Source organism: Roseivivax halodurans JCM 10272 (assembly GCF_000521785.1).
GTDB classification, from domain to species: Bacteria; Pseudomonadota; Alphaproteobacteria; order Rhodobacterales; family Rhodobacteraceae; genus Roseivivax; species Roseivivax halodurans.
On sequence record NZ_JALZ01000002.1, the window covers coordinates 1 to 55615 of the forward strand.

General features: G+C 67.2%; 55 protein-coding genes and 1 tRNA gene. 32 read left to right on the top strand and 24 right to left on the bottom strand.

The features are described 5' to 3' along the window. The 10 genes from OCH239_RS02340 to OCH239_RS02385 all read right to left on the bottom strand — a co-directional run. On the bottom strand, window positions 1-621 hold a 621-nt coding region (locus tag OCH239_RS02340), incomplete at its 3' end, for a YeeE/YedE thiosulfate transporter family protein (protein ID WP_037258944.1). Window positions 622-624: 3 nt separating this feature from the next. Next, the gene (locus OCH239_RS02345) at window positions 625-1566 is read right to left on the bottom strand and encodes a sulfurtransferase (protein ID WP_157577780.1); all 942 of its coding nucleotides are present in this window, start codon (window positions 1564-1566) and stop codon (window positions 625-627) included. 217 nt (window positions 1567-1783) lie between these two features. Beyond that, window positions 1784-2686, bottom strand: coding sequence for a tRNA pseudouridine(55) synthase TruB (gene truB, locus OCH239_RS02350; RefSeq protein ID WP_037258210.1), 903 nt, complete (start codon window positions 2684-2686; stop codon window positions 1784-1786). A gap of 146 nt (window positions 2687-2832) precedes the next feature. Beyond that, window positions 2833-3018, bottom strand: a complete 186-nt coding sequence (locus OCH239_RS02355; RefSeq protein WP_037258214.1) for a Trm112 family protein — start codon at window positions 3016-3018, stop codon at window positions 2833-2835. Next, on the bottom strand, window positions 3015-3662 hold the full coding sequence (locus OCH239_RS02360; protein ID WP_037258217.1) for an LON peptidase substrate-binding domain-containing protein: 648 nt from the start codon (window positions 3660-3662) through the stop codon (window positions 3015-3017). Before OCH239_RS02360 ends, OCH239_RS02355 begins: the two co-directional genes overlap by 4 nt. Before the next feature lie 28 nt (window positions 3663-3690). Then, window positions 3691-4617, bottom strand: coding sequence for a thioredoxin (gene trxA / locus OCH239_RS02365; RefSeq protein ID WP_037258220.1), 927 nt, complete (start codon window positions 4615-4617; stop codon window positions 3691-3693). Window positions 4618-4873: 256 nt separating this feature from the next. After that, complete coding sequence (locus OCH239_RS02370; protein ID WP_037258222.1) at window positions 4874-5662, bottom strand: exodeoxyribonuclease III; 789 nt, start codon at window positions 5660-5662, stop codon at window positions 4874-4876. 69 nt (window positions 5663-5731) lie between these two features. Continuing rightward, window positions 5732-6772, bottom strand: a complete 1041-nt coding sequence (locus tag OCH239_RS02375) for a succinylglutamate desuccinylase/aspartoacylase family protein (protein WP_037258225.1) — start codon at window positions 6770-6772, stop codon at window positions 5732-5734. A 96-nt stretch (window positions 6773-6868) separates the two neighbouring features. Further along, window positions 6869-7525 carry a peroxiredoxin gene (locus OCH239_RS02380; RefSeq protein WP_037258227.1) on the bottom strand — a complete coding sequence of 219 codons (657 nt, stop codon included), beginning with the start codon at window positions 7523-7525 and terminating at the stop codon, window positions 6869-6871. An 81-nt stretch (window positions 7526-7606) separates the two neighbouring features. After that, window positions 7607-8557, bottom strand: a complete 951-nt coding sequence (locus tag OCH239_RS02385; protein ID WP_037258230.1) for an L-threonylcarbamoyladenylate synthase — start codon at window positions 8555-8557, stop codon at window positions 7607-7609. 69 nt (window positions 8558-8626) lie between these two features. Between OCH239_RS02385 and OCH239_RS02390 the strand changes: the two genes are divergently transcribed. From OCH239_RS02390 to OCH239_RS02410, 5 genes are all read left to right on the top strand, one after another. Then, window positions 8627-9112 carry a GFA family protein gene (locus tag OCH239_RS02390; protein WP_051489188.1) on the top strand — a complete coding sequence of 162 codons (486 nt, stop codon included), beginning with the start codon at window positions 8627-8629 and terminating at the stop codon, window positions 9110-9112. Between the two features lie 118 nt (window positions 9113-9230). Beyond that, a complete protein-coding gene (locus OCH239_RS02395; protein WP_037258234.1) occupies window positions 9231-10946 on the top strand; it encodes an acyl-CoA dehydrogenase in 1716 nt (571 codons plus the stop codon). 139 nt (window positions 10947-11085) lie between these two features. Further along, complete coding sequence (locus OCH239_RS02400; RefSeq protein WP_037258237.1) at window positions 11086-12126, top strand: MBL fold metallo-hydrolase; 1041 nt, start codon at window positions 11086-11088, stop codon at window positions 12124-12126. Window positions 12127-12230: 104 nt separating this feature from the next. Further along, window positions 12231-12365: an aa3-type cytochrome c oxidase subunit IV gene (locus tag OCH239_RS02405; protein WP_037258948.1), complete on the top strand. Its 135-nt coding sequence runs from the start codon at window positions 12231-12233 to the stop codon at window positions 12363-12365. Between the two features lie 11 nt (window positions 12366-12376). Next, complete coding sequence (locus OCH239_RS02410) at window positions 12377-13012, top strand: hypothetical protein (RefSeq protein ID WP_051489190.1); 636 nt, start codon at window positions 12377-12379, stop codon at window positions 13010-13012. A 3-nt stretch (window positions 13013-13015) separates the two neighbouring features. On the opposite strand, the gene OCH239_RS02415 is transcribed toward OCH239_RS02410, so the two are convergent. Further along, window positions 13016-13342 (bottom strand): AzlD domain-containing protein, encoded by a 327-nt coding sequence (locus tag OCH239_RS02415; RefSeq protein ID WP_037258239.1) that lies wholly within the window; start codon window positions 13340-13342, stop codon window positions 13016-13018. After that, entirely contained in the window at window positions 13339-14070 is a 732-nt protein-coding gene (locus tag OCH239_RS02420) for an AzlC family ABC transporter permease (RefSeq protein ID WP_037258242.1), read from the bottom strand. The genes OCH239_RS02415 and OCH239_RS02420 overlap by 4 nt, the downstream gene beginning before the upstream one ends. Window positions 14071-14120: 50 nt before the next feature. On the opposite strand from OCH239_RS02420, the gene fdhD reads away from it, so the two are divergent. Genes fdhD through OCH239_RS02445 form a run of 5 tightly spaced genes read left to right on the top strand, consistent with a single transcriptional unit; the run spans window position 14121 to window position 18636 of the window. Beyond that, window positions 14121-15005 carry a formate dehydrogenase accessory sulfurtransferase FdhD gene (fdhD, locus tag OCH239_RS02425; RefSeq protein ID WP_037258245.1) on the top strand — a complete coding sequence of 295 codons (885 nt, stop codon included), beginning with the start codon at window positions 14121-14123 and terminating at the stop codon, window positions 15003-15005. Continuing rightward, window positions 15002-15418, top strand: a complete 417-nt coding sequence (locus OCH239_RS02430; RefSeq protein WP_157577781.1) for a cytidine/deoxycytidylate deaminase family protein — start codon at window positions 15002-15004, stop codon at window positions 15416-15418. The genes fdhD and OCH239_RS02430 overlap by 4 nt, the downstream gene beginning before the upstream one ends. A 16-nt stretch (window positions 15419-15434) precedes the next feature. Then, window positions 15435-16040: a molybdenum cofactor guanylyltransferase MobA gene (gene mobA / locus OCH239_RS02435; RefSeq protein ID WP_037258250.1), complete on the top strand. Its 606-nt coding sequence runs from the start codon at window positions 15435-15437 to the stop codon at window positions 16038-16040. Then, entirely contained in the window at window positions 16037-16534 is a 498-nt protein-coding gene (mobB, locus tag OCH239_RS02440) for a molybdopterin-guanine dinucleotide biosynthesis protein B (protein WP_037258253.1), read from the top strand. The genes mobA and mobB overlap by 4 nt, the downstream gene beginning before the upstream one ends. Then, the gene (locus OCH239_RS02445; protein WP_037258256.1) at window positions 16531-18636 is read left to right on the top strand and encodes a molybdopterin-binding protein; all 2106 of its coding nucleotides are present in this window, start codon (window positions 16531-16533) and stop codon (window positions 18634-18636) included. The genes mobB and OCH239_RS02445 overlap by 4 nt, the downstream gene beginning before the upstream one ends. A gap of 30 nt (window positions 18637-18666) precedes the next feature. On the opposite strand, the gene OCH239_RS02450 is transcribed toward OCH239_RS02445, so the two are convergent. Then, window positions 18667-19686 carry an NADP-dependent oxidoreductase gene (locus OCH239_RS02450; RefSeq protein ID WP_037258259.1) on the bottom strand — a complete coding sequence of 340 codons (1020 nt, stop codon included), beginning with the start codon at window positions 19684-19686 and terminating at the stop codon, window positions 18667-18669. A 132-nt stretch (window positions 19687-19818) separates the two neighbouring features. Here OCH239_RS02450 and OCH239_RS02455 point away from each other — a divergent pair, with 132 nt between their 5' ends. From OCH239_RS02455 to OCH239_RS02465, 3 genes are all read left to right on the top strand, one after another. Then, entirely contained in the window at window positions 19819-21453 is a 1635-nt protein-coding gene (locus tag OCH239_RS02455; RefSeq protein ID WP_037258262.1) for a long-chain-fatty-acid--CoA ligase, read from the top strand. Window positions 21454-21612: 159 nt separating this feature from the next. Continuing rightward, the gene (locus OCH239_RS02460; protein ID WP_037258266.1) at window positions 21613-22857 is read left to right on the top strand and encodes an acyl-CoA dehydrogenase family protein; all 1245 of its coding nucleotides are present in this window, start codon (window positions 21613-21615) and stop codon (window positions 22855-22857) included. Next, a complete protein-coding gene (locus tag OCH239_RS02465; protein WP_037258269.1) occupies window positions 22850-23869 on the top strand; it encodes a phosphotransferase family protein in 1020 nt (339 codons plus the stop codon). Before OCH239_RS02460 ends, OCH239_RS02465 begins: the two co-directional genes overlap by 8 nt. A gap of 197 nt (window positions 23870-24066) precedes the next feature. On the opposite strand, the gene OCH239_RS02470 is transcribed toward OCH239_RS02465, so the two are convergent. After that, window positions 24067-25206, bottom strand: coding sequence for a S1C family serine protease (locus OCH239_RS02470; protein ID WP_037258272.1), 1140 nt, complete (start codon window positions 25204-25206; stop codon window positions 24067-24069). Window positions 25207-25457: 251 nt separating this feature from the next. On the opposite strand from OCH239_RS02470, the gene OCH239_RS02475 reads away from it, so the two are divergent. Together OCH239_RS02475 and OCH239_RS02480 are read left to right on the top strand one after the other, a co-directional pair. Further along, complete coding sequence (locus OCH239_RS02475; RefSeq protein WP_037258953.1) at window positions 25458-26132, top strand: response regulator; 675 nt, start codon at window positions 25458-25460, stop codon at window positions 26130-26132. Next, a complete protein-coding gene (locus OCH239_RS02480) occupies window positions 26129-27463 on the top strand; it encodes a sensor histidine kinase (protein WP_037258275.1) in 1335 nt (444 codons plus the stop codon). Before OCH239_RS02475 ends, OCH239_RS02480 begins: the two co-directional genes overlap by 4 nt. Here OCH239_RS02480 and OCH239_RS02485 read toward each other — a convergent pair. The 3 genes from OCH239_RS02485 to dacB form a co-directional block, all read right to left on the bottom strand. Continuing rightward, complete coding sequence (locus OCH239_RS02485) at window positions 27460-28011, bottom strand: hemerythrin domain-containing protein (RefSeq protein ID WP_037258955.1); 552 nt, start codon at window positions 28009-28011, stop codon at window positions 27460-27462. The two genes, OCH239_RS02480 and OCH239_RS02485, sit on opposite strands and share 4 nt — an antisense overlap. A gap of 53 nt (window positions 28012-28064) precedes the next feature. Continuing rightward, window positions 28065-28382 carry an antibiotic biosynthesis monooxygenase family protein gene (locus tag OCH239_RS02490; RefSeq protein WP_037258279.1) on the bottom strand — a complete coding sequence of 106 codons (318 nt, stop codon included), beginning with the start codon at window positions 28380-28382 and terminating at the stop codon, window positions 28065-28067. A gap of 244 nt (window positions 28383-28626) precedes the next feature. Further along, window positions 28627-30117 (bottom strand): D-alanyl-D-alanine carboxypeptidase/D-alanyl-D-alanine endopeptidase, encoded by a 1491-nt coding sequence (gene dacB, locus OCH239_RS02495; protein WP_341871938.1) that lies wholly within the window; start codon window positions 30115-30117, stop codon window positions 28627-28629. 81 nt (window positions 30118-30198) lie between these two features. Between dacB and OCH239_RS02500 the strand changes: the two genes are divergently transcribed. After that, window positions 30199-31080: a DMT family transporter gene (locus tag OCH239_RS02500; RefSeq protein WP_341871939.1), complete on the top strand. Its 882-nt coding sequence runs from the start codon at window positions 30199-30201 to the stop codon at window positions 31078-31080. Window positions 31081-31089: 9 nt separating this feature from the next. Here the strand turns inward: OCH239_RS02500 and OCH239_RS02505 are convergent, their stop codons facing one another. Continuing rightward, on the bottom strand, window positions 31090-31707 hold the full coding sequence (locus tag OCH239_RS02505) for a nicotinate-nucleotide adenylyltransferase (RefSeq protein WP_051489192.1): 618 nt from the start codon (window positions 31705-31707) through the stop codon (window positions 31090-31092). A 121-nt stretch (window positions 31708-31828) separates the two neighbouring features. Here OCH239_RS02505 and OCH239_RS02510 point away from each other — a divergent pair, with 121 nt between their 5' ends. Then, entirely contained in the window at window positions 31829-32788 is a 960-nt protein-coding gene (locus tag OCH239_RS02510) for an MBL fold metallo-hydrolase (RefSeq protein WP_037258286.1), read from the top strand. A gap of 64 nt (window positions 32789-32852) precedes the next feature. Here the strand turns inward: OCH239_RS02510 and rlmN are convergent, their stop codons facing one another. Further along, window positions 32853-34031, bottom strand: a complete 1179-nt coding sequence (rlmN, locus tag OCH239_RS02515) for a dual-specificity RNA methyltransferase RlmN (RefSeq protein ID WP_037258289.1) — start codon at window positions 34029-34031, stop codon at window positions 32853-32855. Window positions 34032-34146: 115 nt separating this feature from the next. Further along, the gene (locus OCH239_RS02520) at window positions 34147-34710 is read right to left on the bottom strand and encodes an invasion associated locus B family protein (RefSeq protein WP_037258292.1); all 564 of its coding nucleotides are present in this window, start codon (window positions 34708-34710) and stop codon (window positions 34147-34149) included. Window positions 34711-34878: 168 nt separating this feature from the next. Between OCH239_RS02520 and OCH239_RS02525 the strand changes: the two genes are divergently transcribed. Continuing rightward, entirely contained in the window at window positions 34879-35904 is a 1026-nt protein-coding gene (locus OCH239_RS02525; protein WP_037258295.1) for an asparaginase, read from the top strand. Here OCH239_RS02525 and serB read toward each other — a convergent pair. Further along, on the bottom strand, window positions 35874-36746 hold the full coding sequence (serB, locus tag OCH239_RS02530; protein WP_037258298.1) for a phosphoserine phosphatase SerB: 873 nt from the start codon (window positions 36744-36746) through the stop codon (window positions 35874-35876). The two genes, OCH239_RS02525 and serB, sit on opposite strands and share 31 nt — an antisense overlap. Window positions 36747-36923: 177 nt before the next feature. On the opposite strand from serB, the gene OCH239_RS02535 reads away from it, so the two are divergent. Together OCH239_RS02535 and serA are read left to right on the top strand one after the other, a co-directional pair. Beyond that, on the top strand, window positions 36924-38081 hold the full coding sequence (locus tag OCH239_RS02535; RefSeq protein ID WP_037258301.1) for a phosphoserine transaminase: 1158 nt from the start codon (window positions 36924-36926) through the stop codon (window positions 38079-38081). 90 nt (window positions 38082-38171) lie between these two features. Continuing rightward, entirely contained in the window at window positions 38172-39767 is a 1596-nt protein-coding gene (gene serA, locus OCH239_RS02540) for a phosphoglycerate dehydrogenase (protein ID WP_037258303.1), read from the top strand. On the opposite strand, the gene OCH239_RS21605 is transcribed toward serA, so the two are convergent. After that, on the bottom strand, window positions 39739-40203 hold the full coding sequence (locus OCH239_RS21605; RefSeq protein ID WP_051489194.1) for a response regulator: 465 nt from the start codon (window positions 40201-40203) through the stop codon (window positions 39739-39741). The genes serA and OCH239_RS21605 overlap by 29 nt on opposite strands. Window positions 40204-40502: 299 nt before the next feature. Here OCH239_RS21605 and fdhF point away from each other — a divergent pair, with 299 nt between their 5' ends. From fdhF to OCH239_RS02605, 12 genes are all read left to right on the top strand, one after another. Then, window positions 40503-43289, top strand: coding sequence for a formate dehydrogenase subunit alpha (gene fdhF, locus OCH239_RS02550; protein WP_037258307.1), 2787 nt, complete (start codon window positions 40503-40505; stop codon window positions 43287-43289). Between the two features lie 173 nt (window positions 43290-43462). Further along, on the top strand, window positions 43463-43882 hold the full coding sequence (locus OCH239_RS02555) for a DUF2383 domain-containing protein (protein WP_037258311.1): 420 nt from the start codon (window positions 43463-43465) through the stop codon (window positions 43880-43882). 172 nt (window positions 43883-44054) lie between these two features. Further along, a complete protein-coding gene (locus OCH239_RS02560) occupies window positions 44055-46031 on the top strand; it encodes an AMP-binding protein (RefSeq protein ID WP_037258314.1) in 1977 nt (658 codons plus the stop codon). Window positions 46032-46173: 142 nt separating this feature from the next. Next, window positions 46174-46929, top strand: a complete 756-nt coding sequence (locus OCH239_RS02565; RefSeq protein WP_244430292.1) for an ABC transporter ATP-binding protein — start codon at window positions 46174-46176, stop codon at window positions 46927-46929. A gap of 28 nt (window positions 46930-46957) precedes the next feature. Further along, a complete protein-coding gene (locus OCH239_RS02570) occupies window positions 46958-47911 on the top strand; it encodes a branched-chain amino acid ABC transporter permease (protein WP_037258320.1) in 954 nt (317 codons plus the stop codon). Between the two features lies 1 nt (window position 47912). After that, a complete protein-coding gene (locus OCH239_RS02575; RefSeq protein WP_037258324.1) occupies window positions 47913-48128 on the top strand; it encodes a hypothetical protein in 216 nt (71 codons plus the stop codon). Window positions 48129-48192: 64 nt separating this feature from the next. Beyond that, a complete protein-coding gene (locus tag OCH239_RS02580; RefSeq protein WP_037258327.1) occupies window positions 48193-49269 on the top strand; it encodes a branched-chain amino acid ABC transporter permease in 1077 nt (358 codons plus the stop codon). Between the two features lie 41 nt (window positions 49270-49310). After that, window positions 49311-50603 carry an ABC transporter substrate-binding protein gene (locus OCH239_RS02585; protein WP_037258331.1) on the top strand — a complete coding sequence of 431 codons (1293 nt, stop codon included), beginning with the start codon at window positions 49311-49313 and terminating at the stop codon, window positions 50601-50603. 112 nt (window positions 50604-50715) lie between these two features. Next, window positions 50716-51543 carry an ABC transporter ATP-binding protein gene (locus tag OCH239_RS02590; RefSeq protein WP_037258334.1) on the top strand — a complete coding sequence of 276 codons (828 nt, stop codon included), beginning with the start codon at window positions 50716-50718 and terminating at the stop codon, window positions 51541-51543. Window positions 51544-51685: 142 nt separating this feature from the next. Then, window positions 51686-51967 carry an HdeA/HdeB family chaperone gene (locus OCH239_RS02595; RefSeq protein WP_037258337.1) on the top strand — a complete coding sequence of 94 codons (282 nt, stop codon included), beginning with the start codon at window positions 51686-51688 and terminating at the stop codon, window positions 51965-51967. 214 nt (window positions 51968-52181) lie between these two features. Further along, entirely contained in the window at window positions 52182-53402 is a 1221-nt protein-coding gene (locus tag OCH239_RS02600) for a phenylacetate--CoA ligase family protein (protein WP_037258340.1), read from the top strand. Window positions 53403-53458: 56 nt separating this feature from the next. Next, complete coding sequence (locus OCH239_RS02605) at window positions 53459-55147, top strand: peptidoglycan-binding protein (protein ID WP_037258344.1); 1689 nt, start codon at window positions 53459-53461, stop codon at window positions 55145-55147. Window positions 55148-55308: 161 nt separating this feature from the next. Here the strand turns inward: OCH239_RS02605 and ykgO are convergent, their stop codons facing one another. Together ykgO and OCH239_RS02615 are read right to left on the bottom strand one after the other, a co-directional pair. Then, complete coding sequence (ykgO, locus tag OCH239_RS02610) at window positions 55309-55434, bottom strand: type B 50S ribosomal protein L36 (protein WP_008562923.1); 126 nt, start codon at window positions 55432-55434, stop codon at window positions 55309-55311. A gap of 92 nt (window positions 55435-55526) precedes the next feature. Continuing rightward, window positions 55527-55601 (bottom strand) — tRNA-Val (locus OCH239_RS02615). Window positions 55602-55615 lie beyond the last annotated feature (14 nt).

Sequence of the window (55615 nt, forward strand, 5' to 3'; positions counted from 1 at the left end):
CTTTCGCTGCTCGGGGGCCGCGCGCCACATCAGGAACGCCGCGACGCTCGCGAGCGCCGCAAGCGTGATGAGGAGGCCGAGCGTGCCCGAGAACACCACCGTCGGCGCGGTGCCGAGCGAGGTCCACCACAGGAGGTGATCGGCACCGAAGAAGCTGCCGATGGCAAAGAAGGGCAGGGCGAGCAGGCTCACCGGGTTGCCGCTCCCGGCGTTCACCAGCGTGCCCGACCCGCAGCCCATGACCACCTGCATGCAGGCGCCGAAGACGAACGCGCCGCCGATCATGGCGAAGCCGACCGGGGCATGCGCGCCGATCAGCTCCTGCCCGTGTGTCGCCAGCAGCGGAAACGCGGCGAGAGCCACGAGCCCGATGGCGACGAGCTGCGCCACCGTGCCCGTCGGGTCGCGCTCGCGGATGGTGCGGCGCCACGGGCCGGCAAAGCCGAAGCGGAAGCCCTCGAGCACGATGCCGAAGCCGAGGCCGATGAGCAGCAGAAGACCGTAGCGCGCGCCCACGAGCAGGGCGACGGCGAGGCAGATCAGAACGGCGCCGCCCACGAGGCCGGCGCGCGGAAGCGCCCGGTTTCCCGGGCGCCGTGCGGTGTCAGCGGTCGTCGCCATGGATCAGAAGATTCCGCGGATCTGGTGCCAGAGGGTCCGGATCGGGCCGGGGACGTTGGCCATCTCGTAGCCCGCGTTGGACCAGCCGACCATCGACTCGGGGTAGAGCTTCACGTTGTCGATCTCGGCGAGCTCGGAAAGAGCGAACCAGTTGGTCGCCGCCCAGTGCCCGGTGTTGCAGAACGAGATCAGCGCCTCGGCCTCGGTCAGGCCGTTCTCCTGCGCGAGGCTCTTCGCCGCCGCGCCGTCGATGATCGCGGGGCCGCCCGAGAACCAGTTGGCGTGCTCGAAATACTCCGATTGCGGCAGCGTGCCCGGCTTGGCCGCCGAGGGATGCGCCTCGCGCCCGTCCCAGAAGCTTTCGGGCCGCGCGTCGAGCAGCAGCGTGTCGCCGCCGTCGATCGCCGCCTGCACCTGATCGGCCGTCGCGGTCCAGGTGTCGTCCCACGTCACCTCGATGTCGCTCGGCTCGATCTCGACGCTCTCCGTCGAAAGCTCCAGACCGGCCTCTTCCCATGCGGCGAGGCCGCCGTTGAGGATCGTGAGGTTCTCGATACCGGCCGACTTCAGCGTCCAGTAGACCCGGGCCGCGGCGCCGAAATCGCTGATGCTCTCACCCTGATAGGTGACGATGACCGGCGTGCCAGGCTCGAGCCCGCGCTCGGACAGGATCTCTGTCAGCGCCTCCTCGGTCGGCAACTGGCCCGGATTGTCGTCGGGGCCGCGAAAGAGCGCATAGGGCGCATTCACCGCGCCGTCGACATGGCCTTCGGCGTAGGCATCCTCGGCGCGGATGTCGATCACGTCGACGTCCTGACCCAGGAGCTGCGAGACCTCTTCTGGGGTCGCGAGCGGACCGGGAAGGCTCTGCGCCGAGGCGGCGGTGCCGAGCGCGATGAGGGCGAGGGTTGCGGGGGCGAGGGGCTTCACGGGATGGTCCTCCATGTCGGATGGAAATGTCTCTTGCCACGCTATGTGTCGCGCGGGGCGGCAAGCGCAAGCGCCCTGCCGCCGATGACCGGAATATCCCCGCTACCGCATGTTTGCACGGGCGACCGAAGGACAGGACGGCATTTCGGGCAACACGCGCCTCGGGAACACCTGTCCTATAGCGGACGGCGGGCCGACATGTCCGTCCTTTTCCGCACGCCTCACAGGTCCTTTACCGGAACACCCGGTCCGGCCAGACCTCGCCCGCCTTGAACCGGCCGACGGCCACCGCGCGGCCCTCGTGGCTCGCCCAGCATTCCTCGCCGTACTCGAGCCCCGGGGCGATCACCATGCCGGGATTGCCGTTCCGCAGGCGCGTCGCGCCCTCGTCGGTGCACTTGGCCTCCGGCAGATCGGTCAGCCCCGCCTCGACCGGCAGCAGCTTCTCGTCGAGCTCGGGCGACTTCGCCAGCGCGTCCACGTCCTCGATCGTCACGCCGTCCTCGGCCTCGAACGGCCCCGACCAGGTCCGGCGCAGCTCGCGCACGTGCCCGAGGCAACCGAGCGTCTCCCCGAGGTCCCGCGCGATCGAGCGCACGTAGCCGCCCTTGCCGCAGACCATCTCGAGCGTGACGTGGTCCGCATCCGGACGGCTCACCATCGTCAGCTCCTCGACCCAGAGCGGCCGCGCCGCGATCTCCATCGTCTCGCCGTCGCGGGCCCGCTTGTAGGCGCGCTCGCCGTTGATCTTCACCGCCGAGAATTGCGGCGGGACCTGCATGATCTCCCCCACGAAGCCGTTCAGCGCCTCCTTGATCTCGTCGTCCGAGGGCCGCGCCTCGGACGTCGCGATCACCTCGCCCTCGGCGTCGTCGGTGTTGGTCGCCGACCCGAGCCGCACGGTGAAGCGGTAGCATTTCAGCGCATCGGTCACGTAGGGCACGGTCTTGGTCGCCTCGCCGATGGCGATCGCCAGCACGCCCGTCGCTTCGGGATCGAGCGTGCCCGCATGGCCCGCCTTCTTCGCCGCGAGCGCCCAGCGGACCTTGTTGACCACCGCGGTCGAGGTCATGCCGGCGGGCTTGTCCACCACCAGCCAGCCCGAGATGTCGCGTCCCTTGCGTGCGCGGCCCATATGCGCTGCTCCTGATCTGCCACTGAAGAGGCGCGCGAGGTAGCGAAGCCGCGCCCGCCTGTCAATTCGGCGCGACCGCCGCACATCGCAAAAAGGGCCCGTCCGGGGATCGTCCCGGCGGGCCCGCATCCTGCGCCAAGGAGCGATCAGTCGAGAACGCGCGCCTCTTCCTTCAGCATGACGGGGATCCCGTCGCGGATCGGATAGGCGAGGTTCGCCCGCCGGCTGATCAGCTCCTGCCGCTCCGCGTCGTATTCGAGCGGGCTCTGGCTCACCGGGCAGATCAGCGCCTCGAGCATCCGGCGGTCGTGGGTCGCGGTCCTCTCGCTCATTGCAATGTCCCCGTTCCGCTCTCGCCGCCGCGCATGGAATATTCGATGAGCGTCACCAGCGTCTCCCTCCGGGTCTTGAGCGACGGCGCCTCCAGCAGCGCCTGCTTGTCCTCGGGGTCGAAGTCCAGAAGCATCGACAGCGAGTTGATCAGAAGCTCGTCGTCCGCTTCCTTTAGCGTCGACCAGTCGGCCGACATCTCCCGCGCCGTGAAATAGCGGTCGAGCAGCCGCAGAAGCCCGTCGCGTCCGAAATCGGGATCGCATTCCGGCTCTCCGCGATCGGCCTCGAAGCCGGTCCAGTCCACCTGGCAGCGCCGGTACGGGGTGAATCCCTCGACCTCCTTGACCACGCGGAACCGGGAGATGCCGGTAAGCGTAATCATGTAGCGACCGTCCTCGGTCTCGGACATCTGGGTCACCCGTCCCGCACACCCGATCCGGTGCAGGGCGTTCTCGTCCCGGCCCGGGATCGGCGCGGGTTGCACCATCCCGATCAGGCGGGTCTCCGTCTTTAGGCTGTCCTCGAGCATGGCGAGGTAACGCGGCTCGAAGAGGTGCAGCGGAAGCCGCGCCCGGGGGAGCATAAGTGCGCCCGGGAGCGGGAAAATGGGGATCGTGTCCGGCAGGTCTGGAAGGCGGCTCATGCCAAGTCCAGCTAGCCCACGCCCTGTCTCAGGCAAATATCATCGACGTGAGTTTTCGCCGCCCGTTCAACACGATGGGATCGTTCGGTTTAAGCGCGTCGAAGATGGTGAAAAGCTGCGTCTTGGCCGCCTCGTCGTTCCACGACCGGTCGCGCCGGAAGAGATCCAGCAGGTGATCCACCGCCTCCTGCGTGCGTCCCGCGGCCTGAAGCGCGAGCGCGAGATCGTAGCGCGCCTGATGGTCGTCGGGATCCGCCGCGACCTTCTGCTCGAGCTCGGCCACCGGCCCTGCATTCTCGGCCTGCCGCGCCAGTTCTATCTGCGCATGGGCCGCCTCGAGTTCCGCGCTTGTCGCGATCTCCGCCGGCGCGCCGTTCAGAACCGATTCCGCCTGGTCGACCTCGCCCATGGCAACGAGCGTGCGCACGAGGCCACCATAGGCGGCCGGGTTCTTCTCGTCCTCGCCGAGGATCGCCTGGAAGACCTGCAGCGCGTCCTGGTGATTGCCGGCCTCGAGCAGCTCGTCGGCCTGCTGCACGGCCTCGGCGAGCCCGCCGTCGCCGCCCTGCGCGCCGCCCGATTGCTGCACGAGCCGGTCGACGAAGGCGGTGATCTCCGATTGCTGAACCGCACCCTGGAAGCCGTCCACGGGCTGGCCCTGCCAGAAGGCGTAGACCGTGGGGATCGACTGGATGCGCAGCTGCGCGGCGATCTGCTGGGCCTGGTCGACATTGACCTTGGCCATCTTCACGGCGCCGTTCGCCTTCTTCACCGCGTCCTCGAGCATCGGCCCGAGCGTCTTGCAGGGGCCGCACCACGGTGCCCAGAAGTCGACGATGACCGGCACCTCCTGGCTGGCCTCGATGACGTCCTGCATGAACGTCTGCTCCGAGACGTCCTTGATGAGATCGCTGCCGCCCTGCGGCTGGGTCTGCGCTCCGCCGAGTTCGATCATCGCTGATTGTCCTTCTTGTCGAGGGGCTGAGACACGTGGTCGCTTGGTCGTCTAGATGGATCACGAACCGGTGTTTCGCAAGGGCGCGCAGAACTACCGCTGGCCGCGCTATGGAGCCGCGGTCAAGACTTTCTGGCAAAGCTTGGCCGGTCTCGGAGCGTGGATCACGCGTGGAACGCTTTCGCCGGCCCGAAGAGACTTCGCGGCACCGAATTCCGTACGAAACGCCCCGAGTTTCTTAACTTCGGTACGAAACTCAGAGGTCGAAAGTCGCGAAGACGGGGGCGTGGTCAGACGGTTTCTCCCAGCCGCGGACATGCCGCAGGATGCGCGATCCGCCGGCCGATCCGGCGATGTCGGGGGAGGCCCAGATGTGATCGAGCCGGCGGCCCTTGTCTGCGGCGTCCCAGTTCGGCGAGCGGTAGGACCACCACGAATAGAGCTGCCCCTCGGGGATATCCTTGCGGGTGACGTCGACCCAGCCGCCGGCCTCCTGCGCCGCCGTCAGCGCCTCGGTCTCGACGGGTGTATGCGAGACGACCTTCAGAAGCTGCTTGTGGGACCAGACATCGTCCTCGCGCGGCGCGATGTTGAGATCCCCGACAAGGATCGACCGTTCGGGGCGGCTCCCACCGAAGTGGGTCCGCATTTCTTCCACGAAATCAAGTTTCTGCCCGAACTTCACGTTCCGCTCGCGGTCGGGCACGTCACCCCCCGCGGGGACGTAGAAATTGTGAATCAGCGTCCCGTCGTCGAGCCGTCCGGCCACGTGCCGGGCCTGATCGAGACCGGCGAAATCGAAATGCCCGGCATCCTCCATGGGCAGTTTCGACAGGATCGCGACGCCGTTGTAGCCCTTCTGTCCCCGAGCGATCGAATGGGTGTACCCGAGCGCCTCGAACGTCTCGAACGGGATCTTGTCGACCGGGCTCTTGCATTCCTGCAGGCAGAGGATGTCCGGCGCCTCCGCCCGGCAGAGATCCGCGACAAGGTCCGCCCGCAGGCGGACCGAGTTGATGTTCCAGGTGGCGAGCGTGAAGGGCATGGGTCTCTCCGCTATGCGCGTGTCCCGATCCCTATGCCCGGCCTCCACGCCCAAGTTCAACCCGGAGCCTCAGATGATCTCGTCCTCGTCGAAGAGCGCCGGCGCATCGAGGTGGCTCGCCTCGAAATCCTGCGTCGCGGCCCTCGCGTCCACGGCCTTTTCCGGCACCGCGACGTGAAAGAGCGCATCGCCCTCATTGACCACGGGCAGGTGCGTGCGGCCGATCACGATCCCGGCCGAGGGCGCCCGGACCTCTTCCTCGATCTCGCCGAAGGGCCCCGACACGATGCCCAGCACCGCGCCCTCTTCCACGTAATCGCCCCGGCGCCGCAAGGTTCGCATCAGTCCGCCGGACGGTGCGCGCACCCAGGAGGAGGCCTGGCAGAACACCGAGGGTCCGCGCGCTTTCGGGACGCCGCGGCCCGCGATCATCCCGAGCTCCTGCATCACCCGCAGGATGCCCGAGACGCCGGCCCGCGCCGCGAACTCGTCAAAGCGCAGGCCCTCGCCCGCCTCGTAGAGGAGAACGTCGACCCCAGCCCTGTCCGCGGCTTCGCGGAGCGATCCCTCGCGGACCTTCGAGCTGAGCGTGACCGGCGCGGCGAAGGCGCGGCCGAGCTCGCGCAGCCGGGCATCGCCAGGGGTCAGGCGGATCTGCGGCAGGTTGGTGCGTCCCACGGCCGCCGAATGCAGGTCGATTCCCACATCGCAACGGGTCACCACCTCGGACATGAAGAGATCCGCAAGCCGTCCGGCCAGCGAGCCCTGGGAGGAGCCCGGGAAGCAGCGGTTGAGATCCCGGCGGTCGGGCAGGTAGCGGGACTGGTTGAGAAATCCGAAGGCATTGACGATCGGCACCGCGATCAGCGTGCCGGCGAGGCGCGACACCGGCCCGGCCCGCAGGAGCCTGCGGACGATCTCCACGCCGATGACCTCGTCGCCATGGACGGCTGCCGAGACGAACATGACCGGTCCGGGCCGGCGGCCATGGATGACATGGGCGGAGAGGGTGACGGGGGTGTGGTCGGACAGGACCGAGACCGGCAGATCGACGGTGCGGCGACTTCCGGGCGCGATTTCGGTGCCGCCGAAGACGAAGGGGGAGGGCATGCAGGTCTCCTTTCGACCCGCGATGCAAGCCGGTATTCCCCGCAGATGCAAGGGTCCCGGGAGAGGCGCGAGGCACCTCCCGGGGTGAGCACGGCCTCAGCCCGGAAGCTTGGCCATGCGCAGATACGGAAGAACGGTCTGGTACTGGCCGAAGCGGTTGGCCGCGTCCTCCTCGGAGACGCTCGCCGGGATCACGACGTCGTCGCCGACATTCCAGTTCGCCGGTGTGGCAACGCCGTGGCCCGCCGCGGTCTGCAAGCCGTCGAGCGCACGCAGCACTTCGGCGAAGTTGCGGCCCACGTTCATCGGGTAGGTCATGGTCAGCTTGAGCTTCTTGTCGGGCCCGATGATGTAGACCGACCGCACGGTCGCGGTGTCGTTCGGGGTGCGGCCGTCGGGCAGGTACGCCTCGGCGGGCAGCATGTCGAATGCCTTGGACACGTCGAGATTGGTGTCGGCTATGATGGGAAATCCGGCCTTCGCACCCTTGCTGACCACCTCGATGTCGGACTTCCACTTCGTGTGGTCTTCGGTGGAATCGACCGAGATGCCGATCACCTTGGTGTCGCGCTTGGCCCATTCGTCCGCAAGCTGCGCCACGGCTCCGAACTCCGTCGTGCAGACCGGCGTGAAGTCCTTGGGATGCGAGAAGAGGATCGTCCAGCTGTCGCCGATGAACTCGTGCAGGGAGAACGTTCCCTGATCGGTCTCGACGGTCAGATCAGGTATGGTGTCGTTGATGCGCAGGGACATGTGTCCGGCCTCCGTCTCGATTGCTGTCCTGCGTTACTTAATCGCGCCGCGCCGGCTTTGCAGCCCCCCGTCCGGCCTGCCTCAGCCGCGGGGCGCGGCTGCGCGCATCAGTCGGTCGTTGATCGCGGCGCCGAGCCCGCGATCCGGGATCGGCGAGACCGCGATAGTGCCTGCGCCCCGCGCATCGAGCGCGTGGAGATGGGCAAAGAGCATCGCCGCCGCCTCGCGCAGATCGCCCGAGGCCGAGAGGTTCAGATCGCACTCGACCGGACCGAAGCCGAGGCGCGCCTCGCCCTCGCGCCAATCGGTCGCGTTGAGCCGCATGTGTGCCTCCGGGGCATAGTGCGAGGCGGTCTGTCCCGGGGCGGAGATCGCGGCGTTGGCAGCGCGGCGGATCAGCGGGCCGCCGAGAGCCTCTTCGAGCGCCTCCACCGGCAGACCGCCCGGACGCAGGAGCGTCGGGTCTCCCGCAAGGCCGAGGATCGTCGATTCGAGCCCCACCTCCGACGCGCCTCCCTCGACGATGGCGGCGATGCGCCCGTCGAGCGACGCGGCCACGTGATCGGCCGTGGTCGGGCTGATCCGGCCCGAGCGATTGGCGGACGGAGCCGCGATGGGGCGTCCCACCTCGGTCAGGAGCGCGCGCGCCACGGGATGCGCCGGCATCCGCACGGCAAGCGTGTCGAGCCCGGCGGTCACCAGCTTCGAGACGCCCGCGCCCTCTTTGAGCGGAAGGACGAGCGTCAGAGGGCCGGGCCAGAAGACGGACGCGATCCTATCGGCCTCGTCCGACCATTCGACGAGCGCCTTCACAGCATCGAGGTCAGGCAGGTGAACGATCAGCGGATTGAACCGTGGCCGGTCCTTCGCGGTGTAGATGCCGGTGACAGCGTCGTCTGAGGTGGCATCCGCACCGAGGCCGTAGACCGTCTCGGTCGGAAAGGCGACGCAGGCGCCGGCACGCCAGAGCTCCGCGGCGCGGGCAAAGCCCGTCGGGTCGGCGGGCAGGCGTTCTGTCGTGATATCGGTCATGCTACGTCCGGTCTCGGGGTATGCGACTCCTGCCCCGAACCGCCGGCATGGACAAGAAGGGACCATGAGATGCCAGATACCAGCTCTGCCAAGGGCGAATGGACGCTGCCGATGACCGCGAGCTGCCGCTGCGGCGCACTGACGCTGACCATGACGGCGCCGCCGATCCTGACGATGGCCTGCCATTGCCGCGGCTGCCAGAAGATGACGGGCGGGGCGTTCTCGCTCTCGGCGGCCTTTCCGACCGGCGCGGTGACCATCGCGGGCGCGGAGCCGCAGCAGGGCGGGCTCGGGACCGAAGGGCAGGATCACATGCATTGTCCGCGCTGCCTGTCGTGGGTTTTCACCCGTCTTCCCGAGGCTTACGGCATCCTCAACGTCCGGGCGCCGATGATCGACGTGCCCGAGGGCATCGCTCCCTTCGCCGAAACGCAGGACGCCGAGAAGCTGCCCTTCGTCCATGTCGACGTCGCCATGAGCTTCGAGCGGTTCCCGGACATGGACGAACTGACGGCAGCCTCGGCGCGCTTCGCCGAAGAGGCGGCGCGCGTGTGACGCGGCGTTTCGTCCATTCCGGGACGCCGCGTTCCCGTTGTCGGGACTCGCCGGTTTTGTCAGCCTATAAACGGAAGGCGGTTGTCGTGCCGCCCCGCCAGATCCCAAGGAGGAGACCATGCCCTATCGCGCGCCGGTCAACGAGTTCCGATTTCTCTTCGACCACGTGGTCGACCTCGCCTCCGTGACGGCCGAGGAGCGGTTCGCAGAGGCGACGCCCGACACCGTCGAGGCGATCCTGACCGAGGCCGGCCGTATGTGCGAGGAGGTTATCGCGCCGACGAACCGCGCCGGCGACACCCATCCCGCGCGGCTCGAGAACGGCGTCGTGCGCACCTCGCCGGGCTTCGATTCCGCCTATGCCGCATTGGCCGAGGGCGGCTGGGTCGCGGTGTCTGCGGATCCCGAATATGGCGGCATGGGCCTGCCGGTGGCGCTGACCACCGCGGTGAACGACATGATCGCGTCGGCGAACCTCGCCTTCCAGCTCAATCCGATGCTGACGCAGGGCCAGATCGAGGCGCTCGAGCATCACGCGAGCGACGAGCTGCGCGAACTCTACCTGCCGAAGCTCATCTCGGGCGAATGGACGGGCACGATGAACCTGACCGAGCCGCAGGCGGGCTCTGACGTCGGCGCGCTGCGGACGAAGGCCGTGCCGAACGGCGACGGGACCTACGCGATCTCGGGCCAGAAGATCTACATCACGTGGGGCGACCACGACCTGACCCCGAATATTTGCCATCTCGTCCTCGCGCGCCTGCCCGACGCTGCGCCGGGCACCAAGGGGATCAGCCTCTTCATGGTGCCGAAATACCTGCCCAAGGACGACGGCACGCCGGGCGACTTCAACAACGTGCGGACCGTCTCGCTCGAGGAAAAGCTCGGCATCCACGGCTCGCCGACCGCGGTGCTGGAATACGAGGATTCGAAGGGCTGGCTCGTCGGGCCCGAGAACGGCGGCATGAAGGCGATGTTCACCATGATGAACAACGCCCGCCTCGGCGTCGGCGCACAGGGGATCGGTGCCGCAGAGGGCGCCTACCAGCACGCGCTCGCCTATGCGATGGACCGCAAGCAGGGCAAGTCGGCGGTCGAGAACGCCACCGGCTCCATCGTCGATCATGCGGACGTGCGCCGCATGCTCGCTGCGATGAAGGCCGACATCTTCGCCGCCCGCGCGATCGCGCTTTCCTGCGCGGTGGCGCTCGATCGCGGCCGTGCGTCGGGGGAGGCCGACTGGCAGGCGCGCGCGGCGCTGCTGACCCCGATCGCCAAGTCCTTCGGCACCGATGTCGGCATGCGCGTCGCGGACGAGGGCATTCAGGTGCATGGCGGCATGGGCTTCGTCGAGGAGACGGGCGCGGCGCAGTACCTGCGCGACGTGCGCGTCACCGCGATCTACGAGGGCACCAACGGCATCCAGGCGATGGACCTCGTCGCCCGCAAGATGGCCGACGGGGGCGAGGCGGCGTTCTCCCTTCTCGACGAGGTCGAGGGCTTTGCCGAGACCGCGCGCGAGACCATGCCCGAGCTTGCCGCGCCGGTCTGGGAGGCGGCGGAGACGCTGCGCGAGGCGGTCGAGTGGCTGGTGGCGCAGGGCGATCTCAACGACCGCTTCGCCGGGTCCTCGGCTTTCTTAAAAGGGTTCGCCCGCGTGCTCGGCGGCTACTACCACCTGCGCGCGGCGATCGCTGAACCGGGTGGCGCCCGCGAGCGGCTCGCGCGGTTCTACATCACGCGGATGCTGCCGGAACATGTCGGCCTGCTGGCCCATGCCCGCGCAGGCGCGAAGGATCTCTATGCGCTGACCCCTGACGACCTCGCGGCGTGACGGACCGGGGAGGGGCTCCGCCCCGCCGCTGACGCGGCCCCCGGAGTATTTTTGCCAAGAAGAAGCCGGGGCGGCGTGCGCTTGCCCACCCGTCCGGCGCGTGGGAGAGGTGCGGGGCGAACGAGCGGGAGAGAGCGAGATGGACGGCACGCGCGAGGGGATCCGCTACCCATGGCCAGAGCCACCGCACCAAGGCGAGGCGGTGGAGGTGGCGGAGGGTGTTCTCTGGATGCGCCTGCCGCTGCCGATGAAGCTCGACCACGTGAACGTCTACGCGCTCGACGACGGCAAGAGCTGGACGATCGTCGACACCGGCTTTCATTCGAAGCGCGGGCTGAAGCTCTGGGAAGATCTGCTGGCGGGGCCGCTTGGCGGCAAGCCGGTGGGGCGGGTGGTGGTCACGCACCATCATCCCGACCATGTCGGTAATGCCGGCTGGTTCCAGTCGTTTCATGGCGCGGAGCTGGTGACGACGCGGACCGCATGGCTCTTTGCGCGGATGCTGACGCTCGACGAGCAGGAGGCGCCGACGGACGAGACGCTGACCTACTGGCGCCGGGCGGGCATGGACCCGGAGATCCTCGCCGAACGCGCCGCGGAGCGGCCGTTCAACTTCGCCGACATCGTCCATCCCATGCCGCTCGGCTTCACCCGGATCGCGCAAGGCAGCACGATAGAGATGGGCGGGCGGACGTGGGACGTGCATGTCGGCAACGGCCACGCGCCCGAGCACGCAACGTTCTGGAGCCGAAACGACGAGCTCGTTCTCGGCGGCGACCAGATCCTGCCGTCGATCAGCTCCAATATCGGCGTCTACGCCACCGAGCCCGAGGCCGATCCCGTGGGCGAGTGGATCGAGGCCTGCGAGCGCCTGGCGGAACTCGCTCGACCCGAACACCTCGTCCTCGGCGGTCACAAGCTGCCGTTCACCGGGCTGCCCCTGCGGATGCGTCAGCTCATCGAAAATCACCACGGCGCGCTCGAGCGTCTGCACGCCCATCTCGCCGAGCCGAAGGCCGCGGGCGAGTGCTTCGCGCCGCTCTTCAAACGCAGGATCGGAGGGGGCGAGTACGGCCTCGCTCTGGTCGAGGCGATGGCCCACTGCCTGCATCTCTGGCATACGGGGCGCGCGGAACGGCACCTGCGCGAGGACGGGGCCTGGGCCTTCGGCGCGCTCTGAGACGCCTGCGACCCATTGCCCGCGCTGTCGCGCCGAAGGGCCGTGACAGGCCAGCTCGAATCCGGTAATCCGCGGCGCGAGACGTCTTTGAGGGAATGACAGACATGGCTGACCACGAGCACGGCAAGATGGACATCACCGAGCAGGAAAAGACCTTCGGGGGATTCGTGACGTGGACGACGCGCGTGGTGATCGCGTGCATCGCCATCGCGCTCTTCCTCGCGATCTTCGGCGCCTGATCGCGCGCCTCATGTCGTCGCTCCGCGCGCTGGTCGCGCTCTGTCTTGCCGCTCTCGTGCTCGCGGGCTGTGCGACACCGAAATCGGGGCCCGACGCCACGCCCGAGGCGGTCGCACGGGCCGCCTACCGGCATGACGGGCCGCCGGCGATCACCCTCTTAACCATGGTGTCCAACCGCGATGGCGGCGGCGCGCATTCGTCGATGATGATCAACGCATCGCAGCGCGTGGTGTTCGACCCGGCCGGATCGGTCTCGCATTCCCGCATGGTCGAGCGGGGCGACGTGATCTACGGCATCACTCCGGAGCTCGAGGAGCTCTACGAGGGCGCCCATGCGCGCGAGACATACCACGTGGTGATCCAGCGCCGCGAGGTGCCGCCGGAGGTCGCCGAAAAGGCGCTCCGGCTGGTGATGGAGAACGGCACGGTGTCGCAGGCCTTCTGCACTCAGGCGAACAGCCGCATCCTCCGTCAGTTACCCGGGTTCGAGACGATCCGGCCTACCTTCTATCCCTCCGCGCTGTCGAAGCAGTTCGGCGCGCTTCCCGGGGTCACCACCCGCACGCGCTACGAGACCGACGGCGACGACAAGAGCCGGGCGGTCGACGCGTATTTCGAAGAGAGTAGCGAGGGCGCGTCCGGCTGACGCTCAGCCGAGAACGTAAATCCCTGCGACGAGCGTTGCGACGCCCGCGCCCATCGCGGCCAGCACGTTGTGGGTGACGTAGGCGACAGCGAGCGTCACGAAAGCGGTCGAGAGGCGCACCGGGTCGACCTCGCCCTCTGTAGCCCGGGGCCAGACGACCAGCGGCGCCACGAGCGCGGGCAGGATCGCGGCTGCGGTGTAGCGCAGATGGCGCAGCAGCCAGGGCGGCAGCGGCCGATCGCCGACGAGGCCGAGGAAAACGAAGCGCAAGCCGAAGCTTCCGGCGCCGAGGCCGAGGATCACGGTCCAGAGGGTCGTCGTCTCGATCATGTCGCGGTCTCCGGATCGGTCTTCGCCGCCCGCCTCTCCATGAGGAGTTCCACGCGGGCGCCTGCGATCATGCCGACGATCCCTCCGGTGATCAGGCCGAGATTGTAGGGCAGCCAGGCGAAGGCGAGCGACATGCTGGCCGCGACGAAGGCCGCGGCGATATGGGCGGGCGTGCGCAGCATCGGCCCGATCATGGCGAGGAACGCGACCGGAACCGCAAAATCGAGACCGGTATCGGTCGGGATCGCCGCGCCCGCCCAGGCGCCGAGCAGCGTCGCGGCGTACCATGGCAGGCAGATCGGCGTGACGGTGCCCATGAAATAGGCGAATTTCTCGGAGAGGCCCATGGAACGCCGCTCGAACTCGAGCGCTCCGAGCGCGTAGGTCTGGTCGACGAGGAAATAGCTCACGAGCGCCCGCTTCCACACCGGCAGGTGCCCCAGATGCGGGGTCATTGCGGCGGAATACATCGCCATGCGCAGGTTCACCGCGAGCGCCGACGCCAGCGCGACGAAGGTCGGCGCGTTGTCGGACATCAATTGAAGAGCCGTGAACTGGGACGCGCCCGCGATGACGACAACCGAGAAGGAGAGCGATTCGATGATCGTCAGTCCCGCCTCGCGGGACACAACGCCGAAGAGCAGGGCGAAGGGGATGACCACGGCCAGGAAGGGCAATCCGTCGATCACGCCTCTGAGGTATGGTGACTTTACGCCGTCGCTTGCCATGTCTAACTCTGTTGGTCCGCGCCACGTGCGTTAGTCCGCCCAGCCGGGAGATGCAATTGCCCGCCAAGACAGACCGTTACCTGATCGCTCCCGATCCCGCGGCCCCGCGCCTGACCCGCGCGGTCACCGGCACCGACCAGACCGGTGCCGCCGTGGAAATCTCGGTGGTGGAGGAACGCCCGCTGACGATCTTCCTCAACGGCCAGGAAATCGTGACCGCGATGACCATAGGCGATTATCCGCAATACCTCGCGGTGGGGTTCCTGCGGAACCAGGGCATGCTGGCAGACGGCGAAGACATCACCGGCATCTCCTACGACGAGGAACTCGAGACGGTCGTCGTGCGGACGGCGAGCCGCACGACCTACGAGGAGAAGATGCGCAAGAAGACCCGGACCAGCGGTTGCGCCGTCGGCACCGTCTTTGGCGACATGATAGAGGGTCTCGCGGGCGTGACACTGCCGCAGGCGGAGCTGCGGACCTCCTGGCTCTACGCGCTCTCGAAGGAGATCAACACGACGCCGTCTCTCTACCTTGAGGCGGGCGCGATCCACGGAACGGTCCTCTGCAAGCAGGACCGGCCGCTCGTCTACATGGAGGATGTCGGCCGCCACAACGCCGTCGACAAGATCGCCGGCTGGATGGTGCTCGAAGGAGAAAGCGCGGGGGACAAGATCCTCTACACCACCGGGCGCCTTACCTCGGAGATGGTGATCAAGACCGCGATGATGGGCATCCCGGTCCTCGCCTCGCGCTCGGGCTTCACTGCTTGGGGCGTCGAGATCGCGCGGGAGGTCGGCCTGACGCTGATCGGCCGCCTGCGCGGACAGCGCTTCGTCTGCCTTGCCGGAGAGGAGCGGCTCGTGCGCGACGCCGATCCTGCGGACGCGGACGAGGACAGCCCGAAATCGCGTCGCAAGGGAGCGCATGCATGACATTGCCGATGCGTCCCGATCCCGTCCAAGTCGAGGCGGTGGAGGCTGCCCGCGACTTCATCGCGACACGCAAGCGCGGCGACTGGCACGCGGTCGCCTCGGTCGTTCTTACCGAGAAGGGCGAGCGTTACCTCGCCATCAACCTCGACAGTACTTTGCCGCGCGCGAGCGTCTGCGCCGAGCCCATCGCCATCGGCATGGCCATGGCCGCCGACCCCGAGGACCGCGTGACCTTCTGCGCCGCCGTGAATCGGCACGGCAAGGTCATCCCGCCCTGCGGGGCGTGCCGCGAGCTCATGCTCGATTACGGCGCCGACGCGGCCGTGGCGATTCCCGAGGGCGAGAGTTTCGTCGCCGTGCCGATGCGCGATCTCGTCCCGTCGGCCTACAAGCAGGACCGGAGGAAATCGTGACCGGGGGCAGGTTGCGATGAAGGCGCCGCTTGGTGTGATCCTCGCCGGTGGCCGCGCGACCCGGATGGGCGGCGGCGACAAGGGCCTCCTGACGATTGGGGGAGAGACGCTTCTGTCGCGTGTCGTCGACCGGATCTCGCCGCAGGTGGCCGGCCTCGCGCTCAACGCAAACGGCGACCCGGCGCGGTTCGCAGGCCTCGGTCTGCCGGTCTTGCCCGACAGTGTCGCCGAATGGCCCGGACCGCTGGCGGGGGTACTCGCGGGCCTCGACTGGGCCGCGGAGGAAAGCGCAGATACGATCGTGACCGTGGCCGCGGACACGCCGTTCTTTCCCTGCGACCTCGTTCCCCAACTGCTGCTCGCCGCCGAGGGAATGGAGGCGCCGCTCGCGCTTGCCGCCACCCCCGATCCGACGCGCGGCCGGGTGCGGCACCCGACCTTCGGCCTCTGGCCCGTGGCGCTGCGCGAGGACCTGCGCGCCGCACTGGACGAGGGCGTACGCAAGGTGGTGCTCTGGACCGATCGCCACGGCGGGCGCGAAGCGCTTTTCGACGAGCCGGGTGATCCCTTCTTCAACGTCAACACGCCCGAGGACCTCGCGACAGCGGAGGCCATGCAGTGAGGCTCTACGGCGTGACCGGCTGGAAGAATTCCGGAAAGACCGGACTCGTGGAGCGGCTCGTCTCCGAGATCAGCGCGCGGGGCTTCGTCGTCAGCACGGTCAAGCACGCGCACCATTCCTTCGACGTCGATCACCCCGGTCGCGACAGCCACCGTCATCGCGAGGCCGGCGCGCGCGAGGTGCTGCTCGCCTCGCGCACGCGCGTCGCCCTGATGACCGAGCTGCGCGGCGATCCCGAACCGACGCTCGACGAGCTTCTCGCCCGCCTCGCACCGGTCGATCTGGTCCTGGTCGAAGGTTACAAGCGCGACCGGCATCCCAAGATCGAGGCCCACCGCGCCGAGACCGGCCAGCCGCTTATCGCGCCGGAGGATGCGACGATCCGCGCCGTGGCGAGCGACAGCGCCGGAACGCTCGGTGTGGACCGTCCTGTCTTCGATCTCGACGACACCCGCGCCATCGCGGATTTCGTCTTGGACGAGGTGGGTCTGTGAGGTTCGATACGATCGTCGTGGTGGATTGGTCGGCGCGCTCGGCGCCATCGCCCGAGCGCCCCACCAAGGATGCGATCTGGATTGGGACGGTGCGCGACGGCGGGGAGGCCGAGGCGACCTATCTCCGGACGCGACACGCCGCGGAAACACATCTCGTTTCGCTTCTCGAGCGGGAACGGAAAGACGGACGGCGGGTCCTCGCCGGCTTCGATTTTTCCTTCGGCTATCCGCGCGGCTTCGCGCGCGGGGTGACCGGTTCGGACGATACCCTCGCGCTGTGGGCCTGGCTCGAGGAAGCGGTCGAGGACCGGCCGGACAACGCCAACAACCGCTGGGACGTCGCGCGCAGGCTCAACGCGCTCTTTCCCGGCGTCGGCCCGTTCTGGGGTTGCCCCGCCGGCGAGGCGAGCGCCGAGTTGCCCGCGCGGGGGACCGAACGACGCGGGCACGGCCTTCCGGAACGGCGCAGGGCGGAAACTCTCCTGCCGCGCATGCAGCCCTGCTGGAAGCTCTACACGACCGGGTCGGTCGGCTCGCAGGCGCTCCTGGGCCTTCCGATGCTGCACAGGCTGCGCCAGCGGTTCGGAGCCGACCTTGCCGTGTCGCCCTTCGAGCCGCCCGAGCGGGCTATCGTGCTCGCCGAAGTCTTTCCGTCGCTGATCGCACAGGCAATCGCCGCGCGGGCCGGACCGGACGAGATTGCCGATCGCGCTCAGGTGCGCGTCTTGTCCGAGGCGCTCGCACGGCTCGATCCTGCGCGTCTCTCCGGCATGCTACGCGAAGGCGATACCGAAGAGGGGTGGATCCTCGGCCTCGGTCACGAGGACGCTCTGGTCCAGGACGCCCCGCTCGCTCCGCCGCCACTTTCGGACGATTGCTTCGCGCTTCCGCCCGGGGTGGACTGGACGCCGGTGGAGGACGCGTTTGCGATGCTCAGGGCGCGTCTGCGGCCGGTGGTCGGGGCCGGGATCGTGCCGCTCGGCGATGCCGCGGGACGGGTCCTGGCGGATGACGTCATCGCCATGCGGTCGAACCCGCCTGAGCCCAACACAGCCGTGGACGGCTATGCCTTCGCCGGGTCCGCGGGGCAGGGTGCGGAGGTGATCCTGCCGTTGGTCGAGGGCCGTGCGGCCGCGGGGCGTCCCTACGCGGGGACTGTGCCGACGGGCCATGCGGTGCGCGTCCTGACCGGCGCCGCGCTGCCTGCCGGCGTCGATACGGTCGTGCTCGACGAGGATACGCGGGCGGACGGGGCGCGGGTCGCCTTCCGCGGTCCGGTCAAGATCGGGGCGAACACCCGCAAGGCTGGCGAGGACGTGGTCGCCGGCGGGGTGGCGCTGGAGGCGGGCCGCCGGCTCGGGCCTGCGGATCTCGCGCTTGCCGCGGCCGTCGGGCTCGGCGATCTGCCGGTACGCAATCGGCTCCGAGTGGCGGTGCTGTCGACCGGCGACGAGATCCGCGAGCCGGGCTCCGAGGCGGGGTCCGGACAGATTTTCGATGCGAACCGGCCGATGCTCGCGAGCCTTGCCGCGCGCTGGGGATACGAGGTGATCGATCTCGGGCGCTGCCCGGACGACCGCGACGAATTGCGCGCGCGACTCGACCGCGCTGCGGTGGAGGCGGACGCAGTACTGACCTCGGGCGGGGCGTCGGCCGGGGACGAGGATCACGTCTCAGCGCTCCTGCGCGAGAGCGGCGCGCTCGCCGAATGGCGCATCGCGCTCAAGCCGGGGCGGCCGCTGGCCCTCGGCATGTGGGGCGGGGTTCCGGTCTTCGGCCTGCCTGGCAATCCGGTGGCGGCCTTCGTCTGCACGCTGATCTTCGCTCGTCCCGCCCTCGGCGTTCTGGCGGGCGAAGCATGGCGCGAGCCACAGGGCTTCGACGTGCCGGCGGGGTTCGAGAAGCGCAAGAAACCGGGTCGCAGGGAGTATCTGCGCGCCCGGATGCGGGACGGTCGCGCCGAGGTCTTCAAGTCGGAAGGGTCGGGCCGGATCTCCGGATTGTGCTGGGCCGAGGGACTGGTGGAGCTCGAGGATGGCGAGCGCCATGTGCGCCACGGCGATCCTGTCCGCTTCATCCCCTACGGCAGCTTCGGGATCTGAGGCGCGGCCCGAAAGCCGCGCCCATCGGGATCAGATCACCTTCATAATCTGCTTGCCGGTATTGCCGCCCTTCAGCATCTCGATGAAGGTCTGGGGCGCGTTCTCCAGACCCTCGGCGATGTCCTCGCGCCAGGCGATCTCGTCGTTCATCACCCGCGGCGCCACGTCCTTCTGGAAGTCCCCGAAGCGGTCCCAATGGTCCGCGATGATGAAGCCGGTCACAGCCATGCGCTTGACGAGCACCGAGCGCCACAGCATCGGCAGGCGGTCGCTCGCATCCTCGACGCCGCCGTACCATGCGACCATGCCGCAGACCGGGATGCGCCCGAACGTGTTCATCAGCGGGATCACCGCCTCGAGCACTTTGCCGCCGACATTCTCGAAGTAGATGTCGATGCCGTCCGGCGCGGCCTCGGCGAGCGCCTTGCGCAGGCTCGATGCGTCGTCATGGGCGCGGTGATCGATCGCCGCGTCGAAGCCGTAGAGCTCCTCGGCCATCTTGCACTTCTCCGCTCCGCCGGCGATCGCGACGGTCCTGAGGCCGTGCGCTTTGGCGAGCTGGCCGACCATCGAGCCCACGGGACCTGTCGCCGCGGCAACCACGAGCGTCTCTCCCGATTTCGGGCGGCCGAGATCGTTCAGTCCGTACCAGCCGGTGAACCCCGGCATCCCGAGCACGCCGAGGACGGCCGTCGGCGGCACGCCCTCGGGGATCCTGGTCGCGCCCTCCGCGGTCATCACGGCGTGGCTCGCCCAGCCGGTCATGCCGGTGACCATGTCGCCTTCCGAGAACCCGTCGGCATTCGACTTGATGACGCGGCCGACGCCCTGGGCGGTCATCGTGCCGCCGATCGGCACGGGTTCGGCATAGCTCTTGGCGTCGTCCATGCGTCCGCGCATGTAGGGATCGAGCGAAAAGTGGGTGACCTCGACCAGCACCTCGCCGGGGGTGGGTTCGGCCGCGGTCTCGGTCTTGAGCTCGAAATCGTCCGGTACCGGATCGCCCGAGGGGCGGCGGGCAAGCGCGATGCGTTGCATCTCGTCGGCCATGCTCTGTCCTTTCGTGACATTCTCGTGGAGGATTGTGTCGCGGCGTCAGGGATGTTTTGCGGTTGCACCGCTGTCCCCGAGCCCTCCAAGCTCCATCTGGACTTGTGACCGCAGACGGCAAGGGAGGGCCCGATGCACGGCATGATGATGACCCGTCCACTCTCGATCATCGAGATCCTGCGCTACGCCGCGGGTGCCCATCCGGGCGCCGAAGTGGTCTCGGCCCGGGTCGAGGGAGACGTTCACCGCGAGACATACGCAGAGGCCTATGCGCGCGCCGGACAGCTCGCCCACGGGCTGAAGGGCCTCGGCATCGGGCGGGGCGACCGCGTCGCGACGCTCGCCTGGAACGGCTACCGGCATTTCGAGCTTTATTACGGCGTCTCGGGCATGGGGGCTGTCTGTCACACGATCAACCCGCGTCTTTCGGCCGAGCAGATGCTCTACATCATCGGCCATGCCGAGGATAAGGTCCTCTGCATCGATCTGACCTTCGTGCCGATCGTCGAGGCGCTTGCCGACCAGCTGCCGAAGGACATGACGCTGGTCGCGCTCTGTGATCGCGCGCATCTGCCCGAGAGCAAGCTCGACCTCGTCGCCTACGAGGATCTGCTGGAAGGACAGCCGACGGAGTACGACTGGCCGGACCTGCCCGAAGACGACGCGGCAGCGCTCTGCTACACGTCCGGCACCACCGGTAACCCCAAGGGCGCGCTCTATTCGCACCGCTCGACGGTGCTGCACGCGCTGTCGATCTGCGTCGGGCTCTCGAAATCGCTGACCGAGGGCGGGCGTGTCCTGCCGGTGGTGCCGCTCTTTCACGTGAATGCCTGGGGACTGCCTTATGCGGCGCCGCTCGCGGGCGCCTCGCTGGTCATGCCGGGGCCGCGGCTCGACGGCCCGTCGCTCTGGGAGCTGATGGAGGCGGAGGGCGTGACCTCGGCCTGGGGCGTGCCGACCGTCTGGCTGGGCCTGCGCGCCGAGATCGAGAAGCGCGGGCGAAACCCCGGCGCCTTCGCGCAGGTGGTGGTCGGCGGCTCGGCCGCGCCGCGGTCGATGATCGAGGGGTTCGAGCGCTCCGGCGTCGAGGTGATCCACGCCTGGGGCATGACCGAGATGAGCCCGGTCGGCACCCACGGACTACTCTCCGCCCCGATGAAGGACCTGCCCTTCGAGAGGCAGATGGAGCTCAAGTCCAAGCAGGGGCGGCGTGTCTTCGGGGTCGAGCTCAAGATCGTCAATGAGGCGGGCAACCGGCTTCCGGAGGACGGCAAGGCGGCGGGTGAGCTTTTCGTGCGCGGCAACACGGTGATCTCGGGCTACTTCGCTAACGACGCGGCGACCGGCGCGGCGATGGACGCGGACGGATGGTTCGGCACCGGGGACGTCGCCAGCATTGACGCCGACGGCTTCCTGGTGATCCAGGACCGCACAAAGGACCTCATCAAGTCGGGCGGCGAATGGATCAGCTCCATCGACCTCGAGAACATTGCCGCGGCGCATGGCAAGGTCGCGTCCTGCGCGGTCATCGCCGTGCCGCACCCGAAATGGGACGAGCGTCCGGTGCTGGTCGTGGTGCCGAAAAATGGGGGCGATCCGCCGAGCCTGCAAGAACTGCACGGGATGATGCTGGAGCACGTCGCCAAGTGGCAGCTGCCGGACGACATGATCCTCGTCGACGAGTTGCCGCTGACCGCGACGGGCAAGGTGTCGAAACGGACCCTGCGCGAGCGGTTCAAGGCGCACGAGCTCCCGGCTGCTGAGTGAACCTGCCCGTGCGGCACGCGGCGGCGCGGTGTCTCGCTGGAAAGGCATGAGGGACGGGGCGCCGTCCCTCGCGTTGCGCCTGCGAGAGGCGGGCGGATTCGGATATTTGGATCAAGAAGAAGAGGCGGGGCCTGTGCTCTGCCGCGAGGGAGGCGAGAGATGGATCTGGGCATGACCGAGAGGGTGCGGCCGCTGGTCGAGGCGGTGCGCAGCATGGTCGAGGACGAGATCGCGCCGCTGAGCGTCGAATATCACGAGGAGATCGGCAGGCATCCCTCCGGCAACCGGTTCGCGCTGACGGACAGGCAGCTCGAGATCCTGCGGGATCTGAAGGGGCGTGCGCGCGAGCGGGGCCTGTGGAACTTCTGGCTGACGGACAGCGCGCGCGGCTACGGGCTCACCACGGTGGAATACGCCTATCTCGCCGAGGAGATGGGAAAAGTGCCGCTCGCGGCCGAGGTCTTCAACTGCAACGCTCCCGACACCGGCAACATGGAGGTGCTCGAGCGCTACGGTGTCGACTGGATGAAGGCGCGCTGGCTCGAGCCGCTGCTCGAGGGCGAGATCCGCTCGGCCTATGTGATGACCGAGCCCGAAACCGCGTCGTCGGACGCGGCGCAACTGGCCTTTGCGGCGCGGCGCGAGGGTGACGAGTATGTCCTAAACGGCGAGAAGATCTGGATCTCGGGCGCAGGGGATCCGCGATGCTCGGTCTACATCCTTCTCGCCTGCACCGATCCCGACGCGGACAAGCACCGGCGGCACACGATGTTCGTGCTGGATGCGGACACGCCCGGCATCGAGGTGCTGCGGCCGATGCAGGTCTTCGGCGAGGACGACGCACCGCACGGACACATGCATCTGCGCTTCACGGATGTGCGGATCCCGGCGAAGAACGTGATCCTCGGCGAGGGGCGCGGTTTCGAGGTGGCGCAGGGGCGGCTCGGGCCGGGGCGCATCCATCATTGCATGCGCGCGATCGGGCAGGCCGAGAAGGCGCTCCAGATGATGTGCGAGCGGGGGATCGCCCGCGAGGCCTTCGGCAAGCGGCTTGCCGAGCTCGGCGCGAACTACGACATCATCGCCAATGCCCGGATGGAGATCGAGCAGGCGCGGCTTCTCTGCCTCAAGGCGGCGTGGGTGATGGACACCGAGGGCACCCGCGCGGCAGCGCCCTGGATCAGCCAGATCAAGGTGGTGGCGCCGCTGATGGCCGGACGAGTGATCGACGAGGCGATCCAGATGCATGGCGGATCGGGCATCAGCCAGGATTTCGATCTGGCGCATATGTGGACGCATGTCCGGACGCTGCGGTTCGCCGACGGCCCCGACGCGGTGCACCGGCGGCAGGTGGCGCGGGCCGAACTCGGGAAATACGCTCGGACCGGGGGACGAGATGGATGATCGCGAGCTTGCCCGCGTCGGGGCCTGGATGGCCAAGAACGTTCCCGGCTTTTCGGGGCCTCTCTCGGCAACGAAGTTCGACGTCGGACAATCGAACCCGACCTACCGTCTGAACGCCGGGTCCGGGGCCTACGTTCTGCGGCGCAAGCCCCATGGCGATCTGCTGAAATCGGCCCATGCGGTCGACCGTGAATTCCGCGTGCAGGCGGCGCTCTGGCAGACGGAGGTGCCCGTGCCGAAGGTGCTGGCGCTCTGCGAGGACGACAGTGTCCTCGGCGCGATGTTCTACGTGATGGAGCATGTCGGCGGGCGCAATATCGACGAACCGGCCATGGCGGGCGCGAGCCCCGAAGAGAGGACCGGCATCGCGGAGGAGATGGCGCGGGTACTTGCGGCGATCCATTCGGTTGATGTCGAGGCCGTGGGGCTGTCTGATTACGGACCACCGGGCGACTATTACGCGCGCCAGCTCGCGCGCTGGACGAAGCAGTACCGGGCGAGCGAGACCGGAACGGTCTCCGAGATGAACCGGCTGCTCGACTGGCTCGGTGCGAACATGCCCGAGGAGGACGGCCAGCGGACGCTCGTGCATGGCGATTACCGCATCGACAACATGCTCTTCGAAGCCGACGGCACAGGCTGCCGGGCGGTGCTCGACTGGGAGCTCTCGACGCTCGGGCACCCATATGCCGACCTCGCCGGGGTGATCATGCAATGGCAATTGCCGCCCGGACCGGAGGGGCGGGGGCTCGACGGGCTCGACCGGGGGGAGCTGGGCCTGCCCACCGATGCCGAGTTCGTCGAGATGTATTGCGCCGAACGGGGCATCGCGGTGCCGAAGGCCTTCGGCTTCTACGTCGCCTTCGCCTTCTTCCGGATGGGGGCGATCCTGCAGGGCGTTAAGAAGCGAGCTCTCGACGGGAACGCCTCGAACCCGGAAAAGGCGCTGCGGCTTGGGGCGTTCGTTCCGCGCTTCGGGTATCTCGGTCTTCGGGCCGCGGGGGATGTCTAGGCGCGTGTCGCCGATTTGCGTAAAACCGGCGACGGTCTCGCGAAGTGGTTTTGGCTAAGGGAGCAAACTGTGACGGTCGCTTCGGCTGTAGTCAGCGCTGCGCGGGTCCGCACCGGATATACGCCGAGCATCCCGGCTGCCGAATTCGACACGTGACAAAGGGCGCTCCCGCGGGAGCGCCCTTCGAGCTTCTCCGGTCAGGTCGGCATGTCCGCCCGGTCCCCGAGATCGACGGTGAAGCTCTGCTCTTCTCCGCGGCGCAGGACCGTGAGGTCGACCGAAGCGCCAGGGCGCTTGATGGCGATCGCTCTTGTGAGATCGCGCGGGCCGCCCATCTCCTCGCCGTCGACCGTCAGGACGATGTCGCCGTCCTCGAGGCCGGCATCCGCTGCGGGGCTGTCGGATTGCACGCCCTCGATCATCACGCCCTGATCGTCGTCGAAGCCGAGAGCCTGCGCGACATCTTCGGAGACCGGCTTGATCCGCACGCCGAGCCACCCGCGCTCGACCGAGCCGTCGTCGGTGAGGTCCGCCACCACGTCCGCGGCGAGTTCCGAGGGCACCGAGAACCCGACGCCGACAGAGCCGCCGGTGGGGGACAGGATCGCCGTGTTGACGCCGACAACTTCGCCCTGCTCGTTGAAGAGCGGCCCGCCCGAGTTGCCGCGGTTGATCGCCGCGTCGGTCTGGATGAAGTCGTCGAACGGTCCTGAATTGATGTCGCGGCCTAGAGCCGAGACGATCCCCGTGGTCACGGTGTTGCCGAGGCCAAAGGGATTGCCCATCGCGATCACGTTCTGGCCGACCTGAAGCGTGCTCGAATCGCCGAACGCGACATGCGGCAGGTCCGCGGCGTCGATCTTGAGCACGGCCAGGTCGGTCGCCTCATCGGTTCCGACGACCTCGGCGTCGAATTCGCGACCGTCCTCCAGGCTCACGGTCACCTCGGTGGCATCCGAGACGACATGTGCGTTGGTCACGATCTGGCCGTCGTCCGACACGATGAAGCCGGTGCCGGCACCGCGCATCTCGGGCGACGGCATACCTTGATGCGGCATGCCCTGCTCTGGCGCGCCGAAGCGCTTCATGAATTCTTCCCAGGGAAATTCGCCCTCTCCGCCCTGCGGCATCTGCATGTCGGCCTGCTGCCGTTCCTTGGTGACCTCTATGGTCACGACGGCGGGCGAGAGCTCGGCCACGAGCTCCACGTAATCGGTGCCGGGGCTCGGAGCGGCCTCGGCACCCTGCGTTAAGCCGACGGTGCCGCCGGCGGCGATCATGGCTGCCACCGCGAGCGCCGATACGGTGCGACGGGGATCACTGTTCGCTTTGGTCAATTCGCTCGTCTCCTTGGGTCGGCGCTGCCGCGTCGGCTGCGTCCGAGGCTAATCATCTGGGGCACCGGACAAGGCGCCCGGCGGGACGAGATACAAGATCGGCTTGCAAGATTGCAGGAACACCGCGCCGCTCATTACAAGTCGTTTAGGTTTGTCACGGCCGCGGGAGACGGCGCGCAACGCCTTGAAACCCGGTGCGCCGCGCCTTCATCTTCGCCTTACCGAAACCCGACAGGGGCAAGAGCCGCGCCATGAGACTTCTCGTCGTCGAGGACGATCCGACCACCGCCGACTTCATCACCCGGGGCCTGACCGAAGAGGGCCATACGGTCGATGCGATCGCTTCGGGCAAGGATGCGCTGTCGCTCGCGATGGCACAGTCCTTCGACGTTCTCGTGGTCGACCGGATGCTGCCTGATCTCGACGGGCTCAGCCTCGTGAAGGCCCTGCGCGCTGCCAAGATCCCGACACCCGCGCTTTTCCTCACGGCGATGGGCTCGACCGAGGACCGGATCGAGGGACTTCGGGCAGGCGGGGACGACTATCTCGCCAAGCCCTTTGCCTTTGGCGAGCTCTCTGCCCGCATCGCCGCGCTCGCTCGCCGTCTTCCGCTGTCGGAAGAGACGGAAACCGTCCTTCGCGCAGGCGATCTCGAGATGGATCTGGTGCGGCGCACGGTCACGCGTTCCGGTCGGCAGATCGACCTTCTTCCCCGCGAGTTCGGTCTTCTCGAGCACCTGATCCGGCGCAAGGGACGGGTGCAGACCCGAACGATGTTGCTCGAAGCTGTCTGGAACCTGCATTTCGACCCGCAGACGAACGTCGTCGAGACCCACATCTCGCGCCTGCGGGCCAAGGTCGACAAGCCGTTCGACCGGGATCTCATCGTGACGGTGCGCGGCTCGGGCTACCGGATCGAGGGATGAGGCCGCCGCGGGTACTGTCGTCGACGCCGGTGCGGCTCGCGCTCCTGCTGGTGGTCCTGTTCACTCTGGTCAATGGCGCGACGCTCGGCGGCGCCTACTGGCAGCTCGCCACGTCGGCCCGGGCGCAGATCCGCGAGAGCCTCGCCGCCGAGATGGCGGGGTTCGACGTCAGCGCGACGCCCGCGGCGCTCGCAGCACTGGTGCGCGCCCGCGCCCGTGCCGCCGATCCCGAGAACCGGGTCTACGTCTTTATCGGCGACGACGGGCGCCGCGCGGGCAACGCGGATGCGGTGGTGCGTCAGGGGCGGCCCCGCCTCGTGCCGCTCGGCCCCGAACGGGATCTGTCTGATGCAGGCTATGCGCAGGAGGTACGGCGGCTGTCCTCGGGCATCCTGATCGTCGCCGAAAGCCTCGCGCCGCTCGATGCGCTGCGCCGGACCTTCCTGTCGCTGCTCGTCCTCTCGCTGGTACCGACGGCCCTTCTCTCTCTCGGGATCGGCACGCTGATCGCGCGCCGCTCGGCGCGCCGCGTGACGCGGATCGAGCGCACCCTGGCAACTCTCGGCTCAGGCGATCTCTCGGCGCGCTACGATCCGGGCGACCGGGCGGGCGACGACCTCGCCCGCATCGGGCAGGGCGTGAACCAGATGGCCGAGCGGCAGGAGGCGGCGACCGAGGCCCTCCGCCAGGTGTCGGCCGACATCGCGCACGACCTCAGGACCCCGTTGCAGCGCATCTCGGTGCTACTCGCGGATCTGCGTGAGCGCGTGCCGGCGGACACCCCGGCGGCGGCGCTCGCGGATCAGGCGGGAGCGGAAGCGGACCGCGCCACCTCGGTCTTCCATGCCCTCCTGCAGATCGCGCAGATCGAGGGCGGCAGCCCGGCGCAGCGTTTCGAGCCGGTCGATCTTTCCGGCGTCGCGCTGGAGCTGGCCGAGCTCTACGAGCCTGCCGCGGAAGAGGCCGGAGTGACGTTGCGAACGTCGCTCGGCGAGGTTCCGGTCAAGGTGAACGGCGATCGTAACCTCATCGCGCAGGCGCTCGCTAATCTTCTCGAGAACGCGCTCCGCCATGCCGGGACGGGCGCCGAGGTCATCGTCTCGGTTGACGCGCGGCGCCTGACGGTCGCCGATACCGGACCCGGCATTCCCGAGGCGGAGCGGCAGAACGTGCTCCGTCGCCTCTATCGGCTGGAACGTAGCCGGACGACGCCGGGCAACGGCCTTGGCCTGTCGCTGGTCTCCGCGATCGCGCAGCTCCATGGAGCGACGCTCGACCTCGCGGACAACGCCCCCGGCCTTCGCGTCACGATGGCGTTTCCCGCGCCCTAGTGCAGCGCGTCCGCACCGTGCTTGAGGATCACCGGCACGATCAGATCCTCTTCGTCGACGAGATGGCGGTCGAGCATCGCATCGAAGGACAATAGCTCCTCGCGAAAGCGCCCGACCTCGCCGCCGTTCTGCAGCACGCCGTTCGCCGACTTGGTGAACCGGTCGAGCAGCCCATCCATGGCGTGGTGATCCTTATCGAGAATCGTGAACCCCTTGAGCAGCGACGGCTCCATGCCCGACAGGGCCGGAAAGTAGTGGTGGTCCTCGATTTGGTGGTGGCCATGCAGATCGTTCACCAGCGCCCCGCCGAAGCGCGAGAGGCGCGCTTTCTGCTGCTCGGGATCGAGCTTTCCGTCCATGGCCCGTTCGGCATCCTCCTGAAGGAGCGACGTGAGCTTGCGGAACATGACGTGCCGCTCGAGCCAGAACTGCACGAGCCCCGCGAAATTGGCATGGGAGTTCCATCCGGCGCGTGGATAGGTTTCGAGCAGCACCCGCAGGGCGTCGGGCAGTCCGTCGCGTTGGTCGAGCGCGAGATCGTCGGTCATCGGCATCACCTCCGGGGCGTCAGATGCGCCGATGCCCGAGCGAGTTCAAGACCTCAGAATACCGCGGCGACGTCGTACATCACCGGCTCGAAGCTGCGGCAAAGCTCCGAGAAGCGCCGATTGTGGGCGCGCATCTCCTCGGACCGCAGCATTTCCATGAAATCCTCGCGCCGCCGCCATTGCGAGTAATTGGCAATGCGCGTCTGCGCATCGTTGACGTGCAAACCTGCGGAGATGAAGCCCGGCTGCTTCGAGATGAAGTCCGCATAGGCCGATCTCAATTCATCGAGAAGATCCTGACATGTGCCGGGGCTCGTCTCGAAGGTGGTGAGAACGGTCTGAACATCGCTCGGGTGGGTGATCTGGGGCATGCTGTCTCCTCCTGCGCCTGACGTCACCCTGCCACGGCGGCACACGCCTGCCAAACGGCAGAAGCGGTCGGGTTTCCCGGACTATCCGGAACATCAGTCCGCGATTATGGTTGGGCTATTGTCAGACTAAACCGGATTTCAGCATGTCACGCCGTATTCTCGCGCTCGCCGGCGCACTCGTTCTTTGCGTTCTGCCCATTTTCGGAGCTGCGCGCTCCGACCCGCCTCCGGCAAGCTCGGACGTTCAGCTCGTCCGTCCGTAAAGGGCGCCCCAACGCTTGATCAGTTCCATCTGGAACTTCTTGGCGCGCGTATTGTAGGTGCGCGCTCCGGGCGGGCCTTCCCGGTCTTCCCGTGGGATCGTGGCCCGATGTTCAAGATCGCCCGAGAAGACGGCGAAGGCCAGCTCCGTGCCGTCCGGGCAATCGATGAATCCCGCCAGCCCGGAGACGAAATTGAGCGTCCCAGTCTTGGCGTGGACATCGAGCGGATGCGACGACAGGACCTGCCGTGCCTCGTCCCGGATCGGGATCGGCTTCAGCAGCGGCTTCAGTTCCATCCGTCCGCGCAAGGCGATCAGCGCGCGGGTCATCGCCTCGGCCTCGACCCGGCTGTCGCCGCCGAGCCCGGAATGATCCTTCAGGGCGAGACCGTCGATGCCGAGCTCGTCTCGCGCCCAGGCGTTCATCGCCTCGGCCGAGTCCTCGAGGCTGGCGATATCGATCCCGCGCTCGACACTGGCGGCGCATCCGACCACCTCTGCGGTGAGGTTGGTCGACCATTTCAGCATGTCGCGCAGGATGTCCGTCAGAGGCTGGCTCTCGATCGATGCCAACTCCCGAGCGGTCTCGGGCATCGCCTCGATCATCTCAGGCGCCTTCAGCCGCAGCCCCTCGGATCCCGCAACAGCCTGGAACACCTCACCGGTATAGAGCGCAGGCCGGCGCACGGGCAGCCAACGCGACCCCGCGTTGCCGAGTGCGGACTTGGCCACCGTCCAGTCGTCGCGCTCGCCTCCGTCGGTATACGTGTAGATCGGAGAGCGCCGCGAGACGACCACCATGCGCGCCATCGATACCGGTGGCCGGCGCGACCCCGAACGCCCGTCGAGCGCGACCTCGTAGCTTTCTCCAACCCGGTTCCACTCGAAATGCACCCGGTTGAAGTTGAGATTGAGGCCCGAGACTGACGGGTTGTATCCGACGTGGTCTGGCTGTTCCGGATCGATCCCGGTGACCTCGGGCAGGGCGCCGCCCCAGATCAGCAGCTTGCCCGAGACTCCGTTGACGCCCGCGTCGCGCAGTCGCCCGGCCAGCCGCGCCAGAGCATCCGTGTCGAGCGTTGGATCTCCGCCTCCCACGAGAATGAGATCGCCCTGCAGGATGCCGTCGGCATCGACCTCACCGGTGCTCAGGAGCCGCGTGGCGAACCGATGATCCGCACCGAGAAATTCGAGCGCGTAGGCCGCGCTCAGCGCCTTCGCGACCGAGGCGGGCGGAAGACCCTCATCACCGTTGCGGCCTTCAAGAATCTCGCCCGTCTCGACATTGCCGACGGAGAAGGCGAAGCTGCCGTCGAGCCGGGCGTCGCGGATGATCTCCTCGAGATCGGGGATCGTGCGCGCCCAGACATCCTCGCCCCGTGCGACGGGCCGGAGCGAGGTTTCGGGCGCATTCGCGAGAACCGGTCCGGCGGCCGAGGCGGCCAACGCGGCAAGGAATGAACGGCGGGACAAGGGCAAATTCATGGGCGGAGTTAACCGCAGCTCGGCCAGTGGGACAAGCATCTGCTGGCCGTTCCACGCAGGTAATTTGCGGTGAGCGCCGCTTCTCCGGTGTGGCGCGCGGTCGCGCTGATGTTCATCGCAATGTCCTTCATCCCCTCGGGCGACGCCGCGGCCAAGGTCCTGACCTCGGAGATGGGCTATTCCCCTGTCTTCGTCGCGTGGGCCCGGTTTGCCGTCGGCACTCTGGCCGTCCTGCCGTTCGTGCCGCGTGGAACGGCCGCGCTCTTTCGCGACTGGCGGGTCTGGGGACGGGGCGCCCTCATGGCGTGCGGGATCACCTCGATCCAGATCGCCCTGTCGACCGCGCCGATCGCGTCGGTCTTCGCCGCGTTCTTCGTTGGCCCGATCGTGAGCTTCGTCCTCTCGGCGGTCTTTCTGCACGAACGCGTGACGGTACTGCGCTGCGCGCTCATGGCGGTCGGTTTTGCGGGCGTTCTGCTGGTCGTGCGCCCGGGGTTCGGCGCGGCCCCGGGGCTCGGCTTTGCCTTCCTTGCGGGGCTCTTCTACGGCAGTTTCCTGACCGCGTCGCGCGCGTTGTCAGGGCTGGCACCGGCCCGGTCTCTCCTGCTCACCCAGCTTGTGGCCGGGGCTGTTCTCCTGGCCCCGGGAGCCGCATTCGCCCCGCAGCAGATCGGGGGCGCAGCGTCGGGGCTTCTGCTGGTCTCGGGGCTCTTCTCGATGGCGGGCAATCTGCTCCTGCTGATGGCCTACCGCATCGGGACGGGGTCCGGGCTCGCCCCGCTCGTCTATTTCCAGCTGATCGCGGCGACGGCGCTCGGCTGGACGATATTCGGAGATCTGCCGGACGCGCTCACCTGGGCGGGGCTCGCGCTCGTCATCGGCGCGGGTGTCGCCTCGGCCCGCGCTGGCCGGGCGAGCTTCGGGCAGGGCGCTGCGGTCCGGGGCGCGTGATCTCGGATCTTAGCCTGCGGTCCATCCACCGGTCGCCCGGATCGCGGACGAGCTGACATCCATCATCGGAACGTTGAGAAAACACCACGCCGGAGACGCGATCAGCGGCAGAAGATGCGACGCGGCCTGTCCGATCCGGGCAGAGGTATAGACGCGGGACGCGACCGACGTCTGCGCCGACATCCGGTCTCCCGGTCGCGCGAGGACCCCTACCGGCACCTGATCCATGATCGAGCGCCAATTCTCCCAGCGGTGCAGCTGTCGCAGGTTGTCGGCGCCCATCAGCCAGACGAAGCGCACGCTCGGATGCAGCCCGCGAAGCCGTTCAAGCGTCTGGGCGGTATGCCGGGTGCCGAGCCGAGTTTCGGCATCGCTGACGATGACCCGGGGATGCCGCATTACGCGACGCGCGGCCGCCATCCTCTCCTCGAGCGGCGCGGGGCCCCTCGCTTTCAGCGGGTTGCCGGGCGAGACCAGCCAGACCACCCTGTCGAGCCCGAACCGCTTTAGCGCCTCGCGGGTGATATGCGCGTGGCCCTCATGCGCGGGATTGAAGGATCCTCCGAGCAGTCCCACTCGCGCGCCGCGGGGCAGGCTGAGGCCGGTGATGGGATCGCTGTCGGCCATTTTTGCGCCGTCCTCCTCAAGGTTCGGCCCCACAAACACTCTCGTGAAAAAAGTCGCAATGCCGACACGGGGTCTGGGGTAGGATCGTGCCAGTTTCATCCACCGTTCAGGAATCGCAGAGATGCATCGACGTCACTTTCTGGCCACGGCGCCGCTCGCCGGCCTCGGAATGGCCGCGGGTTCCCTCCCCGTTCTCGCCGCATCGCATGGCGCCACAACCGGGCAGGTCCCGGCGGTCCAGCGCTTTTCCGTGGGCGACATCATCGTCACCTGCCTCGGCGACGGGGGACTGCATATCGGGCCGGACGCCCTCATCGGCATCGACGCCTCGGGTTACGACACCCTGATGGCAGAGCAGTTCCACGACCCCGAGACCTTCACCGCAGCGGTCAACGCATTTGCCATCCAGACGGGTGACGAGACCATCCTGATCGACGCCGGCGCGGCCGGCGCGATGGGCGACACGCTCGGCCAGCTTGGCGGCAACCTTGAGGCGGCGGGCATCGATCCCGCCTCGGTAACCAAGCTGATCGCGACCCATCTGCACCCCGATCACGTGGCGGGCATGTTGAACGAAAGCGGCCCGGCCTTCCCGCAGGCGGAGTTCATGGTCAGCGAGACGGAGCGCGCCTTCTGGTCGGACGAGGCGAATTTCTCGGGCCAGCCTCAAATGGTGCTCGATTTCATGAAGCTGGCTCAGAACGTTCTGTCGGCCTATTCGGACAATCTCACGACCTTCGAGGGCGAGGCCAGCGTCGCGTCCGGGGTCACCGCGCTGCCTCTTCCCGGCCATACGCCCGGACATACCGGTTTCATGGTCTCGTCCGGTGATGCGCAGCTGCTCATATGGGCGGACATCGTCCACGTCACGCCGGTACAGTTCGCGCGGCCGGACGTCGCCATCGGCTTCGACGTCGACCCCGATCAGGCCGTGGCGACGCGGCAGCAGATTCTTGATCGTGTGGCGACCGACCGCTTGCGCGTCGCGGGATCGCATATCGGCTTTCCCGGCGTCGCGAACGTCGCGAGGGAGGGCGAGGGTTACCGCATGGTGGCCGCGCCCTGGGATTATTCGCTGTGACGCAGAGCGGCGAAAGACGTCCGTAACCGAGCGTTTTGCCCGCATCCAAGCTTGTCAGGTCGCCTCAGCCCTGGTGGGCTTCGGTCTCGATCTGGCGGCGGGACTTGCGCGCGCGTTCGGTCGCCGATTTGAGCTGGCCGCACGCGGCCATGATGTCCTCGCCGCGCGGTGTCCGGATCGGCGAAGCATAGCCGGCCTTGTAGATGATGTCGGCGAAGGCCTCGATCCGGCTCCAGTCCGAGCGCTCGTAGGGTGCGCCGGGCCATTCGTTGAACGGGATGAGGTTGATCTTTGCGGGAATGCCGCGGATCAGATTCACCAGCCGCCTGGCGTCGGCGTCACTGTCGTTCACGTCCTTCAGCATCACGTATTCGAAGGTGATTCGCTCGGAGTTCGACAGGCGCGGATATTCCTTGAGGGCTCCGAGCAACGTCTCGATGTTCCACTTCTTGTTGATCGGCACGAGCTTGTCTCGTACCTCGTCGGTCGTGGCGTGGAACGAGACTGCCATCATGCAGCCGATTTCCTCGGCGCAGCGGGCAATCTCGGGCACGACCCCCGAGGTCGAGAGCGTGATCCGGCGGCGCGAGAGAGAGATGCCTTCGCCGTCCATCACGATCTTCATCGCGTCGCGGACGTTGTCGAAATTGTAGAGCGGCTCGCCCATGCCCATCAGCACGATGTTCGACAGAAGTCGCGTTTCGTCCTTCGGGCCGCCGCGCTCGGGCCATTCGCCCAGATCGTCACGCACCAGCATGACCTGACCGACGATCTCGCCGGGGGTGAGGTTGCGGACGAGCTTCTGGGTGCCCGTGTGGCAGAATGAGCATGTCAGGGTGCAGCCCACCTGGCTCGAGACGCAGAGGGTGCCGCGGTCGCTTTCGGGAATGTAGACGACTTCGACCTCGTGCCCCCCCGCGATGCGGACGAGGTACTTGCGTGTGCCGTCGGCCGAGACCCCGCGGGAGACCAGCTCCGGCAGCTCGATCCTGAAGTTCTCCGCCAGCATGAGGCGGTAGTCCTTCGAAAGATTCGTCATGTCGGCGAAGTCGCGCACGCCCCAGTAATAGATCCACTGCCAGACCTGGTTCACGCGCATCTTGACCTGCTTCTCGGGCGTTCCGGCGTCGAGAAAGGCGGACGTCATACCCTCGCGCGTCAACCCGACGAGGTTCAGCGGCCCCTCCGGGGTCTTCCGGGGGATCGTGACGAGGTCTTGCGTGATCGGTGCGGTGGCGGTCATATCATGCGCTCCCAAATCGAAGCCGGGTCCGTACACCATGTGGGGGCTTGACGCAAAGACAAAAGGGCGAAGCGCGCAGCTCCGCCCGTAATCGTTTCGCTGCCAAGGCTCGGCGTCAGCCGCTCGAGCTGTCAGCCTCTTCCGTCGAGCAACGGCGCTCTGCGTCCTCGACCGCCGCGGTGAAGCCGAGCAGGGAGAAGGTATCCTTGGTCTGGGTGCCGCGCGAGGATTGCGCGGTGACGACAGCGTCTGCCCCACGCTTCATGGCGGTGACGATCTTGCCGTCGTCCTGGGGCGTCGCGGGCCAGGCCCAGTCGCCTTCGGTAAAGAGCTCGAACTGCGATCCGCCGATATCGATCGTGACGGCCTCGCCCTCCGCGAAGGGATAGCCGCCCGTGAACGCCACCTGGCCCTGGACCTCGTTGCCGGGACGGTAGAACACCATGAGCAGGATTTCCCCGCGGTTCACGGCGACCTCGCGGCCGTCCTTGGTGTTCACGCTCTCCTTGTAGGTGGTTACCGCCCAGCATTCCCGAGGGTCGGTACCTTCGAAGACCGACCAGTCGGTCATGGCATCGACGCGGTTGTCGCTCGAGCCATCCTGCGCGGCCGCCGGTCCGATGCCTGCGGCCACGGTCAGCGCGAGCCCGAGTAGAGCGCCAGCTCCCCTGAAAATCATGCAACAGCCTCCAGCCGTCCTGAACCTCAATCGTCCCGGCTTGCGTCCGGTCCGCCGCGGTCTATGCTTCTCGCGACCGCGTGTCGACGGCGCAGAACCTAGCGCGAATTCACGGCGGGCGAAAACCCCCTTCAAGCAAAGTCTCGCCGAGACGTGAGGACCGAAGACATGCTCTCAGGTGCAGTTCCCATCGCAGAAATCTGGCGCGGTCCATTGGCCGAATCGGAACATGCCGGCCACGTGGTCGTCGCGGGGCCGGATGGCGGCACGATCGCGGCGCTCGGCGCGCCCGGGACGGTCGTGCTGCCCCGGTCCTCGGCGAAGATGATCCAGGCGCTGCCCCTGGTGATGTCCGGCGCCGCGGATGAGGCGGCACTGACGGACCGGCACCTCGCGCTCGCCTGCGCGAGCCACGAGGGTGCGCCGCTGCACGTGGGGGCCGTCGCGGACTGGCTGTCGGGGCTCGGGCTGTCTGAGGCCGACCTGCGCTGCGGGACGCAACCCTCGCGGGACAAGGAGCTGAAGCTGGAGATGATCCGGCGGGGCGAGGCGCCCTCGCAGCTGCACAACAACTGCTCGGGCAAGCATGCCGGTTTCCTCACGCTGAACCGGCGCCTCGGCGGCGGTTCGGAGTACCAGGAGCCCGATCACCCGGTACAGAAGGCGGCGCTCGACGCCTTCGAGGAGGCCACCGGAGCGTCAAGCCCGGGCTTCGGCATCGACGGCTGCTCGGCCCCGAACTTCGCCGCCTCGATGGAGGGGATGGCCCGCGCCATGTCGGTTTTCGCTACCGCTCACACGCGGGACGATACGTTCAGCCGGGCGGCGGCGCGGCTCGTCCAGGCGATGATCTCGCATCCGGTGGAGGTGGCGGGAGAGGGCCGCGCCTGCACGCTCCTGATGCAGGCGGCGCAAGAGCCCGCGGCGCTCAAGTTCGGCGCCGAGGGCTTCTTCGTCGCGATCCTGCCCGAACGCGGCCTCGGCATTGCCGTGAAAGTGGCCGACGGCGCGACGCGGGCGGCAGAAAGTGCCATTGCGGCGGTGCTCGTCGGGCTCGGCGTACTCGATGAGCGGCATCCCGACGTGCAGCGCTTCATGGCGCCCGAGATCGTCAATCGCCGCGGCCTCGTGACCGGAGAGATCCGGCCCGCGCCGGCGCTCGCTCAGCTCGGGGCGAAATCGGCGCGCGCGTAGCCCTGGAGGAACAGAAGCGCGGTGAGGTCGCCGTGATTCACGCGCACCTCGCAGGCCTCCTGCACCGAGGGCTTGGCATGGAGCGCGACGCCCGTCCCGGCCCGCTCCAGCATGCCGAGATCGTTCGCGCCGTCCCCGACCGCGATCACGTCCGCCTCGGCGATCCCGAGCCGTGCGGTGATCTCCTCCAGCGCCTGCACCTTGGCTTCGCGGCCGAGGATGGGGCGGGCCACCTCGCCCGTCAGGGTGCCGTTCCGCCCGATAAGCGTATTGGCGCGGTGCTCGTGAAAGCCGATCTCCTCGGCGATGCGCGCGGTGAAGGCCGTGAACCCGCCCGAGACGAGGGCCGCATGGGCACCTTGCGCCTTCATCGTCGCGACAAGCTGCTTTCCCCCGGGCATGGGTTCGATCCGTTCGGCGATGACCTTGTCCACGATGCTCTCGGGCAATCCGGCCAGCAGCGCCACGCGCTCGGTCAACGCGCCCTCGAAATCGAGCTCGCCGTTCATGGCGCGCTGGGTGATCTCCTTCACGCGCGCGCCGACGCCCGCTTCCTCGGCCAGCTCGTCGATGCATTCCTGCCGGATCATCGTCGAATCCATGTCCGCTAGCAGCATCTTCTTGCGCCGGCCCGCGGTCGGCTGGATGACAAGATCAGCGCCCTGTCCCTGCAGGTCCGACCAGACATCCCACCGGTTCGAGGGGATCTCGTCCAGCGAGAACTCCGCCGCCTCGTCAGCGGAGAGCCAGAGCGCCTCGCCCCCGCCCCAGGCATCGCGCAGCGCATGGACGAGCGCGGGGTCAAGCGATCCGGGTCGGGCGATGAGCGTGGCGGTGTACATGGGGGCAGGGCTCCGGAGCGGGGACAAGTTTCCGATCGGCGACACGGGATGTCAGGATCCGGTGCGCCAGCGCCTCGTAGCGGCATTTTCGCGCTTGTGGAACCGGGGCGGGGCCCGTATCTGCGGCGGTGGGACACCCCTCCCCAACGAGGGGCGACTATCTGTAAGGTTAGCGACATGACGAATATCGAAAGACCGGCCGTGCGGCCGGCGGACCCGCGTTTCTCCTCGGGCCCCTGCACCAAGATCCCCGGCTTTTCCCTCGACATGCTGAACGACGCGCCCCTCGGGCGGTCGCACCGCGCGAGCGTGGGCAAGTCCAAGCTCAAGGCTGCGATCGACGGCACCCGCGAGCTTCTGCAGATCCCCGAAGGCTACCGTGTCGGCATCGTGCCCGCCTCTGATACCGGCGCCGTCGAGATGGCGATGTGGTCGCTGCTGGGCGAGCGCAAAGCCACGATGGTCGCATGGGAGAGCTTTGGCGCGGGCTGGGTCACCGATTGCGTGAAGCAGCTGAAGATCGACGCCGATGTGGTCGAGGCCGATTACGGCCAGCTGCCCGACATGACCGCGATCGACTGGAACACCGACGTAGTCTTCACCTGGAACGGCACCACGTCCGGCGTGCGGATGCCGAACGGCGACGCGATTCCCGAGACCCGTGAGGGCCTGACGATCTGCGACGCGACCTCCGCCGCCTTCGCGCAGGACCTGCCTTGGGACAAGCTCGACGTGGTCACCTTCTCCTGGCAGAAGGTGCTCGGCGGCGAGGCGGCGCATGGCGTGATCGTCCTCTCGCCCCGCGCCATCGATCGGCTCGAGAGCTACACTCCAGCCTGGCCGCTGCCCAAGATCTTCCGGCTCACCAAGGGCGGCAAGCTCAACGAGGGCATCTTCAAGGGCGAGACGATCAACACGCCGTCGATGCTCTGCGTCGAGGATTACCTCGTCGCGCTCGACTGGGCGCGCTCGGTGGGCGGGCTGACCGGCCTCATGCAGCGGGCCGACGCCAACGCGCAGGCCGTCTGGGATTTCTGCGAGAGCCGCGACTGGATCGCCAACCTCGCCGAGGATCCGGCGACGCGCTCGAACACGTCCGTGTGCCTCAAGTTCACCGATGGACGGATCGCCGATGCGAGCGCATTCGCCAAGGCGGTGCAGAAGCGGCTCGAGGCCGAGGGCGTTGCGCTCGACGTGGGCGCCTATCGCGACGCGCCGGCGGGTCTCCGGATCTGGTGCGGCGGCACGGTCGAGACGGCCGATGTCGAGGCGCTGATGCCGTGGGTCGAGTGGGCCTTCCACGCCGAACTCGACGCGCAGGCACAGGCCGCCTGATCGCACAAGGATACCGGCCGTGAGCGCCCCTGGCGGCGCTCCGGCCTTCCTCCCCGAGATACAAGTATCGCTTCCGAAAGGACTCCGCCCATGGCTCCCCGTGTGCTCATTTCCGACAAGCTCTCCGAAGCTGCCATCCAGATCTTCAAGGATCGCGGTATTGAGGTCGACTTCCAGCCCGACCTCGGCAAGGACAAGGACAAGCTCGCCGAGGTGATCGGCGATTACGACGGCCTCGCCATCCGTTCGGCCACCAAGGTCACGCCCAAGATCCTCGAGAACGCGGGCAACCTGAAGGTCATCGGCCGCGCCGGCATCGGCACCGACAACATCGACAAGGACGAGGCCTCGAAGCGTGGCATCATCGTGATGAATACGCCCTTCGGCAACATGATCACCACCGCCGAGCACGCCATCGCGATGATGTTCGCGGTCGCGCGGCAGATCCCCGAGGCCTCCGCCTCGACCCATGCCGGCAAGTGGGAGAAGTCCCGCTTCATGGGCACCGAGCTGACCGGCAAGACGCTCGGCGTGATCGGCGCGGGCAATATCGGCGGCATCGTCTGCGACCGCGCCCGCGGCCTGCGCATGAAGGTCATCGCGTACGATCCCTTCCTCGGCCAGGAGAAGGCCGACAAGATGGGCGTCGAGAAGGTCGAGCTCGACGAGCTTCTCAAGCGCTCGGACTTCATCACGCTGCACGTGCCGAAGACCGACCAGACCGCCAACATCCTCTCGCGCGAGAACCTCGAGAAGACCAAGAAGGGCGTCCGGATCATCAACTGCGCCCGCGGCGGCCTCGTCGATGAAGAGGCGCTGGCGGATCTGCTGAAGTCGGGCCACGTGGCCGGCGCGGCCTTCGACGTCTTCGCCGAGGAGCCCGCGACGGAGAACCCGCTCTTCGGTCTGCCGAACGTGGTCTGCACGCCCCATCTCGGTGCTGCGACGACCGAGGCGCAGGAGAACGTCGCCCTGCAGGTGGCCGAGCAGATGGCCGACTACCTGCTGACCGGTGCCGTGACCAACGCGCTCAACATGCCCTCGGTGACCGCCGAGGAGGCCAAGATCATGGGGCCGTGGATCAAGCTCAGCGACCATCTCGGCAACTTCATCGGTCAGATGACCGACGAGCCGATCAAGGCGATCAACATCCTCTACGACGGGCAGGCGTCCGAGATGAACCTCGAGGCGCTCAACTGCTCGGTGATCGCGGGCATCATGAAGAGCATCAATCCCGAGGTGAACATGGTCTCGGCGCCGCTCATCGCGAAGGAGCGGGGGGTCAAGATCTCGACCACCAACCAGGCTCAGTCTGGCGCGTTCGAGGGCTACATCAAGGTGACCGTCGTCACCGACAAGCGCGAGCGCTCGATCGCCGGCACGGTGTTCTCGGACGGCAAGCCGCGCTTCATCCAGATCAAGGGCATCAACATCGATGCCGAGATCGGGCGCCACATGCTCTACACCACGAACGAGGACGTGCCGGGCATCATCGGCACACTCGGCAACACAATGGGCTCGAACGGCGTGAACATCGCCAACTTCACCCTCGGCCGGAAGGCGGCGAAGGGCGAGGCCATCGCACTCCTCTACGTGGACGACCGCGTTCCGGACGACGTCATCAAAAAGCTGCACGACACCGGCATGTTCCGGCAAATCAAGCCGCTGCAGTTCGACGTCGCCTGACCGGAACAGGCGCAAACCGACCGTCGCGCCCCTCGTCCGGGCGCGGCGGCACGATGCCGGCTGCGCCCAGCAGCTGGCGCAGGGCCGCGACGTTGACCTCGTCCTTGGGCAGCACAGCGAGCGCCCGCGCGGCCTTGGCCTTGGCGTACATGAACGGCGACGGCCAATCAGACAGCAGGGCGAGAGGGGTTCCGGCAAAACGCAGATCCGACGCGATTTCCATAGCGAAATCCGCGCCTCGCCCGTCGGGCAGGGCATTGTCGAGAAGGATCATGTCGACCGGCATGGCCGCAAGGAGCGCCTTCGCCTCTGCTATCGACCCCGCGCATACGACCTCGGACCGCGCATCGATGAGAGCGACCAGACGCCTGAGCGTCGCCTGGCAGGTGGCAGATGCCTCGACATAGAGAATCCGGGCAGTGTCGTGTCGTGACATGATGCGCCCCCGAAGGCATTGTTTCCTCCACGCAAGCCTCGCACCGAGATCTTGAGAAAGCCCTAATCCCGTCTTGACTGCAGCCATTTGTCGGTGTTGCGGCGTCTTTCGCACGCGTGGCACGCTTGCGGCACCCGGCCGCTTTTGCCGCGTCCGAGACGCTCTCCGTGCCGCTGCGCGGAACGGTGCCGCCGATAGGAAGCCGGAGCGGCGCAAAATCCCGGCAGGATGTCGGAATTGATCGCGGCGCGGGGCCGCCGCCGATAGAAGGGGGCAAACGCGCAGGGAGGCGCTTTCCCATGTCCGACACGATCCGCTTCACGCTCGACGGACGAGACGCCGTCGCCGAACCCGGCCAGACCATCTGGGACGTGGCGCATGGACAGGGTCTGAAGATCCCGCATCTCTGCCACCGGCCCGAGCCCGGCTACCGCCCCGACGGCAATTGCCGCGCCTGCATGGTCGAGGTCGAGGGTGAGCGGAACCTCGTCGCCTCCTGCATCAGAGAGCCGAAGGACGGCATGGTCGTGACGACGGACAGCGGCCGTGCGACCCAGGCGCGGAGGATGGTGGTCGAGATGCTGATGGCCGATCAGCCGCAGCGCGACGCCTCGCACGACCGTTCCAGCCATTTCTGGGACATGGCCGATGCGCAGGGCGTGACCGGGAGCCGCTTCCCCGCCATGAAGGCCGAGCAGATCCCCCTGCTCGACGACAGCCACGTCGCGATGCGCGTCAATCTCGACGCCTGCATCCAGTGCAATCTCTGCGTCCGCGCGTGCCGCGAAGTTCAGGTCAACGACGTCATCGGCATGGCGAACCGGGGCCACAACGCGCTTCCCGTTTTCGATTTCGACGACCCGATGGGGCAATCCACCTGCGTCGCCTGCGGCGAATGCGTGCAGGCCTGCCCGACAGGGGCTCTGATGCCGGCGAGCGTGGTCGACGAGCATCAGGTCGGCGACCGCGCCGATTACGACAGCGAGGCCAAGAGCATCTGCCCGTTCTGCGGCGTCGGCTGTCAGGTTTCCGTCAAGGTCAAGGATGGCAAGGTGAAATACGTGGAGGGCATCAACGGTCCCGCCAACGAAGGCCGCCTCTGCGTCAAGGGCCGTTTCGGCTTCGACTACATCCACCACCCCCACCGGCTGACGAAACCGCTGGTGCGGAGGGACGATGCGCCGTCCAAGGATCTCGACGTCGATCCCGCAAATCCCTGGACGCATTTCCGCGAGGCGACCTGGGAAGAGGCACTCGACCGCGCCGCGCACGGGCTCGCTGACCTTCGCTCCTATTACGGCGGCAAGAGCGTCGCGGGCTTCGGCTCGGCCAAGTGCACGAACGAGGAGGCCTATCTCTTCCAGAAGCTCATCCGGCAGGGCTTCAAGCACAACAACGTCGATCACTGCACCCGCCTCTGCCATGCGTCCTCAGTCGCGGCGTTGATGGAGAACGTCGGGAGCGGCGCAGTAACCGCCAGCTTCAACGAGATCGAGAACGCCGACATCGCGATCATCATCGGCGCCAATCCGACCGAGAACCATCCGGTCGCCGCGACCTTCTTCAAACAGTTCGCCAAGAATGGCGGCAAGCTCGTGGTGATGGATCCGCGCGGGCAGGGCGGGCTCGAGCGGCACGCCTGGAAGAATATGAAGTTCCGCCCGGGAACCGATGTCGCGCTGCTGAATGCGATCATGAACGTGATCGTCGAGGAAAAGCTCTACGACCGGCAATACATCGAGGGCTTCACAGAGGGCTTCTTCGAATTCCGCGACCACATCCGGGCCTTCACGCCGGACCGCATGGCCGATCTCTGCGGCATCGACGCGGAGACGATCCGCGAGGTGGCACGGGCCTTCGCCGATGCGCGCGCGGGGATGATCTTCTGGGGCATGGGCATTTCGCAGCACATTCACGGCACCGACAATTCGCGCTGCCTCATCTCGCTCGCGCTGCTCTGCGGCCATGTCGGCCGACCGGGTACGGGCCTGCATCCGCTGCGCGGCCAGAACAACGTGCAGGGCGCATCGGACGCGGGCCTCATTCCACAGGTGATGCCGGATTATCAGGCCGTGACCGATGCAGAGGTGCGCGACCTCTTCCGACACATCTGGCGGGGCACCGAGATCGACGCGACGCCCGGCCTCACGGTCGTCGAGATCATCGACCGCGCCTATCGTGGCGAGATCCGGGGCATGTACGTCCTCGGCGAGAACCCCGCGATGTCGGATCCGGACGTCTCCCACGCCCGAAAGGCGCTCTCGAAGCTCGATCACCTCGTCGTACAGGACATCTTCCTGACGGAGACGGCGATGTTCGCCGACGTGATCCTGCCCGCCGCGGCGCTGCCCGAAAAGACCGGCACGGTGACAAACACCAACCGTCAGGTCCAGATGGTGCGCCCCGCCGTGCCATCCCCGGGAGAGGCGCGCGAGGACTGGCGCATCGTGGTCGACATGGCGCGGCGGCTCGGGCTCGACTGGGACTACACGCATCCGCGCGAGGTCTTCGACGAGATGAAGATGTCGATGTTCTCGCTCCACCACATCACGTGGACGCGGCTTGAGGCCGAAGGCGCGGTCACCTATCCCTGCCGCGGCCCCGACGATCCCGGGCAGGAGGTGGTCTTTGGCGACGGCTTCCCGCGGCGCGCCGGCCGCGCTCGGTTCACGCCCGCCCGGGTGACGCCGCCCGCCGAGGTACCCGACGAGAGCTATCCCATGATCCTGACGACGGGACGGCAGCTCGAGCATTGGCACACGGGCTCGATGACCCGGCGGGCGAGCGTGCTCGATGCGGTCGAGCCCGCGGCGAACTGCTCCCTCCACCCCTCGACCCTGCGCAAGCTCGGCGTCGCGCCGGGCGGGATGGTGCGCCTGACGACGCGGCGCGGCGCGCTCGACGTCATGGCGCGGGCGGACCGCAATGTCGCGCCGGACATGGTCTTCCTGCCCTTCGCCTATGTCGAGGCGGCGGCGAACATCCTTACCAACTCTGCGCTCGATCCGTTCGGCAAGATCCCTGAATTCAAGTATTCGGCCGTCCGTGTCGAGGCCGCGGCATCGGAACGCCTCGCGGCGGAGTAAGGGCGCGGGCGAACTCTGAGGCATGCTCCGAGGGCCCCGGGTCGCTGCCGCATCCGGCCGCACGGAGCCGCGGCGGCGACTGGCGGGAGCCCGCGCAAGCTCCGCGCGCAGGGGAACGCCGCCGCGCGGAGCCTCGTTCTTCCTGCGATCTTCACGCGCAAGGAGGCGCAGAGATGGATACCCAGATCGAGAAGGTTCAGGAGCTGCTGAACCGCGTCGTCGATGCCAAGGCGGGCTTCGAGGTGATGGTGGACAAGGCCGAGCCCGAGTTCCGACCGGTTCCGCTCAAGTTCCGCGAAACCCACCATCAGCACATTCAGCGCATCTCGGCCATCATCACCGCGATGGGGGGCGATGCGGACGACAGCGGCAGTCTCTTCGCGACGGTGAACCGTACGGTCGTCTCGCTCCGATCGCTCGTCGACGAGATCGACGCCGATGTCATGCACCGCGTCCGCGAGGGCGAGGATCACGTGATCGAGGCTTTCGACGAGGCCATCAACGCGCTGAACGGCAGCCGTCATCGCGACGAACTGATCGAGATGCGAGGCGAGATACAATCGCTGCTGACGGAGACGGCCGGCACGCGGTGACCCCGCCGCGTGGCCTCGGGGCATCGCGGTCTGTATCGCGATGCCTCAACACAATCGTTGACCCGCGTCCCCGACACTGCATGATGCGGTAGCGCCGAAGCGGCGAGATCAACGATATGCTCCGGGAGGACTCCCCGAACGCGGGGTGCGGAGCATCAGGGAGGACAGACGGTTGGCGGACGAGGCCCGAGACGCAGGGAATCTGCGCTCCATTCCTGCGTTGCTGAAGCGCAATGCGGAGCGGTTCGCCGATCGTCCGGCCTATCGCGAGAAGGAATACGGGATCTGGCAGAGCTGGACCTGGTCTGAGACTGCCGAGGAGGTCGAGGCACTTGCGCTCGGCCTCCTCGAATTGGGGGCCAAAAAGGGCGATTTCGTCGCGATCATCGGCCGCAACCGCCCCTATCTCTACTGGTCGATGGTCGCCGCCGAGATGGTCGGCGCAATTCCGGTGCCGCTCTATCAGGACAGCGTCGCGGACGAGATGGCCTACGTTCTCGACCATTGCGGTGCCCGCTTCGTGATCGCGGGCGACCAGGAGCAGGTCGACAAGGTCATGGAGGTCGCCGAGGGACTGCATCAGTTCGAGCAGCTCGTCTATCTCGATCCGCGCGGGATGCGGAAATACGGACATGATCACCTGACGTCCTTTGCCGAGGTCCAGAGGAGGGGCCGCGCCGCGCGAAATGCCCGGGCGCAGGACCTCGCGGCGCGATGGAGCGGCCTCGGCTACGACGACACCTGCGTCATGCTCTACACCTCGGGCACCACCGGAAAGCCGAAGGGCGTAGTGCTCTCGAACCGCAACATCATCGAGACCGCGAAAGCCTCGGCCGGGTTCGATCACCTGACCGAGGCCGAGGAGGTGCTCGCCTATCTGCCGATGGCGTGGGTCGGGGACTTCATCTTCTCGATCGGTCAGGCCTACTGGGCGGGGTTCTGCGTGAACTGCCCCGAGAGCGCGGACACGATGATGACCGACCTGCGGGAGATCGCGCCGACCTACTATTTTGCGCCGCCGCGGGTCTTCGAGACGCAGCTTACGCAGATCATGATCCGCATGGAGGACGCGGGCGCACCGAAGCGGCGCATGTTCCGGCATTTCCTCGATCACGCGCGGCGTGTCGGACCGGACCTGCTCGACGGCAAGCCCGTCAGCGCGGCAGACCGGGCGAAATACGCGCTCGGCGAGGTTCTGGTCTACGGGCCGCTGAAGAATACGCTCGGGTTCAGCCGCATCCGCGTGGGCTATACGGCGGGCGAGGCGATCGGGCCCGAGATCTTCGATTTCTACCGCGCTCTCGGCATCAACCTCAAACAGCTCTACGGGCAGACCGAGGCCTCGGTCTTCATCACCCAGCAGCCGGACGGCGAGGTGCGCTCGGACACGGTCGGGGTGCCCTCTCCCGGGGTGGAGCTGAAGATCGGCGAGACCGGCGAGGTCTTCTACCGCTCGCCGGGGACCTTCGTCGAGTATTACAAGAACGCCTCGTCGACCGCCGACACCAAGGATGCCGAGGGCTGGGTCGCGACGGGGGATGCGGGCTTCATCGAGGAAGGCTCAGGCCACCTGCGGATCATCGACCGGGCCAAGGACGTGGGCCAGATGGCGGACGGCGCGCTCTTTGCGCCGAAATACGTGGAGAACAAGCTCAAGTTCTATCCCAACATCCTCGAGGCGGTGGTCTTCGGCGCAGGGCGCGAGCGCTGCTGTGCCTTCATCAACATCGACCTGACCGCGGTCGGGAACTGGGCCGAGCGAAACAACATCGCCTACGCGTCCTATCAGGAACTGGCGCAGCACCCTCAGGTGCTCGACATGATCCAGGCCAATGTCGAGGAGACGAATGCGAGCGTGGCGAATGACGAGATGCTGTCGGGGTGCCAGGTGCATCGGTTCCTTGTGCTGCACAAGGAGCTTGATGCCGACGACGGCGAGCTGACGCGGACCCGCAAGGTGCGCCGCAAGATCATCGCCGAGAAGTTCGCGGACCTGGTCGCTGCGCTCTACGACGGTTCGGACGAGATCTACACCGAGACGGAAGTGACCTACGAGGACGGGCGCAAGGGCAGGATCCGGGCGACGCTCCAGATCCGCGACGCGAGAACGGCGCCGGTCGTGGCGCCGGTGCGTGAGGCGGCGGAATGACGGGTGACGTGCGCCTTCGGCGACACCCCACCCGCCATCCCGCCGGGGGCGTGATGCGTGTTGCGGTGAATAAGGACAGGGCGGCGTGAAGGATACCGAAGGGTACGTGACCGCGGACGGGCGGCAGATCGGCGGCGTGCTGATGGAGATGCGGAACATCACGCTGCGCTTCGGCGGCGTGGTCGCGATCAACGGCATATCCTTCGACATCCGGGAGGGCGAGATCCGCGCCATCATCGGCCCGAACGGCGCCGGCAAGTCCTCGATGCTGAACATCATCTCGGGCTTCTACACGCCGAGCGAGGGCGAGGTGCTCTATCGCGGCGAGCGGCGCCCGGCGATGAAACCGTACGAGGTCGCCCGGATGGGCGTCGCGCGGACGTTCCAGAACATTGCTCTTTTCGAGGGGATGACGGTGCTCGACAACGTCATGACAGGACGGCTGACGCATATGCATGCCGGGACGCTGTCGCAGGCGCTGTGGTTCGGCCGCGCCCGCGATGAGGAGATGGAGAACCGCGAGAAAGTCGAGCGGGTGATCGACTTCCTCGAAATCCAGAACATCCGCAAGACGCCGGTCGGGCGGCTGCCCTACGGTCTCAAGAAGCGGGTCGAACTGGCGCGGGCTCTCGCCGCCGAGCCGTCGCTCCTGCTGCTCGACGAGCCCATGGCGGGCATGAACGTCGAGGAGAAGGAGGACATGTCCCGCTTCATTCTCGACGTGAACGACGAGTTCGGCACGACGATCTGCCTCATCGAGCACGACATGGGCGTGGTCATGGACCTCTCGGACCGCGTCGTCGTGATGGATTACGGCAGGAAGATCGGCGATGGCGTGCCCGACGAGGTGCGGCGCAGCCAGGACGTGATCGACGCCTATCTGGGGGTGCCGCATTGAGCGGCGATCCGGGAGCTTTGGAGGACAGATGATCTACGACGTTTTCGTGGCCCCTTTCGCGGACATGATCGAGGCGCCGGACTTCCTGATGCAGGTTCTCTGGGAAGGGCTCGTATCGGGCATCCTCTACGCGCTGATCGCGCTCGGTTTCGTGCTGATCTACCGCTCGAGCCGGATCTTCAACTTCGCGCAGGGGATCATGGTCGTGTTCGCGGCACTGACGCTCGTCGGCCTACACGCTGCGGGCCTGCCGGCGTGGATCGCGGTGGCGGCGACGCTCGTCGTCATGTTCGTGCTCGCGGTCACGGTGGAGCGCGTGGTTCTGCGCCCACTCGTCGGGCAGCCGGACATCATCCTCTTTATGGCGACGATCGGGATCACGCTCTTCCTGATCGGCTTCGGCGAGATCATCTTCGGCGGCGAGAACAAGGTCATGATCACCGAGGAACTCGGCATTCCGACCGGCGACTTCGTGTTCGAGCCCTTCGGAGGCCTGCTGATCCTGCAGCAGCTCGACGTGACCGTGGTGATCGTGGCGGCGCTGCTCGTCTGCGCGCTGCTGGCATTCCTCAATTTCACGCGCATGGGCCGGGCGATCCGGGCGCTCGGCGACGATCATCAGGCGGCCCTTTCGGTCGGCATCTCGCTTCAGACGATCTGGGTGCTGGTGTGGTTCATCGCCGGGATCATCGCGCTCGTCACCGGCATTGCCTGGGGCGCCCGGGCGGGCGTCTCCTTCGCGCTCGAGGTCATCGCTTACAAGGCGCTGCCGGTCCTGATGCTGGGCGGGCTCGAGAGCATAACGGGCGCCATCGTCGGGGGCCTCATGATCGGCGTTCTCGAAAAGGTGTTCGAGATCTACTGGGGGCAGCCGCTTCTCGGCGGGAACACCGAGACTTGGTTCGCCTTCGTGCTGGCGCTGATCGTGCTGCTGTTCCGGCCGCAGGGGCTCTTCGGCGAGCGGATCATCGAGAGGGTCTGAGGTGAACACGGGCAGTCTCAAGGCGCTCCGGGGCGTGATGCTGGCAGTGGCCGTGCTCGGCACGATCGCGTTGCTCTGGGGCTTTGCACAAGGGGGCGGTTCGGTCTTCGGGCTCGTCACCCTGATCCCGCTCTGGCTCATCGCTGGCTTTGCGGACTGGCAGCTCTCGGGGCGTTGGGACGGTATCTTCGGAGCGGTCTTCGGGGCGCGCCGCTGACGGACAGGCGGGCGACGCGCCCGCAGGGAAGGACGCCGGCAATCGCCGGCGAGGGAGGATCCAGATGCTCTACCGCACGGCGGGACAGTTCAAGACGAGCTACCAGGCGGACCAGGCGCTGTTCCCGGTGCGGCAGGATGCGATCCTGCTCGGGGTCATCCTGATCTTCGCATGGGTCGTACTGCCGATGACGGCGAGCGAGTTCGCCTTCCAGACCATGCTGATCCCGGTGCTGATCTACGCGCTGGCGGCAATGGGGCTCAACATCCTGACGGGCTATGCCGGGCAGCTCTCGCTCGGCACCGGCGCTTTCATGGGGGTGGGGGCCTACGCCTGCTACAAGATGGTCACCCTGATGCCGTGGATGAACCCGGTGGTGGCGATCCTGCTTGCGGGTGTCTTCAGCGCGGGCGTCGGCGTCGCCTTCGGCATTCCCTCGCTCCGCATCAAGGGGTTCTATCTCGCGATCGCCACGCTGGCGGCGCAGTTCTTCCTCGTCTGGCTCTTCGAGAAATGGGCGTGGCTCTATAACTACAACGCCAGCGGAGCGATCCAGGTGCCGAACCTCGACATGTTCGGACTCTGGGTCTCGGGGCCGCAGGCGGCGTCGGTCACGCAGTATTACCTGGTTCTGGGCGTCGTGACGCTGATGACCCTCCTCTGCATCAACCTCACCCGCGGCAATCTCGGACGGACGTGGAAGGCGACGCGGGACATGGACATCGCCGCGGAGCTCATCGGCATCAACCTGATGAAGTCCAAGCTCACCGCCTTCGCCATCTCGTCCTATGTCGTCGGTGTCGCCGGGGCGATGTACGTCTTCATGTGGAAGGGTGCGGCGGAGCCCAACGTCTTCGACATCCCGCTCAGCTTCCAGGTTCTCTTCATTGCGATCATCGGCGGGCTCGGCTCGATCCTCGGCAACTTCCTCGGGGCCATCCTGATCGTCGGGCTGCCGGTGGCGCTGAACCTTCTGCCGAACGCGCTCGGCATTCCGATCTCGTCCGCGACGGTCGAGCACCTGAACGTCATGATCGTCGGCGCGCTCATCATCTTCTTCCTGATCATCGAACCGCACGGGCTCGCCCGGCTCTGGGCGCTGATCCGGGAAAAGCTCATCGTGTGGCCGTTCCCCTACTGACGGGGCGGCGCCTTAAAAAGAGAACAGGGAGGAACAAAGCGATGAAGAGACTGACGACACTGGCCGCGGCGGCGGCGCTTCTGGCCACGGGCGCCGTGGCGCAGGAGCTCTACGCCCCGAACCTCGCCTATCGCACCGGGCCCTTCGCGGCGACGGGCATCCCGCTCATGAACGGGCAGGCGGATTACTTCACCCTGCTCAACGAGCGTGACGGCGGCATCGGCGGGGTGAAGATCAACTTCGACGAATGCGAGACGGGCTATTCCACCGAGCAGGGCGTCGAGTGCTATGAGAAGACCAAGGCGCGGGCGATCGTCACGCAGCCCTGGTCCACCGGCATCACACTTCAGGTCCTGCCGAAGACCAATGTCGACGAGATCCCGATCCTCGCGCCCGGCTACGGCTTCTCGCCGATGGCTGACGGGCGCGTCTTCCAATGGGCGTTCAACATTCCCTCGTCCTACTGGGACGGCGCGTCGATGATCCTCAACTACATCGAGCAGGAGGACGGCGACCTCGAGGGCAAGAAGGTGGCCTTCCTGCACCTCGACCACCCCTTCGGCAAGGAGCCGCTGCCGTTCATGGAGGCGAAGGCCGAGGAGAAGGGCTTTGAGCTGCTGCCGATCCCGGTCGGCCTCAAGGAGATGCAGAACCAGTCGGCTCAGTGGCTGCAGATCCGCCGCGAGCGCCCCGATTACGTCGTCATGTGGGGCTGGGGTGCGATGAATGCCGGCGCCATCACCGAGGCGGTGAAGACGCGGTATCCCATGGAGAACTTCTACGGCGTCTGGTGGGCGAGCCATGACGCGGATCTCAATCTCGTTGGCGAGGACGGCGCGGGCTACAAGGCGATCTCGTGGTCCTATCCGAACCTCGAGGCGCCGCTCATCGCGGACCTCAAGGAGCACGTGATCGATGCGGGGCTCAGCCAGACCAACGAGGAGGAGATGCAGGGCGTGTTCTACAACCGCGGCCTCGTCATCTCGATGATCCTCGCCGAGGGAATCCGCGCCGCGCAGGAGGAATTTGGCGAGGCCGAGATCACGCCGACGCAGCTGCGCTGGGGGCTCGAGAACCTCGAGATCACCGACGCCCGCCTCGAGGAGCTCGGAATGACGGGTATGGTCCCGCCGTTCTCCACCTCCTGCGCCGACCATACCGGTCATTCGGGCGGATGGATGCTTGAATGGGACGGGGAGCAGTTCCAGAAGGTGTCCGACCATCTGATGCCGGAAACCGAGGTGATCTCGGCGCTAGAGAAGCAGGCGGCGCAGGAATACGCGGACTCGAACGCCCCCTGGCCGGTGAACGAAGAGTGCAACGTGGGCGGCTGATCGCTCCTGACCCGGCGGCGGCGCGGATGACCGCTGCCGGGATCGGTCCGGATATTTACATCAAGAAGAAGGGAGGGCGCGGCGCGCCGTCCCCGGTCGAGGGAAGGCTGACATGCTGGACGCGAGCGAGACGCAGGCCGAGACGCTGCTCGAGGTCAACAACATCGAGGTGATCTACAACCACGTGATCCTCGTGCTGAAGGGCGTCTCGCTGAGCGTGAAGGAAGGCGGGATCACGGCTCTCCTCGGCGGCAACGGCGCGGGCAAGACGACGACGCTCAAGGCGATCTCGAACCTGCTGCATTCCGAGCGCGGGGAGGTCACCAAGGGCTCCATCCTCTATCGCGGCGAGCGGGTCCAGCATCTCGACCCGGCAGCGCTCGTGAAGAAGGGCGTCATCCAGGTGATGGAGGGGCGGCACTGCTTCGGGCACCTGACGGTCGAGGAGAACCTGAGAACCGGCGCCTATACGCGGCGCGACGGCAAGGGGGCGATCGAGGCCGATCTCGACATGGTCTACACTTACTTCCCGCGGCTGAAGGAACGGCGGCGCAGCCAGGCCGGCTACACGTCGGGCGGCGAGCAGCAGATGTGCGCGATTGGAAGGGCGCTGATGTCGCGTCCCGAGACCATCCTCCTCGACGAGCCGTCCATGGGCCTCGCCCCGCAGCTCGTCGAGCAGATCTTTGAGATCGTGCGCGCGGTGAACGAGGGGGAGGGTGTGTCATTCCTCCTCGCCGAGCAGAACACCAACGTGGCGCTGAGATACGCCCATGCCGGGTACATTCTCGAGAACGGGCGCGTGGTGATGGAGGGGACGGCTCAGGCCCTGAGAGAGAACGACGACGTGAAGGAATTCTACCTCGGCGTATCGGACGAGGGACGCCGTTCCTTTCGCAACGTTCGCTCCTACCGGCGGCGCAAGCGCTGGCTGTCTTGACCCGGCGCAGGGCATTATGAGGTAAGCCGCTCGGCAGACGCTTCAATCACGATTTGTTTGAGCCTTTTCAGGAACGTGGCCCGGTCGTCGCGAGTTGGTGCGGCACATGCCCGACTGGGTTTCGACGCTTTAGGAGAGAGCAATGAAGACGACCGCAGCACTTATCGCCGCACTCGGCCTCACCACCGCAGTTGCAGCTCCCGCATTCGCACAGGAAGAGATGGACGTCGCGGCAGTGACTTGTGCCGAGTTCGATGACATGGACGACGCCGGCAAGATGGCAGTGGCCGAAGCCCTCGTCACCGAGCTGGAATCCATGGAGAACGTCGACGCCGCGATGGTCGAGCTCGAAGGCGTATGCGACGAGCCGAACAACGAGGACAGCGCTGTCCTGACGGCTCTGACTGCCGGCAGCGCCAACTAAGATCCCTCCGGATCATCAGGTATGCTTTGAGGCCGCGTTCCGACGCGGCCTTTTTGCCGTCCGGCCTAGGGGCGTCTTTTGCCCCCGGTGTTATCTGATAGCGTGGCCCCTGTTAGTGCATGACCCGGCCAGTTCGCCGAGGTGAGAGGGAGGAGGCGCACGTGACAGATCGATTCTCGCGAATTGCTACAGAGGCCGGCCAAGGAGGCGTGGTGTGACCAGCTATTACGACGCTCTGGAGACCCGCAGCCCGGACGAGCGCGAGGCTGCGTTGGCCGAAGCTCTTCCCGAACAGATCGCCCGCGCCAAGGCACTGCCGGGATACGCCGATGCGCTCAGAGACGTGGATCCGAAAGCGGTCGCAGGGCGAGAGGCGCTCGCTGCGTTGCCGGTTCTGCGCAAGTCGGCGCTCGGAGCGGCGCAGGCCTCATCGGCGCCGTTCGGCGGGTTCACCACCAGGACGCCGTCCGGGTTCGCTCATGTCTTCCAGTCGCCGGGTCCGCTCTACGAGCCCGGCGGGCGCGGACGTGACTGGTGGCGCATGGGGCGCTTCCTCAATGCCTGCGGAATCGGACCGGGGGACGTTATCCAGAACTGCTTCGGCTATCACCTGACACCCGCCGGCATGATCTTCGAGAACGGGGCCGAGGCGGTGGGCGCGGCGGTCCTGCCCGCCGGGATCGGTCAGACCGAATTTCAGGCCCGGGCCGCGCACGACATCGGAACAACTGGGTATGCCGGCACGCCCGACTACCTCAAGGTCATCCTCGAGAAGGCGGACGAGCTGGGGCTCTCGACGCAGATCACCAAGGCCGCGGTGTCGGGTGGAGCGCTCTTTCCCTCCCTCAGGGACTGGTACCTAGATCGCGGCATCACCTGCCTGCAGGCCTATGCCACTGCCGATCTCGGCAACGTCGCGTACGAGACATCGGCAATGGAAGGGCTGATCGTCGACGAGGGCGTGATCGTCGAGATCGTGACCCCCGGCACCGGCGATCCGGTCGCGGCAGGCGAGGTCGGTGAGGTCGTCGTCACCACGCTCAACCCCGACTACCCGCTGATCCGGTTCGCGACCGGTGATCTTTCTGCGGTGATGGAGGGGCAGAGCCCGTGCGGGCGCACCAACATGCGCATCAGGGGCTGGATGGGCCGCGCGGACCAGACCACCAAGATCAAGGGCATGTTTGTGCGGCCCGAGCAGGTCGCGGCTCTCGTCGCGCGCCACCCCGAGATCGAGAAGGTCCGCGTTGTGGCAGGGCGCGAGAAGGACACCGACACGATGACCGTCCGGATCGAGGCCGCAGGCGGGGACGAGGCCGCCTTTTCCCCAAGCGTCGCGGAGGTGCTTAAGCTCAAGGGCACGATCGAGATCGTCGCCCCCGGAAGCCTGCCGAAAGACGGCATCGTCATCGAGGATACCCGGACCTACGAGTGAGGCGCGCACCTCGCGCAGCCGAGCGCTCGGCCCGGAGGCAAGACAAGGAGACAGACATGATTCGACATCTGACTGCGGCGGCGCTGATCGCGCTCGCCCCCGGCAGCGTGCTTGCCGCGGGTGATGCGCTGGTCTTGGCAAACGGCGAATACGAGGAATTGCCGCGCCTTGCGGGTGCGAACCGGGTGCTTGCGGGAGCGTCCGCGCTCGAGGAGCGCGGCTTCGACGTCGTGCGGAGGGTCGAGGGCACGGCCGGCGAGATGCGCGAGAGCGTCGCGCAATTCGTCGCCGGGCTGGAGGACGACGCGACGCACGTTGCGGTGGTCCTGTCCGGCCGTTTTGTGCACAGCGCGTCGGAGACATACCTGCTCTCCGTCGACATCGCGGATCCGGTCGACGAGGCCGGCGTGCTGACCGATGCGGTCTCTGTCTCTTCCCTGCTCGGGATCCTCGCCGAATTTTCCGGGCAGGCCGTGCTGCTCCTTGCCGAAGACGACATGGCTCCGCTCGAGGGGGCGCGCTTTCTCTCGGCGGGATCCGGGGAGATCGACCCGCCGCAGGGCGTGAGCCTCGTGCGGGGAACTCCGCGTGAGATCGAGCAGCTGGTGCGCGACGACCTTGCCCGGCCACAGCGCAATTTTGTCGAGGCGGTGAGCGACGCGGGTCTCGACCTCGAGGGCTATGCGCCATCCGAGCTCATCTTCGTGACGCAGGCGATGGCCGACGAGGCCGCTTCGGGCGGAGAGCCGGATGATCGCGGCGAGGCGAGGCTCTGGTCCTCGGTCACGGAGCGCGACGACATTGCCGGATACGAGACATATCTCTCGGCCTATCCCGAGGGGCCGAACGCCGCGGAGGCCCGCAACCGGATTGCTGAGCTTCGCGACGCACCGCGCCGCCGGGCCGAGGAAACCGAGGCTGCGTTGAACCTCAGCCGTAGCGAGCGGCAGGAGGTTCAGGGCGATTTGACCACGCTCGACTACGACACGCGCGGGGTGGACGGCATCTTCGGCGAGGGGAGCCGCCGCGCGATCTCGCGCTGGCAGGACGCCAACGGGGAGGATGCGACCGGCTACCTGACCGAGGCGCAGGTCGACCGCATCGCGGCGCAGGCGCAGCGCGCCGAAGCGGAACAGGCCCGCCGAGCAGAGGAGGAGCGCCGAGAGCGTCAGCGCCGCGACGATGCCTATTGGCGCGATCTTGGCGACAACCCCGATGCGCAGGCCCTTCGCGGCTATATCGACCGTTTCCCGAACGGCTCGCATGTGCAGGAAGCGAAGCAACGCTTGAATCGGCTCGAGGACAATGCCCGTGAGCAGGCTGCGGAGCGTGACCGCAACGCCTTCGATCACGCCCGCGATGCCGACACCGTCAAAGCCTACGGCCGATATCTCGACGAGTGGCCGAACGGCGCGTTCGTCGGCCGGGCGCAGGACAGGATCGCGGCCCTCCGCGACGCGCAGAAGCCAAAGAACGAAAACAAGAACAACGGCAACGGCGGCGATGGCAATTCGCGTGCGGCAGCCGAAGAGCAGTCGCTCACCCTGCCGCAGCCCGCGCGGGCGCTGGCCGAGCAGCGGCTGAGCTCGATGGGTTTCGATGCCGGCGTGCCGGACGGGAATTTCGATGCGAACACCCGGAAGGCGCTGCGCCGGTACCAGGATGCCCGCGGTATTCCCGTCAGCGGCTATCTCGACCGTGCGACCGCGCAGCAGCTTCTGCAGGATTCGATATTCGGCCGCTGAGGATACGCTTGGTCACTTGACCTGGCCCGGGCGCGTTTCGATGCGCGTCCGGCGCCTGGCCCTCTCGGACTTCGAAAGCAACCGGGGTGCCCAGTAGCCTGCGCCAAATGCGAAAGGCCGCCCCGAGGGGCGGCCATTTCGTCCGTCAAAGTCGCTCGACTTCAGCCCTGACGGGCCTTGAAGCGGCGCTGCGTCTTGTTGATCACGTAGACGCGGCCCTTGCGCCGCACAACGCGGCAATCGCGATGGCGGTTCTTGAGCGAGCGGAGAGAGTTCTTGACCTTCATCGGTCTGCTCCTCATGTCGCGGCGCTCGGTCGCGCCAGTCAGGTTACGGGCACCTCGCACTGGCCTACGGCCCGCGAGGCGGTGAATGGCGATGGTGGGCGGTACTGGGATCGAACCAGTGACCCCTACGATGTCAACGTAGTGCTCTACCGCTGAGCTAACCGCCCGTTATCACCTGCGC

Excerpts from the sequence above, each read along its gene's own strand:
- OCH239_RS02360 (WP_037258217.1), bottom strand. The coding sequence starts at position 3,662 with ATGAGCCGCCTTCCAGACCTGCCGGACACGATCCCCATTTTCCCGCTC.
- OCH239_RS02405 (WP_037258948.1), top strand. The coding sequence starts at position 12,231 with ATGGCTGACCACGAGCACGGCAAGATGGACATCACCGAGCAGGAAAAG.
- OCH239_RS02535 (WP_037258301.1), top strand. The coding sequence starts at position 36,924 with ATGACGAATATCGAAAGACCGGCCGTGCGGCCGGCGGACCCGCGTTTC.
- OCH239_RS02450 (WP_037258259.1), bottom strand. The coding sequence starts at position 19,686 with ATGGCCGACGAGATGCAACGCATCGCGCTTGCCCGCCGCCCCTCGGGC.
- OCH239_RS02595 (WP_037258337.1), top strand. The coding sequence starts at position 51,686 with ATGAAGACGACCGCAGCACTTATCGCCGCACTCGGCCTCACCACCGCA.
- OCH239_RS02520 (WP_037258292.1), bottom strand. The coding sequence starts at position 34,710 with ATGATTTTCAGGGGAGCTGGCGCTCTACTCGGGCTCGCGCTGACCGTG.
- serB (WP_037258298.1), bottom strand. The coding sequence starts at position 36,746 with ATGTACACCGCCACGCTCATCGCCCGACCCGGATCGCTTGACCCCGCG.
- serA (WP_037258303.1), top strand. The coding sequence starts at position 38,172 with ATGGCTCCCCGTGTGCTCATTTCCGACAAGCTCTCCGAAGCTGCCATC.
- OCH239_RS02415 (WP_037258239.1), bottom strand. The coding sequence starts at position 13,342 with ATGATCGAGACGACGACCCTCTGGACCGTGATCCTCGGCCTCGGCGCC.
- fdhF (WP_037258307.1), top strand. The coding sequence starts at position 40,503 with ATGTCCGACACGATCCGCTTCACGCTCGACGGACGAGACGCCGTCGCC.
- OCH239_RS02580 (WP_037258327.1), top strand. The coding sequence starts at position 48,193 with ATGCTCTACCGCACGGCGGGACAGTTCAAGACGAGCTACCAGGCGGAC.
- ykgO (WP_008562923.1), bottom strand. The coding sequence starts at position 55,434 with ATGAAGGTCAAGAACTCTCTCCGCTCGCTCAAGAACCGCCATCGCGAT.
- OCH239_RS02525 (WP_037258295.1), top strand. The coding sequence starts at position 34,879 with ATGCTCTCAGGTGCAGTTCCCATCGCAGAAATCTGGCGCGGTCCATTG.
- OCH239_RS02490 (WP_037258279.1), bottom strand. The coding sequence starts at position 28,382 with ATGCCCCAGATCACCCACCCGAGCGATGTTCAGACCGTTCTCACCACC.
- OCH239_RS02505 (WP_051489192.1), bottom strand. The coding sequence starts at position 31,707 with ATGGCCGACAGCGATCCCATCACCGGCCTCAGCCTGCCCCGCGGCGCG.
- trxA (WP_037258220.1), bottom strand. The coding sequence starts at position 4,617 with ATGATCGAACTCGGCGGAGCGCAGACCCAGCCGCAGGGCGGCAGCGAT.
- OCH239_RS02420 (WP_037258242.1), bottom strand. The coding sequence starts at position 14,070 with ATGGCAAGCGACGGCGTAAAGTCACCATACCTCAGAGGCGTGATCGAC.
- OCH239_RS02590 (WP_037258334.1), top strand. The coding sequence starts at position 50,716 with ATGCTGGACGCGAGCGAGACGCAGGCCGAGACGCTGCTCGAGGTCAAC.
- OCH239_RS02390 (WP_051489188.1), top strand. The coding sequence starts at position 8,627 with ATGCCAGATACCAGCTCTGCCAAGGGCGAATGGACGCTGCCGATGACC.
- mobA (WP_037258250.1), top strand. The coding sequence starts at position 15,435 with ATGAAGGCGCCGCTTGGTGTGATCCTCGCCGGTGGCCGCGCGACCCGG.
- OCH239_RS02485 (WP_037258955.1), bottom strand. The coding sequence starts at position 28,011 with ATGACCGACGATCTCGCGCTCGACCAACGCGACGGACTGCCCGACGCC.
- OCH239_RS02460 (WP_037258266.1), top strand. The coding sequence starts at position 21,613 with ATGGATCTGGGCATGACCGAGAGGGTGCGGCCGCTGGTCGAGGCGGTG.
- OCH239_RS02480 (WP_037258275.1), top strand. The coding sequence starts at position 26,129 with ATGAGGCCGCCGCGGGTACTGTCGTCGACGCCGGTGCGGCTCGCGCTC.
- OCH239_RS02345 (WP_157577780.1), bottom strand. The coding sequence starts at position 1,566 with ATGGAGGACCATCCCGTGAAGCCCCTCGCCCCCGCAACCCTCGCCCTC.
- OCH239_RS02375 (WP_037258225.1), bottom strand. The coding sequence starts at position 6,772 with ATGCCCTCCCCCTTCGTCTTCGGCGGCACCGAAATCGCGCCCGGAAGT.
- fdhD (WP_037258245.1), top strand. The coding sequence starts at position 14,121 with ATGCAATTGCCCGCCAAGACAGACCGTTACCTGATCGCTCCCGATCCC.
- OCH239_RS02380 (WP_037258227.1), bottom strand. The coding sequence starts at position 7,525 with ATGTCCCTGCGCATCAACGACACCATACCTGATCTGACCGTCGAGACC.
- OCH239_RS02570 (WP_037258320.1), top strand. The coding sequence starts at position 46,958 with ATGATCTACGACGTTTTCGTGGCCCCTTTCGCGGACATGATCGAGGCG.
- OCH239_RS02430 (WP_157577781.1), top strand. The coding sequence starts at position 15,002 with ATGACATTGCCGATGCGTCCCGATCCCGTCCAAGTCGAGGCGGTGGAG.
- OCH239_RS21605 (WP_051489194.1), bottom strand. The coding sequence starts at position 40,203 with ATGTCACGACACGACACTGCCCGGATTCTCTATGTCGAGGCATCTGCC.
- OCH239_RS02565 (WP_244430292.1), top strand. The coding sequence starts at position 46,174 with ATGGAGATGCGGAACATCACGCTGCGCTTCGGCGGCGTGGTCGCGATC.
- truB (WP_037258210.1), bottom strand. The coding sequence starts at position 2,686 with ATGGGCCGCGCACGCAAGGGACGCGACATCTCGGGCTGGCTGGTGGTG.
- OCH239_RS02465 (WP_037258269.1), top strand. The coding sequence starts at position 22,850 with ATGGATGATCGCGAGCTTGCCCGCGTCGGGGCCTGGATGGCCAAGAAC.
- OCH239_RS02455 (WP_037258262.1), top strand. The coding sequence starts at position 19,819 with ATGCACGGCATGATGATGACCCGTCCACTCTCGATCATCGAGATCCTG.
- OCH239_RS02395 (WP_037258234.1), top strand. The coding sequence starts at position 9,231 with ATGCCCTATCGCGCGCCGGTCAACGAGTTCCGATTTCTCTTCGACCAC.
- OCH239_RS02475 (WP_037258953.1), top strand. The coding sequence starts at position 25,458 with ATGAGACTTCTCGTCGTCGAGGACGATCCGACCACCGCCGACTTCATC.
- rlmN (WP_037258289.1), bottom strand. The coding sequence starts at position 34,031 with ATGACCGCCACCGCACCGATCACGCAAGACCTCGTCACGATCCCCCGG.
- OCH239_RS02555 (WP_037258311.1), top strand. The coding sequence starts at position 43,463 with ATGGATACCCAGATCGAGAAGGTTCAGGAGCTGCTGAACCGCGTCGTC.
- OCH239_RS02410 (WP_051489190.1), top strand. The coding sequence starts at position 12,377 with ATGTCGTCGCTCCGCGCGCTGGTCGCGCTCTGTCTTGCCGCTCTCGTG.
- OCH239_RS02585 (WP_037258331.1), top strand. The coding sequence starts at position 49,311 with ATGAAGAGACTGACGACACTGGCCGCGGCGGCGGCGCTTCTGGCCACG.
- OCH239_RS02355 (WP_037258214.1), bottom strand. The coding sequence starts at position 3,018 with ATGAGCGAGAGGACCGCGACCCACGACCGCCGGATGCTCGAGGCGCTG.
- OCH239_RS02370 (WP_037258222.1), bottom strand. The coding sequence starts at position 5,662 with ATGCCCTTCACGCTCGCCACCTGGAACATCAACTCGGTCCGCCTGCGG.
- OCH239_RS02400 (WP_037258237.1), top strand. The coding sequence starts at position 11,086 with ATGGACGGCACGCGCGAGGGGATCCGCTACCCATGGCCAGAGCCACCG.
- OCH239_RS02510 (WP_037258286.1), top strand. The coding sequence starts at position 31,829 with ATGCATCGACGTCACTTTCTGGCCACGGCGCCGCTCGCCGGCCTCGGA.
- OCH239_RS02385 (WP_037258230.1), bottom strand. The coding sequence starts at position 8,557 with ATGACCGATATCACGACAGAACGCCTGCCCGCCGACCCGACGGGCTTT.
- OCH239_RS02605 (WP_037258344.1), top strand. The coding sequence starts at position 53,459 with ATGATTCGACATCTGACTGCGGCGGCGCTGATCGCGCTCGCCCCCGGC.